At 46.1% G+C, this 57,671-nt stretch carries 49 protein-coding genes; 28 read left to right on the forward strand and 21 right to left on the reverse strand.

The genetic code is table 11. The annotated features are described in order from the left end of the window. Positions 1–332: 332 nt before the first annotated feature. Together JGK22_RS28135 and JGK22_RS28140 are read right to left on the reverse strand one after the other, a co-directional pair. A complete protein-coding gene (locus tag JGK22_RS28135) occupies positions 333–2,003 on the reverse strand; it encodes a CHAT domain-containing protein (RefSeq protein ID WP_293198371.1) in 1,671 nt (556 codons plus the stop codon). A 4-nt stretch (positions 2,004–2,007) separates the two neighbouring features. Next, positions 2,008–2,262 (reverse strand): hypothetical protein, encoded by a 255-nt coding sequence (locus JGK22_RS28140; RefSeq protein WP_293198368.1) that lies wholly within the window; start codon positions 2,260–2,262, stop codon positions 2,008–2,010. 1,802 nt (positions 2,263–4,064) lie between these two features. On the opposite strand from JGK22_RS28140, the gene JGK22_RS28145 reads away from it, so the two are divergent. From JGK22_RS28145 to JGK22_RS28160, 4 genes are all read left to right on the forward strand, one after another. Continuing rightward, positions 4,065–8,624 carry a cadherin-like domain-containing protein gene (locus JGK22_RS28145; RefSeq protein WP_293314237.1) on the forward strand — a complete coding sequence of 1,520 codons (4,560 nt, stop codon included), beginning with the start codon at positions 4,065–4,067 and terminating at the stop codon, positions 8,622–8,624. Beyond that, positions 8,527–9,606, forward strand: coding sequence for a calcium-binding protein (locus JGK22_RS28150; protein ID WP_293314251.1), 1,080 nt, complete (start codon positions 8,527–8,529; stop codon positions 9,604–9,606). The genes JGK22_RS28145 and JGK22_RS28150 overlap by 98 nt, the downstream gene beginning before the upstream one ends. Before the next feature lie 126 nt (positions 9,607–9,732). After that, the gene (locus tag JGK22_RS28155; protein WP_293277431.1) at positions 9,733–9,882 is read left to right on the forward strand and encodes a hypothetical protein; all 150 of its coding nucleotides are present in this window, start codon (positions 9,733–9,735) and stop codon (positions 9,880–9,882) included. 164 nt (positions 9,883–10,046) lie between these two features. Beyond that, a complete protein-coding gene (locus JGK22_RS28160; RefSeq protein ID WP_293185190.1) occupies positions 10,047–10,172 on the forward strand; it encodes a hypothetical protein in 126 nt (41 codons plus the stop codon). 54 nt (positions 10,173–10,226) lie between these two features. Here the strand turns inward: JGK22_RS28160 and phnE are convergent, their stop codons facing one another. The 3 genes from phnE to JGK22_RS28175 all read right to left on the reverse strand — a co-directional run bounded on the left by phnE (position 10,227) and on the right by JGK22_RS28175 (position 13,307). Continuing rightward, on the reverse strand, positions 10,227–10,979 hold the full coding sequence (phnE, locus tag JGK22_RS28165) for a phosphonate ABC transporter, permease protein PhnE (RefSeq protein WP_293185189.1): 753 nt from the start codon (positions 10,977–10,979) through the stop codon (positions 10,227–10,229). Positions 10,980–11,134: 155 nt separating this feature from the next. Further along, positions 11,135–11,875, reverse strand: a complete 741-nt coding sequence (locus JGK22_RS28170; protein ID WP_293185188.1) for a phosphonate ABC transporter ATP-binding protein — start codon at positions 11,873–11,875, stop codon at positions 11,135–11,137. Positions 11,876–12,332: 457 nt separating this feature from the next. After that, positions 12,333–13,307 carry a phosphate/phosphite/phosphonate ABC transporter substrate-binding protein gene (locus JGK22_RS28175; protein ID WP_293185187.1) on the reverse strand — a complete coding sequence of 325 codons (975 nt, stop codon included), beginning with the start codon at positions 13,305–13,307 and terminating at the stop codon, positions 12,333–12,335. A 196-nt stretch (positions 13,308–13,503) separates the two neighbouring features. On the opposite strand from JGK22_RS28175, the gene JGK22_RS28180 reads away from it, so the two are divergent. The 4 genes from JGK22_RS28180 (at position 13,504) to JGK22_RS28195 (ending at position 15,638) form a co-directional block, all read left to right on the forward strand. Beyond that, positions 13,504–14,487, forward strand: a complete 984-nt coding sequence (locus JGK22_RS28180; RefSeq protein WP_293213008.1) for a threo-3-hydroxy-L-aspartate ammonia-lyase — start codon at positions 13,504–13,506, stop codon at positions 14,485–14,487. A 56-nt stretch (positions 14,488–14,543) separates the two neighbouring features. Then, complete coding sequence (locus JGK22_RS28185; RefSeq protein WP_293185185.1) at positions 14,544–14,849, forward strand: DUF4090 family protein; 306 nt, start codon at positions 14,544–14,546, stop codon at positions 14,847–14,849. A 254-nt stretch (positions 14,850–15,103) separates the two neighbouring features. Next, on the forward strand, positions 15,104–15,373 hold the full coding sequence (locus JGK22_RS28190) for a prevent-host-death protein (RefSeq protein ID WP_293277433.1): 270 nt from the start codon (positions 15,104–15,106) through the stop codon (positions 15,371–15,373). After that, entirely contained in the window at positions 15,360–15,638 is a 279-nt protein-coding gene (locus tag JGK22_RS28195) for a type II toxin-antitoxin system RelE/ParE family toxin (RefSeq protein WP_293314239.1), read from the forward strand. Before JGK22_RS28190 ends, JGK22_RS28195 begins: the two co-directional genes overlap by 14 nt. A 52-nt stretch (positions 15,639–15,690) precedes the next feature. Here the strand turns inward: JGK22_RS28195 and JGK22_RS28200 are convergent, their stop codons facing one another. The 6 genes from JGK22_RS28200 to deoC all read right to left on the reverse strand — a co-directional run bounded on the left by JGK22_RS28200 (position 15,691) and on the right by deoC (position 22,109). After that, positions 15,691–16,602: an NAD(P)H-dependent glycerol-3-phosphate dehydrogenase gene (locus JGK22_RS28200; protein WP_293314241.1), complete on the reverse strand. Its 912-nt coding sequence runs from the start codon at positions 16,600–16,602 to the stop codon at positions 15,691–15,693. Positions 16,603–16,716: 114 nt separating this feature from the next. Then, entirely contained in the window at positions 16,717–17,157 is a 441-nt protein-coding gene (locus JGK22_RS28205) for an NUDIX hydrolase (RefSeq protein ID WP_293185179.1), read from the reverse strand. Between the two features lie 137 nt (positions 17,158–17,294). Continuing rightward, positions 17,295–18,521 (reverse strand): glycosyltransferase family 4 protein, encoded by a 1,227-nt coding sequence (locus tag JGK22_RS28210; RefSeq protein ID WP_293185178.1) that lies wholly within the window; start codon positions 18,519–18,521, stop codon positions 17,295–17,297. A gap of 26 nt (positions 18,522–18,547) precedes the next feature. Next, positions 18,548–20,119 (reverse strand): MFS transporter, encoded by a 1,572-nt coding sequence (locus JGK22_RS28215; RefSeq protein WP_293185176.1) that lies wholly within the window; start codon positions 20,117–20,119, stop codon positions 18,548–18,550. A 201-nt stretch (positions 20,120–20,320) separates the two neighbouring features. Continuing rightward, positions 20,321–21,196 (reverse strand): DNA repair protein RecO, encoded by an 876-nt coding sequence (recO, locus tag JGK22_RS28220; RefSeq protein ID WP_293185175.1) that lies wholly within the window; start codon positions 21,194–21,196, stop codon positions 20,321–20,323. Between the two features lie 232 nt (positions 21,197–21,428). After that, positions 21,429–22,109, reverse strand: coding sequence for a deoxyribose-phosphate aldolase (gene deoC, locus JGK22_RS28225; protein WP_293185173.1), 681 nt, complete (start codon positions 22,107–22,109; stop codon positions 21,429–21,431). 301 nt (positions 22,110–22,410) lie between these two features. Between deoC and JGK22_RS28230 the strand changes: the two genes are divergently transcribed. Together JGK22_RS28230 and JGK22_RS28235 are read left to right on the forward strand one after the other, a co-directional pair. Continuing rightward, entirely contained in the window at positions 22,411–22,773 is a 363-nt protein-coding gene (locus JGK22_RS28230; RefSeq protein WP_293185172.1) for a hypothetical protein, read from the forward strand. A gap of 431 nt (positions 22,774–23,204) precedes the next feature. After that, a complete protein-coding gene (locus tag JGK22_RS28235; protein ID WP_293219269.1) occupies positions 23,205–24,227 on the forward strand; it encodes a tetratricopeptide repeat protein in 1,023 nt (340 codons plus the stop codon). 603 nt (positions 24,228–24,830) lie between these two features. Here JGK22_RS28235 and JGK22_RS28240 read toward each other — a convergent pair. Beyond that, on the reverse strand, positions 24,831–25,625 hold the full coding sequence (locus tag JGK22_RS28240; protein WP_293185169.1) for a hypothetical protein: 795 nt from the start codon (positions 25,623–25,625) through the stop codon (positions 24,831–24,833). Between the two features lie 286 nt (positions 25,626–25,911). Between JGK22_RS28240 and JGK22_RS28245 the strand changes: the two genes are divergently transcribed. Continuing rightward, positions 25,912–26,055 carry a hypothetical protein gene (locus JGK22_RS28245; protein ID WP_293185168.1) on the forward strand — a complete coding sequence of 48 codons (144 nt, stop codon included), beginning with the start codon at positions 25,912–25,914 and terminating at the stop codon, positions 26,053–26,055. A 79-nt stretch (positions 26,056–26,134) separates the two neighbouring features. On the opposite strand, the gene JGK22_RS28250 is transcribed toward JGK22_RS28245, so the two are convergent. The 6 genes from JGK22_RS28250 to JGK22_RS28275 form a co-directional block, all read right to left on the reverse strand. Further along, positions 26,135–26,857: a pyridoxine 5'-phosphate synthase gene (locus JGK22_RS28250; RefSeq protein WP_293185167.1), complete on the reverse strand. Its 723-nt coding sequence runs from the start codon at positions 26,855–26,857 to the stop codon at positions 26,135–26,137. A 483-nt stretch (positions 26,858–27,340) separates the two neighbouring features. Then, positions 27,341–27,550 carry a hypothetical protein gene (locus tag JGK22_RS28255; protein ID WP_293198351.1) on the reverse strand — a complete coding sequence of 70 codons (210 nt, stop codon included), beginning with the start codon at positions 27,548–27,550 and terminating at the stop codon, positions 27,341–27,343. Between the two features lie 92 nt (positions 27,551–27,642). Then, positions 27,643–27,924 carry a hypothetical protein gene (locus tag JGK22_RS28260; RefSeq protein ID WP_293314243.1) on the reverse strand — a complete coding sequence of 94 codons (282 nt, stop codon included), beginning with the start codon at positions 27,922–27,924 and terminating at the stop codon, positions 27,643–27,645. Positions 27,925–28,081: 157 nt separating this feature from the next. Beyond that, entirely contained in the window at positions 28,082–28,447 is a 366-nt protein-coding gene (locus JGK22_RS28265) for a nucleotidyltransferase domain-containing protein (RefSeq protein WP_293314245.1), read from the reverse strand. Further along, complete coding sequence (locus tag JGK22_RS28270; protein WP_293198342.1) at positions 28,444–28,647, reverse strand: hypothetical protein; 204 nt, start codon at positions 28,645–28,647, stop codon at positions 28,444–28,446. Before JGK22_RS28270 ends, JGK22_RS28265 begins: the two co-directional genes overlap by 4 nt. A 46-nt stretch (positions 28,648–28,693) precedes the next feature. Beyond that, positions 28,694–29,854, reverse strand: coding sequence for a transposase (locus JGK22_RS28275; RefSeq protein ID WP_293185163.1), 1,161 nt, complete (start codon positions 29,852–29,854; stop codon positions 28,694–28,696). Between the two features lie 52 nt (positions 29,855–29,906). Between JGK22_RS28275 and tnpA the strand changes: the two genes are divergently transcribed. The 3 genes from tnpA to JGK22_RS28290 all read left to right on the forward strand — a co-directional run bounded on the left by tnpA (position 29,907) and on the right by JGK22_RS28290 (position 32,834). Beyond that, positions 29,907–30,308, forward strand: a complete 402-nt coding sequence (gene tnpA, locus JGK22_RS28280; RefSeq protein WP_293185162.1) for an IS200/IS605 family transposase — start codon at positions 29,907–29,909, stop codon at positions 30,306–30,308. A gap of 134 nt (positions 30,309–30,442) precedes the next feature. Continuing rightward, complete coding sequence (locus tag JGK22_RS28285) at positions 30,443–31,303, forward strand: Tab2/Atab2 family RNA-binding protein (protein ID WP_293185160.1); 861 nt, start codon at positions 30,443–30,445, stop codon at positions 31,301–31,303. A gap of 235 nt (positions 31,304–31,538) precedes the next feature. Further along, positions 31,539–32,834 carry a TldD/PmbA family protein gene (locus JGK22_RS28290; RefSeq protein WP_293185156.1) on the forward strand — a complete coding sequence of 432 codons (1,296 nt, stop codon included), beginning with the start codon at positions 31,539–31,541 and terminating at the stop codon, positions 32,832–32,834. A 378-nt stretch (positions 32,835–33,212) separates the two neighbouring features. On the opposite strand, the gene JGK22_RS28295 is transcribed toward JGK22_RS28290, so the two are convergent. Then, entirely contained in the window at positions 33,213–33,359 is a 147-nt protein-coding gene (locus JGK22_RS28295; RefSeq protein WP_293314247.1) for a hypothetical protein, read from the reverse strand. Positions 33,360–33,362: 3 nt separating this feature from the next. Here JGK22_RS28295 and JGK22_RS28300 point away from each other — a divergent pair, with 3 nt between their 5' ends. The 9 genes from JGK22_RS28300 to JGK22_RS28340 all read left to right on the forward strand — a co-directional run bounded on the left by JGK22_RS28300 (position 33,363) and on the right by JGK22_RS28340 (position 44,372). Then, positions 33,363–34,319 carry a GDSL-type esterase/lipase family protein gene (locus JGK22_RS28300; protein ID WP_293185152.1) on the forward strand — a complete coding sequence of 319 codons (957 nt, stop codon included), beginning with the start codon at positions 33,363–33,365 and terminating at the stop codon, positions 34,317–34,319. 143 nt (positions 34,320–34,462) lie between these two features. Then, a complete protein-coding gene (locus tag JGK22_RS28305; RefSeq protein ID WP_293198334.1) occupies positions 34,463–35,173 on the forward strand; it encodes a haloacid dehalogenase type II in 711 nt (236 codons plus the stop codon). 54 nt (positions 35,174–35,227) lie between these two features. Continuing rightward, positions 35,228–36,004 carry a tetratricopeptide repeat protein gene (locus JGK22_RS28310; protein ID WP_293185149.1) on the forward strand — a complete coding sequence of 259 codons (777 nt, stop codon included), beginning with the start codon at positions 35,228–35,230 and terminating at the stop codon, positions 36,002–36,004. Positions 36,005–36,209: 205 nt separating this feature from the next. Beyond that, positions 36,210–37,181, forward strand: coding sequence for a tetratricopeptide repeat protein (locus JGK22_RS28315; RefSeq protein ID WP_293185147.1), 972 nt, complete (start codon positions 36,210–36,212; stop codon positions 37,179–37,181). A gap of 94 nt (positions 37,182–37,275) precedes the next feature. Further along, the gene (locus tag JGK22_RS28320) at positions 37,276–38,031 is read left to right on the forward strand and encodes a tetratricopeptide repeat protein (RefSeq protein WP_293193390.1); all 756 of its coding nucleotides are present in this window, start codon (positions 37,276–37,278) and stop codon (positions 38,029–38,031) included. A gap of 398 nt (positions 38,032–38,429) precedes the next feature. Further along, complete coding sequence (locus tag JGK22_RS28325) at positions 38,430–39,185, forward strand: tetratricopeptide repeat protein (protein ID WP_293185144.1); 756 nt, start codon at positions 38,430–38,432, stop codon at positions 39,183–39,185. Between the two features lie 353 nt (positions 39,186–39,538). Next, entirely contained in the window at positions 39,539–42,349 is a 2,811-nt protein-coding gene (locus tag JGK22_RS28330; RefSeq protein ID WP_293185143.1) for a chloride channel protein, read from the forward strand. 656 nt (positions 42,350–43,005) lie between these two features. Then, the gene (locus JGK22_RS28335) at positions 43,006–44,127 is read left to right on the forward strand and encodes a glycosyltransferase family 4 protein (protein ID WP_293185141.1); all 1,122 of its coding nucleotides are present in this window, start codon (positions 43,006–43,008) and stop codon (positions 44,125–44,127) included. A gap of 11 nt (positions 44,128–44,138) precedes the next feature. Next, complete coding sequence (locus JGK22_RS28340) at positions 44,139–44,372, forward strand: hypothetical protein (RefSeq protein ID WP_293143588.1); 234 nt, start codon at positions 44,139–44,141, stop codon at positions 44,370–44,372. A 124-nt stretch (positions 44,373–44,496) separates the two neighbouring features. Here JGK22_RS28340 and JGK22_RS28345 read toward each other — a convergent pair whose 3' ends face one another. Continuing rightward, the gene (locus tag JGK22_RS28345) at positions 44,497–45,432 is read right to left on the reverse strand and encodes an exopolyphosphatase (protein ID WP_293185139.1); all 936 of its coding nucleotides are present in this window, start codon (positions 45,430–45,432) and stop codon (positions 44,497–44,499) included. 66 nt (positions 45,433–45,498) lie between these two features. On the opposite strand from JGK22_RS28345, the gene bioF reads away from it, so the two are divergent. Then, positions 45,499–46,671 carry an 8-amino-7-oxononanoate synthase gene (gene bioF, locus JGK22_RS28350; RefSeq protein WP_293193391.1) on the forward strand — a complete coding sequence of 391 codons (1,173 nt, stop codon included), beginning with the start codon at positions 45,499–45,501 and terminating at the stop codon, positions 46,669–46,671. Positions 46,672–47,094: 423 nt separating this feature from the next. After that, positions 47,095–47,244: a hypothetical protein gene (locus JGK22_RS28355; protein WP_293143575.1), complete on the forward strand. Its 150-nt coding sequence runs from the start codon at positions 47,095–47,097 to the stop codon at positions 47,242–47,244. Between the two features lie 332 nt (positions 47,245–47,576). Here the strand turns inward: JGK22_RS28355 and JGK22_RS28360 are convergent, their stop codons facing one another. Further along, positions 47,577–48,944, reverse strand: a complete 1,368-nt coding sequence (locus tag JGK22_RS28360) for a TldD/PmbA family protein (protein WP_293185135.1) — start codon at positions 48,942–48,944, stop codon at positions 47,577–47,579. Positions 48,945–49,439: 495 nt separating this feature from the next. On the opposite strand from JGK22_RS28360, the gene JGK22_RS28365 reads away from it, so the two are divergent. From JGK22_RS28365 to JGK22_RS28375, 3 genes are all read left to right on the forward strand, one after another. Further along, a complete protein-coding gene (locus JGK22_RS28365) occupies positions 49,440–54,095 on the forward strand; it encodes a PAS domain S-box protein (RefSeq protein ID WP_293314249.1) in 4,656 nt (1,551 codons plus the stop codon). A gap of 264 nt (positions 54,096–54,359) precedes the next feature. After that, the gene (locus JGK22_RS28370) at positions 54,360–55,217 is read left to right on the forward strand and encodes a DUF1361 domain-containing protein (protein ID WP_293185131.1); all 858 of its coding nucleotides are present in this window, start codon (positions 54,360–54,362) and stop codon (positions 55,215–55,217) included. A gap of 304 nt (positions 55,218–55,521) precedes the next feature. Beyond that, positions 55,522–57,495: an ABC transporter ATP-binding protein/permease gene (locus JGK22_RS28375; RefSeq protein ID WP_293207751.1), complete on the forward strand. Its 1,974-nt coding sequence runs from the start codon at positions 55,522–55,524 to the stop codon at positions 57,493–57,495. The last annotated feature ends 176 nt before the right edge of the window (positions 57,496–57,671 follow it).

Consider the following 57,671-nt stretch of genomic DNA (forward strand, 5'->3'; position numbering starts at 1 on the left):
TTTATTCCTGTAGTTTTAGGACTGTGGACTAAAATTACTAACGTAGATGTCTAACATTGACTACTTTTGGGTAGCTTTGTCCATGTTTTTACGAGCGGTAAATTCACTTAAGGAATAAGAATTAAATAACTTACAATTTTTATTCTTCTTGTGGGATGGGCGTCCCGCCCGTCCTTTCTGGACGGGCGGGACGCCCATCCCACAAATATGTGTAAATTATTTAATTCGCGATCCTAAATGAAACGTAAAATACAGCTTGCACTCAAGCTGGCTCTGTTGCTCTTCTTCCTTCCTTTTAGATTAAGTGAACTGTTTGATGCCTTCTTGCTTCTTCATTCTGCTTGGTGACGTTCTTGCAAGTAATTTTGCGACAGGGGAGTCCGTACCGCCGGCAGTAACTCTTCTGGTTTCGTGCCTCGTTGCTGTGAGTGCCGCCACCCAAACAAGCCAGCACTCACAGCAACGGGGAACAAGCAAAGCATCACTACCAGACATTTTTGCAATCCCGATTGTTTGAACGATTTCGGAGTCGGTGTAGTTACCCGAGTTGCTTGGATCGCCGCCGACTCAGAATTAGGAATAGAGTTCGGTGAATTAGCAGCAGAAGACCGATCGCTCTGGTGAACCCAATCCCTGCGATCTTTTAATTGGTCGGGAAAATATTCCCAGACTTCGCCGTCATCTGTGTCTGACTCCTGCGGTTGATTGGCTGCGGTTGGCGGGTATGGGGCGATCGTCGAGAGTGCAGGCGGCGCCTTCCATTCTGTACCCCCTCCCGCCGACGGCGTTCCCGGTAGGATTAAATTTGGCACCGGAGAACCGGATGGGCCGCTTTGGGCTGGGGCGCCCGTCAGATAGCCGTCAAAGTCCGGGTGCTGGTAGAGAATCGGCAAAGCCCAGTATAACTGGTGAGAACCGTAGGCAGAAATTAGTCCCGCCCTGGCCCGACTCAGGCTGAGATCGACTGGATAGCCTTGATTCAGGTTGCGGTAAAACAGTCGCGTCAGAGTTAGGGCTACATCGTCGGGAATGCTTTCTGCCATTGCTAGCACTGCCGGAATGCCCCGCTTGATTAAGGCTGCGGTTAAATTGCGTTCCGAACTGTCCTCGCCGATGTCTGAGGGGTCGCCGTAGGCCCCGCGGCAGGAATTGAACACGGCCATCTGAATGCCGTTGTTAACCAGCAATCCGGCTAAGTCGTCGCCGCTCAAGGTTTCGGTTAACCCGGTGCGGCTGCTGACTAGGTAGAGTTCGCCACCTCTGGAACCTAAGTTGCTGTGGCCTGCGTAGTGCAAGACTTGGTAGTGTCCTTGTTCTAGGGCTTGAGTAAGCTGTTCTCGATCGGGCTGTTCGAGAATCGTCAGTTGAATTTCGGAGTGTGGGCCGTTTTTGAGGGGATTAGCGCTCCGGTTTTGCAGTTCTTGTTGCAAGTGGAGCGCTTCTCGTTTGAGCTGCAAGCTGTCTCGATCGCTCGGAGAGGCGATCGCCACTAAAATTTTTAGCGGGCCGCTGCTGGGTACCACCCGGGTTTGTTTGAACAAACTTGTACCTGGTTGGTAGCGGGAAAACACGACATCGGTGCCGGTTGCTAAAGGGCGATCGCCCGCGTGCAGCACTTCCCACGGCAGCCGCGGCAAGTGCCTGCCTTTGAGTCCCAGGCGCAGTTGCAGCACTTCTCGGCGGTGCTGGGCGATGCCTTGAGCGCAAGTCCAGCTATCGCGCAAGTTTCCTTGAAACAGTCCGCTGTATAATTGTTGCCCCAGGGCTACTAAATTCGGCGCTGAGTTTTTTGTCGATCGCCCTGTGCGACCGGCAGCACCAGTTCCTTGGAACACGCCCACCATCGGGTCATTCATCAGTTGAGCAGACAGTGCCAGCCATTGGTCGATCGGCCAGCGGACTTGTTGCTCTGCTAAGGGTACACCGGGTGCAACCTTTTCTGTCCGCACTAGATATTCGTCGTCCCCAACTGGGGTGACTGAGAGTTTAAATTCTTGGCTCACCAATTTAGCGCCCCCCCGCCTCAAGTCTGAATGTGCCTGCGTTTTTGCAGCTAGCAATCGCGATCGGCCAACTAATTTTTACTCTTTCAATCAAAGTTTCTGAATGCGCTTCCCCCGATCGGGCGATCGCTGGGATCAAATATATTTGTTCAAACACTTTGAGGCTATAAAACTTGTACTTTAATAACAGTTTATTAGTTTTGATTGCCCTATGGCTTGGTGAAAGCCGAATTTTCTCCAATCTTGCTATTTTGAACATTTTGCACCTCTACCGCAGACCCCTTTACATTCGTCGGAAACTTGAGTTTGTCATTGCTCAGTAAAGTTAAATAGGAGGCACTTTACCAGGCGGATCTCTAGTTCTTATTAAGATTACTTCAGCTATCGCCCACCTGTTTCAGGGCAATATCGCAGGCAATTTTGAGTAAATTTTTGGCGGTAGCGATCGATCGCTGTGTCCTCACCACTTATCCTCTACCATCAACCCCCCATTTCAAATCTTGATTTTGTGTCAATTAATGAATTGGTCAGCCGGCGAGTCCTCATCCGTAAGCCCTGAGTCCTCATCCATAAGCCCTGAGCGGCGATCGCTAATCGATAGAGCGACCCTCTAAAATTCCTCATCGATTATTGCTAATTTACCGCTTCTATGTTAATGTTATTTTTTTGTTTAACTGTCTTAATCTAGCTAAAGTGAAGCAGGAAAAATAAAGTCAAGTGTCCGAGAAGTTTTCAGAATACAACTGCTATCGAATATTCCAGCCCTTTCCAGCAACCAGGATTTTTCTCATCTAGAGGACTGAGCCTCATCCAGCCTCTTTTTCGGTGAAATATTGGGAAAAGGCAACCATAAACTTACAAATAAACCGGGTTTATCGTGTCCACCACGGGTCATTTGCGCTCAAAATGCCGATCGAGCTTGTAATTTTAACCAAAAACAATGCCACTTTTCAGTTGACAGTTGACTGTTGACAGTTGACTGTTGACCGCTTGAGGGCTACCTCTCCATAAAAGGAAGAGGATTGAAACAGTGAAGAATTTTGTTTTATTTCCCCCTAAAAGGAGGAGGCTTTAAACCCATTCTTCTTGGCAAAAATTAATGCAATTGTAGGCAAGGTTCAAGACAATACAAAATCTGTCATTACTAATCTCAAATTTAAAATCTCAAACCTAAAATCGTATAAATTATGTGTTTATTGCTATGTGTTATAGAATTTTACAAGAAAGAATTAGTCGAAAGCCGGAACCCGGAGCGGGAGAAATTAAAATCAGGCTATTCATTACTCCAATACTCGGACTTTTCGGTAGAGGCCGCTCTCAAACTGTCAACTGTCAACTGTCAACTGTCAACTGTTGAAAATCTGTATTGAGCCAGATATTATTGGGCAGAATTGCTATTTTGTTCTAAAATACAAAATCTTATCAGTTCGCGAGGCTGGCTCGAATTCAGATAAACTTATACGACAGAAAATTAAAACAAATATTTGCCGGGGCGAATCATCTAATTTATTTATTAATCATCGGGAACTAAAATTAGGAGCGTACAGTCACTGGCAAAAGAGATGCAAATCCTAAGTCAGGGAAGGATTTGTCAGAGCTGGGAGTGTTACAAAAAGTTAAGGCAACTAGGCTCGATCGCAGGAAAAGCAAGGTAAAATTTGGGTAATAAAGGTTTTGGGTAGTTATGTGGGAGTTGTTGAGTTGCGAGTTTACATTCTGCTAACTTACTGTAGAAATTACGTAGAAAATCTACAATTCGGCGCATTTAGGTGCAGCTTACTGTAGAAATTACGGAGAAAGTCACAAGCGTTTTGCGCTGTGGCACAACTCTTGCGGTGTATGTGGCGGATCAATTATTTTTGGTGCACCATTGCAGAAGATAAAACTCGCAACTGATGGAAATAACCCCTTGCAGTTTAAATAGCATCTATAAACAGAAAGGTCGGAGATCGGCGGCTCTAGCAGGCGAAAGTATGAAATTGTAAAATTATGCTTCTGCTATATCCTCCTTGCTGATAAACTGACTCTAAGAAACTTAGCCCTTTTTTGGAAATATCAAAGATGAAAGAAGAAATGTTGGAAAATGTATCGGGAACACTTTTTCCAGATCGAGATGAAACAGAAATTTCTGACCTAAAAAAAACCACTTTGTTTTCACAGATCGCCCTGGATGATGAGCAGCCAAAACTCGTGTTTTCCCCCAGCGAGCTCGATCGACTCGCCGATTTTCGGGATGCTAGTGCTATCAATTCCGATAGCGGGTTAGGCAAGTTAGTTGACAATGCGATCGCACAAAACAGCGGCATCACTAGCGGCAAAGTTCCGAATCCGCCTAAGGACGAATCCCCCAAAGTTACTGATGATAGCAGCAAAATTCCTGAATTGAGCGGTGTACCCGAAGAAGGTGCGGGCGACAAAAAAGACAAAGACAAAAAAGATGACAGCGGTAGCGATCCGCAGACGATCGAAGGTACCGATGGCGATGACATAATTGTCGCCACGGGCGCTAACCAGTCGCTCTACGGCAAAAGAGGCAAAGACAAACTCAAAGGAAAGAGTGGCAAAAATAAACTCTATGGAGGCAAAGACGGCGACGATTGCGAGGGCGGCGATGGCGATGACGAAATAAGAGGCGATCGCGGCGACGACAAGTGCGACGGCGGCGAAGGCAACGATACCCTCTACGGCGGCAAAGACAACGACACTCTTTCTGGTGGCACCGGCAACGATACCTGCAAAGGCGATGACGGCGATGACTGGGTACACGGCAACGACGGCAAGGATGACGTTGACGGCGGCAGCGGCAATGATACCGTCTACGGCGGCAAAGGCGACGACACCTGCAATGGTGGCGAAGGCAACGATACTGTCAGGGGCGATCGGGGTAACGACAACGTTAACGGCGGCGAAGGCAATGACACCGTTAACGGTGGCAAAGATAACGATACCGTCATCGGCGGTGCTGGCAATGACGATTGCAGCGGCGACGACGGCGACGACACCGTAATGGGAGGCAGCGGCGACGACACCACAACAGGTGGTGCCGGCAACGACAACGTTAGCGGCGACGAAGGCGACGACAGCGTTGTCGGCGGCGACGGCAAAGATACCTTGATCGGTGGCGAAGGCAACGACGCTTGCAGCGGCGACGAAGGCGACGACAGCGTTGTCGGTGGCGCCGGTGACGACACCGTGATGGGCGGTACTGGCAACGATACCCTCGTTACTGGCGACGGCAATGACATGGCAGACGGCGGCGATGGCGACGACAGCGTTGTCGGCGGCGGATCTGGCAACGATACGCTGATGGGTAATGCTGGCAACGATACGATCGTTGGCGGTACTGGCAACCATACCTGTAGCGGCGGTGCTGGAAATGACGTTTTTGTCATGGATATGGGTAACAATACCACTCCCGGAAGTTCCGTCATCACTGACTACGCAGACGGCTTCGACAAGTTTCTACTGTCTGGCAGCTTGAACTTTAGCAGCTTGTTGTTTGTACAAGTCGGCCTCAATACCGAAATTCGACTCAGCAGCAATCAGTTGGTGCTGGCACTATTGTTGAATGTTAGCGCCACGATTCTCAATGCTGGCGACTTTTTGGGAGTTAATGGTAGCTCTCCAAGCCCAAGCCCAACTCCAACTCCAACCCCAAGTCGAATAGTTAGTACCCCTCCGCGATCGCAAGCCAACAAAACACTCACTGTCGGTTCCGACGGCTTGCCACAAACTATTACTGGTGACTTGTTGAAGTTTGTCGATAACGAGCAAAGTGCTAGCGAAACAGTCTTTAAGTTAACGGAGCTCCCTGATGCTAAAACCGGGAAACTATTCTTTAAGGGAGTAGAGGTAACACAAGTCGGTTTGAGCTTCACTCAAGTAGACATTAGCCTCAATTTGTTAACTTTCCAAGCTGTAAAAGGTTTTAGCGGTGCGGCTAGTTTTGGTTTTGAAGTAAGCGACGGCAGAAATATTGTCACCAGCCAACGTTTTAGCTTCAATGTCGAGCAAAATATCTTTAATTTTGCTGGCAATACAACTCCTCAAGTGATTGTCGGTTCGCTCACGCTAGATAACGACATCGAAGGCGGCGACGGCGACGATACCATTACAGGCGGTAACAAGACCAACAAAATTAAAGCAAACAAAGGCAAGGACAAAATTAAAGGTGGCGATGGCGGCGATAACGATATCGACGGCGGCGATGGCGATGACGAGATCGAAGGTGGTAAAGGCAAAAACAAAATTAAAGGAGGTAACGGCAAAAACAAAATTAAAGGTGGCGATGGCGGCGATAACGATATCGAAGGTGGCGATGACGATGACGAGATCGAAGGTGGTAAAGGCAAAAACAAAATCAAAGGAGGTAAAGGCAAAAACAAAATCAAAGGCGGTGATGGTGAGAATGATATCGAAGGTGGCGATGACGATGACGATATCATCGGTGGTAAAGGCAAAAACAAAATCAAAGGAGGTAAAGGCAAAAACAAAATCAAAGGCGGTGATGGCGATAATGATATCGAAGGTGGCGATGACGATGACGATATCGAAGGTGGTAAAGGCAAAAACAAACTCATCGGCGGTATTGGCAATGACAAAATTAAAGGCGGCGATGGCGAGAATGAGATCGACGGTGGCGAAGGAACCAATACTCTAATTGGAGGCGCTGGTAAGAATCGCTTTATTTACAAAGTTTCCCGCGAAAAGATTAAAACAGTTCTAGATGCTGACTTAATTACTGACTTTAAGGCTGATGAAGATCTCTTAGAGTTGTCTGCCGCAGCTTTTGGCAATCTCAGCCTTACCAGCTTGACTCGACTGGCGATTACGGCTACTTCTACTGTTGGATCGATCGGCAGTTCTAACTTACTCGACTTCAGCGCCGATATCACCGTTACCAGCATCGCTACTTTGCAAGCGCGGTTTGCAGCTTTGGGCGGCAACAGTGACGCACCTACTTTCTGTCAGTTTACAGATGCCGAAACTAACCGTTCCGTGCTGGTATTTGCTGTTGGGGCGCGCTTTGAAATTGTCACCAGTTTCTCGCTGAAATTTAGCCTGCAAATCAGGAACTTTGTCTTCAGCGGCCCGCAACTAAATGTTCCTGTCGGTACTTCCGGCCCTGACAATTTAAACTTCGGCACTTATCCGGCCGCAGTTAATTTCAAGGCTTTGGCTGGCGATGACAACATTGTCGGCAGCAACTTTAACGATACCATCGACGGCGGTGACGGCAACGATACCATCACCGGCGGCCTCGGTGCTGATGTTCTCAGCGGTGGCAGTGGCACAGATCTGTTTGTTTACAACACAACTAAAGAAGGTGGCGATAAAATTGCTGATTTCAAATCTGGAACAGATAAATTCCAGTTTGTATCGAGCGAATTCGGCAATGTGACTACTACTAACTTTGACGGTGTTAGCGGTTCAACTCCTGACATTACCGGCAAAGAGTTAGTCATTTTCACTGGCGGAACCTATGCCAGTCTCGAAGCGGCACAAGCTAAGGCTACAGGAAGTTCTACAACTCCTGGTTTCTTCGCATATAACAATGCTGCGAACGAAACGGTGTTGGTGTTTGACTCTAACGGTACAGCACCAGGCGGTTTCACAACTGTTGCGAATCTGGGTACTGCGGCGGGAACTTTGGGCACAGCAGACTTTGTGTTTACTGGTGCGATCGCAACTTCTCCGACTGGTACTTCTACAAATTCCGGCAGCATTGTAGATTTAACTGCTGCTGGGAATACCTATCCGAGTGCGAGCAATAATTTCGGTTCAGGTGTTGGCGGTTACAACTTCAGCACACCCGTCTTATTTACCGGAGATGCGAAGGCTAACAATGTCACTGGTACTCAATTTGCTGACATCTTCAGCGGTGGTAGCGGTGCAGATATTCTGACTGGCGGCAGTGGTGCAGATATCTTTGTTTACAATTCTCCCGGTGAAGGCGGTGATACGATTACTGACTTTGCCTTTGGGGTTGACAAATTCAAGTTTGTCAGTGGTGCTTTCGGGAATTTGACTACTACTAACTTTGACGGTGTGACGGGTTCAACTCCTGACATTACTGGCAAAGAGTTAGTGATTTTCACCGGCGGGAATTATTCGACTGTGGAAGCGGCGCAAGCTAAGGCTTTGGGCGGTTCTACAACTCCTGGTTTCTTCGTATATACGAATACGAACAGCGAGACGGTGTTGGTGTTTGACTCGAACGGTACAGCGGCAGGCGGTTTCACAACTGTTGCGAATCTGGGTACGGCTGCGGGAACTTTGGGCACAGCAGACTTCTTGTTTACTGGTGCGACTGGTTCTGCTCCGACTGGTACTTCTACCAACTCAGGTAGCGTTGTTGATTTAATTGCTAATCCGGGTACTTTCCCGACAACTGGAGTTTACAACTTCGGTTCTGGTGCGGGCGGTTACAACTTTACCACTCCTGTCTTGTTTACTGGCAATTCATATCCTCAACGGTGGTGGCGGTGCAGATACGATCGCTGGTGGCGGCGGTGCAGATACTATCACCGGTGGTGCCGGTGTAGATATTTTGACTGGCGGTTCTGGTGCAGATATCTTTGCTTTCAAGGCTCCCGGCGACGGCCCGGATACGATTACTGACTTTACCTTCGGAACGGACAAATTGCAGTTTGCTGCGAACGCTTTCGGGAATTTCACTACTACTAATTTTGCTGGTGTTAGCGGTTCAACTCCTGACATTACTGGCAAACAATTGGTGATTTTCACCGGCGGAACTTATGCCACTGTGGAAGCGGCTCAAGCTAAGGCTGTGGGTGGTTCTACAACTCCTGGTTTCTTCGTATTTACGAATACGAACAGCGAGACGGTGTTGGTGTTTGACTCGAATGGTACAGCGACAGGCGGTTTCACAACTGTTGCTAATTTGGGTACGGCTGCGGGGACTTTGGGCACAGCAGACTTTGTGTTCACAGGGACGATCGCATCTTCTCCGGCTGGTACTTCTACAAATTCCAGCAGCATTGTTGATTTAACTGCTAATCCGGGTACTTTCCCGACAACTGGAGTTTACAACTTCGGTTCTGGTGCGGGCGGTTACAACTTTACCACTCCTGTCTTGTTTACTGGCAATTCCGGTTCCGGTGCTGATATATTCGACGGTGGCGCTGGTAATGACAGCATCTCCGGTGCTGCTGGTAACGACAGTCTTAACGGTGGCGTTGGGAATGACACTTTAGTCGGCGGTTTGGGAACAAATGCTCTCAGTGGCGGCGCTGGTGCTGATGTGTTTGTGTTCACCGGAACGACTGCTGGTGGCGGGGATATCATTACGGATTACAGCATTGTTGATGATGTAATTAACATTGACAAGATTGCTTTTGCCGGATTGGGTTCGGGGCCTTTGGGTGCGAATTTCTACCGGTACAGCAGCACTGTTGCTACTGTAAGCGCGATCGAGTCATCGTTGACTTCGCCGTCGATTATTGCTCTTTTCGATAGTGCAGCTAATACTACTAAGCTGTATTACGATAGCAACGGTTCGACGGTTGGTGGCAACAGTTTGTTTGCTACTGTCAATGTGAATTTGGGAGTTTCTGGTAATTCTGAATTGTTCTTGTTCTAAACGGCAAGAATTCTAATCTGAATATCAAGGGTATGCACGGGGATACAGCAATGCTGTATCCCAACAAGATAAGGACACGGCAATGCTGTGTCCTTATTTTGTTGTTGTTGATTTTCAAACAATTTAGTGGCTTTGTTTTGGGCGGGGAAACGGCACTACCCCGTCTTTTTTTGCGGTGTTGTTGATGGTGGATACGATCGCGCGATCGCCTTTTTGGGGATTTGTGCGATGGCTTACGCCCCGCTACGCTACGCCGGGATACCGATAAATTGGTAGGGGTGAAGCATTCGGGCGAGAATAGTTGATTCCCAACCTACCATCCAATACCCGAATGCTTCACCCAGCCCCCACAGACAAGTCATAATTACCAAATATTGGTCAACCCTTGATGCGCGAGAGTCAATGAATATTTCGCTTTTGGACAGAAAATCTTTGGTTTTTTGTTAAGGTTTGTCGCCAAAATGCGATCGCCCCTACGAGTAATTCGATCGACTTTTGGGGGAAATGTGCGATCGACTATTAGAAAATTAACTCTTCAACCCACGGAGGTGGGTTTGTCTGTGTAGACGCGGTTTCAACCGCCGTCTCTATTACTGTTGAATGATTTTGAATAATTGGTATTACCTCGTTTCCAACCGCTGCCGCCATTTGCTGCTAATAACATCGATCGCAGTCACGACAACTAACAATACCAACATCATCGTAGTAGCCTTATTGTATTCAAAAGCTCGAATATAATTGACTAATTCAAAACCAATACCGCCGGCGCCCACCACACCCAACACCGAAGCCGCCCGAATGTTGTATTCAAACATCCACAGCGTGTAACCCAACGCTAGCGGCAACACCTGCGGGAAAATGCCGTATTGGGCAACTTGCAGCCAAGATGCACCCGCCACTTGCAACGATTCGATCGATCGCGCTTCCACAGACTCGATCGCCTCCTGATAAAATTTAGCAAGATAACCTATAGTATAAATTCCCAAAGCCAAAGTACCAGCAGGCGCGCCCAAACCAGTCGCGGATACAAACAGCAATCCCAGGACAATTGAAGGAACCGATCTCACCGCATTTTGCAATAAATTAGCTAGCCATTGCAACCACTTTGGTGCTATATTGTGGGCGCTGCAAATCGCAATCGGTACGGAAAGAATTGCGCCGATAGTCGTTCCCCACAAGGACATTTGAACTGTTTCGATTAAGGCATTAATTGCAACATCTATAATTTCGAGATTTGGGGGCCACAAGCGGGACATAAAATCTGTCATGTATGGCCAACTGCTAGCCAATGTTGTGGCATCTATTTCTAATCCCTGCAAGGCCCAGCCATAAATTACAATTAAGATTGTTGTAATACCTGGGGTTTTAATCAAGCTATATTTTTTTGAGAAGTTAGTTGATTTTTTTTCGATCATTTCAGTTGGTTTTAAGATTTATGTACGGCTATTTTTTGGTTTGATGAAGGGGCTTTTTTTGTGAACCGCAGAGGGCGCAGAGGGCACAGAGGAAGAGTTGAGAAGAGGGGAGTTCACACTGCTAGTTTGGGCGGTGTTAGTTTGCTGAATTTGTCGGACAGGTTGTGACATTTGCCATCATAGACTATCTGACCGGCATCTAGGACGATCGCTCTTTCTGGATATCTGCTTGCCATTCCTAAGTCGTGCAATACTACAACTACTGTCATCCCTTGTTCGCGGTGCAGTTTAGCGAGGATTTCCATTACTTGTTGGGCGGCGATTACGTCTAATCCGGTGGTGGGTTCGTCTGCGAGTAAAATCTGGGGAGATTGGATGAGGGCGCGGGCGATCGCCACTTTTTGCTGTTGTCCGCCGCTGAGTTGTCCAGTTTTTTGGTATGCTAGGTCTTGCAGTCCGAAGTTTGCCAGTAATTCAAAAGCTCGATCGCGCTTTTGCTTAGGAAAACCCCACAGAGTCTCCCAAGTATTCAATCCTCCCAAGCAACCACACAGCACATTGTCGATCGCAGGTAGCTGTTTAATCAATCCGCCGCCTTGAAAAATCAAGCCAATATCGCGCCGAATTCGCCTCAATGTGCGCGGAGTTATTACTGTATCGTTAATTCTAATTTCTCCGGTTTTGACGGGAACTAATCCGACAAATGAACGCAAAAGTGTGGATTTTCCTGCACCGTTTAAACCCAGCAGCGCTACAAATTCGCCCTGTTTTATTTTGCAATCAATTCCGTTCAAAATCGGGCGTTTTAGCGAGGTTGAATAAGCTGTTTCTATTTTACTGCATTCGATAGTCATAATAAGAAGGAAGAGGGAAGAAGGAAGAGGGAAGAAGGAAGAGGGAAGATTTTTTAATTGTCTTCGCGCGAGAATGAGTAAGAGATACACATAAAAATTTTAGTTTAGCTGACTTTTAATTGGCTGTATTAACTTGGTAAATATTTGTTGATAAACTTTGCCCTTAATATAATTTACGATCTAACTGTTACAATAAAATAGGTTTGTAGTGAGGACTTTAGTCCTTCTTTTTCTGAGGACTAAAGTCCTCACTACGAACCTTTGTTTTACTGTGTAATGATTTTTGTCCGGCTTTTTTTGCGGACTAAAGTCCTCACTACGAACCTTTGTTTTACTGTGAGGATTTTTGTCCGGCTTTTTTTGCGGACTGAAGTCCTCACTACGAACCTTTGTTTTACTGTGAGGATTTTTGTCCGGCTTTTTTTGCGGACTAAAGTCCTCACTACGAACCTTTGTTTTATGGTTCGAGTTTAGCGCGCTGCAAAGCTTGGCGCAAGGTTGCCAAATGGCGCGCATGATCGACTTTTACTAATTTTTGGGAATTGTACAAACTGCGGAACAATTGATTGTTTGCAGGTTCGTTCATTTTCATGAAAGCATTGATCAGTTTTTCGCGCATCGGTGCCGGAATGCGATCGTCAATTACAATTCCGTGGGCTGGAACTCCTGGAATCTGCTGCAAAACTCGCAATTTCTTGCCTTCTTCTGCTGTAATCCAAGGCGGTAGTAAAGCGTATTCGGAAACTGCTGCGACTTCTGCTTGACCTCTTAAAACTGATTGCAAAGCGCTGCCGTAACCATCGCCGTAGGTAACATTTCCAAAGAAACTTTCGAGTCTATCCGGGCCTGAGACTAATCCTTGACCTACTAATTCTGAGACTGGGAAAATAAATCCCGAACCGGAAGTTCGAGAAGTGAAAGCCATTTTTTTACCCTTCAATTGTTCGAGGGTTTGCTTTGCTGAACCTTTGGGGCGCAGCGGACTATCTTGCCGCACTACAAATACAGAATCGTAGGTATTTCCGCCGGAATAATCGCTGCGAACTTCTGCTAAATACATCCGCGCTTTGGCTAATTGTTCTGCTTTTAATGCCGCGCGCCCTGCTACAAATGCGACATCTGCCCTGTCGGCCCTCAAAGCTTCTACAGCAGCGGTTTCGTCGCCGATGACTGCATCAATAGGAATTCCCATTTCTTTGGATAGTATTTGCGCTACTTGATTGGCTTTGTTTTGCAAGTCTGTAGCATCTCTGCGGTTGGCAAATACGATCCTAATGCGACTTATAGCTGCTTGTGCTGTTAAATCTCGCTCGCCCTTTGGTGCTGTTTGCGCGATCGCCTTCTGCCCAACTCCGACTGCATTCGCTGTCAAACCCGCTAGCAGCAACAATCCTGCGCTAGCGCTTGCTAGCACTTTAAACTTTGCATTCATCAATCGATCTCCTAACCTAACCTAAACTATTTGATAATTAATTGCAATAATCTTCAACTTATCCTACAACGCTTTTGGTAATTAGTTGCAATAGTCTATTGATAATTATTTCCGATATGTCATATCATCAAAATTGATTAAGCTTTGATTCTATGTATGATATAATGCCGCCCAAGCACCCCAGGCAGAAAAAAATATGACAGCCAACCTTACCGATAAAAATGCTTTGCAAGTCTGTTTTGCTGATGTGGAGGCGGCGGCAAAGCGCTTGCAGGGCAAAGCTTTCAAGACACCTGTGCTGACTTCGCACACAGTCAACAAACAAACCCATTCTCAAGTATTTTTTAAGTGCGAAAACTTTCAGCGGACGGGTTCGTTTAAGTTTCGCGGTGCTTGTAATGCTTTGATGCAGCTATCTGAAACGGAAAAACTCAACGGAGTAGTGACTTTTTCTTCGGGAAATCACGCGCAGGCGATCGCCCTTGCCGCACAATTACTCTCAATTCCTGCTACTGTCGTAATGCCAGCAGACGCGCCCAAAGTCAAGCAGGAAGCGACTCGCGGCTACGGTGCCGAAATTGTTTTGTACGATCGCACTCGCAATTCCCGCGAAGATCTCACCGCCCAAATTGCGAGAGAACAACACTTGACAATTATTCCTCCTTATGATGACGCGCGAGTGATCGCGGGACAAGGTACGGCGGCGATGGAATTGATCGCAGAAGTTGGGGAGTTGGATTTGCTGCTGGTTTGCTGCGGCGGTGGAGGTTTATTGTCGGGATGTGCGATCGCAGCTAAAACTTTGTCTCCCAAGTGTACAGTCATAGGTGTAGAACCGGAGCAAGCAGATGATGCCGCGCGATCGTTCCGCACCAAAACGCTGCAAACTGTTAGCAACCCAGATACGATCGCAGACGGCGCGCGCACACCTTCTTTGGGGAAATTAACTTTTCCTTTGGTGCTGCATTATGTGGACGATATGGCAACTGTTTCGGAAGCGCAAATTCGCAATACAATGTTTTTTATGTGGGAGCGGATGAAGATTGTTGTCGAGCCTACGGGAGTGTTAGCTGCGGCGGCTTTGCTGTCAGGAGTTGTGAAAGCAGAAAATAGCAGAGTTGGTGTAATTGTCAGCGGTGGAAATGTGGATATTAGAGAGGTCGATCGCTTTTTTTCGTAGATGGGGATACTTCTCTGATAAAATGCTCCCACAACAAACTTTGATATCACAGCACAATGTCTTCAGAAACAAACTCAGCAGCTCAATCGACAACTGGTGCAGATGCGATCGATGTGGCGATCGCCTCAGGAATCGATTTTGACGGCACTGCGATTCCGAAAGCAAAATTAGACTTGTACGAGAAAGTAATGGGATTAGAAGCCGGAAGACAGCGCAGCGGCGTGTCGAACACCATGCGATCGCGCATTGTCCGAATTGGAGTCAAACACCTGCCTCAAGCAGAACTCGATCCAATGCTAATTGCTGCCGACTTTGCACCGCTAAAAGACAAAGAAGTTGCGTTTTATTACGGCGGTAAATAGAGCGTATTTATATCATTTTCGGTTGCATTCCTTGGTATGGTGCGTCGTTGCGAGATTTTCAAGCTGGTTCCTAGATTTTCAACAGTGACGCACCTTACGAGACTGCGAAACTTCTCCCAGATGTGCGCGATTTTTCTCAAAAACCTAATTTTTTGCATTCAGGACTACTTTTGCAATCCCAAATTATCGATCGACCTCCCAACCCCTGCCGATTTTGCTTAAAATAGACATAACCCAAACTCATAACATCTGTCATGCAAAGCTATACCCTCGCAGAAGTATGCAATCCACAGGGGACAGTCTTTAACCTAGCTGCTGTGGAGCCAGTTTTACTCACAGATAAATCGCAGCCCAGCCACGTAATTATGTCGGCTGATGCCTATCAGGGCTTGATAGAGCGACTGATGGAACTAGAAGATATGCTTTTAGGAAAAGCCGCAAAATCTGCCCTGAGTCAGTCTCAAATGGTTGGTACCAAAACCTTTGTAGAAACACTAAAACAACTGGCAAATGGCGAAACTTGATGGTTTACAAACAGTGCTCGACTTTCTCAAGGGTTTGCAACCTAAAATAGCGGCTCAAATTGCTAAAAAAGTGTTAGCGCTGAATGTCGATCCTTTACCTAATGATAGCAAGCAATTAATCGGATATCTGGGTTATTATCGGGTAGATAGTGGCGAGTATCGGATTATTTACAACTTTAATCCCGAAGAAGATTTGGTAGAAATTATTCTAGTTGGTAAGCGTAACGATGATGAAGTATACAAACAATTAGAGCGCCTTTTTTAAGAAACTCATTCTCAGTGATGCTGCTCTAAATATCTGGTAATTATTTTGGATATTACTCCGGCTTCAAAGCGCGTTCCATCAGCGATAAAACAGCTTGTTCTGGAGTAATTTCCCCATTCAGCAAACGGTAAACTTGACGAGAAACAGGAACTTCAATCTCGCGCCGATTGGCTAAATCAATCAACACATTAGTCGTATTAACTCCTTCAGCAGTGCTCTGCAATTCGTGCAAAACTTCCTCCAAAGACTTACCTTTCGCCAATCCGAAACCAACCCGATAATTGCGCGACAAAGCACTATTGCAAGTAGCGAGTAAATCTCCCAAACCAGACAAACCATAAAAAGTTTCGGCGCGTGCTCCCAAACGAACCCCTACCCGAATCATTTCCGGCAAGGCGCGAGTTAACAAAGCAGATTTAGCATTAGTTCCTAATTGTAAACCATCGCAAACACCAGCGGCGATCGCAAAAACATTCTTCAAAGTGCCCCCCAACTCAGTCCCCAGGGGATCTTGATTGACATAAACCCGAAAAATATCCGAACTGTAAATAGTTTGTACTTGCTTCGCCGCCGCTAAATCCAAACTCGCCGCTACCGTGGCAGCGGGTAATCCTCGCTGAATTTCTTCGGAAAGATTGGGGCCGGAAAGTACGACAATTGGATTATTAGGAAAGGCATTTTGCCAAATTTGAGATGGAGTGCGCGTCGTGGCGGGATCTAAACCTTTGGTGACAGTAACTATAATTGTACGGGGATTTGGATTTAAGGCAAGCAGGCGATCGACTGTTTCGCCAACTCCTTTCATCGAAACCGCCGAAACCACAACATCCGCGCCAGTTATAACCGATTCTAGACTAAAAGAACTGCGGCGCGACCACAAATTTACCCGATCGCCCTTTTTACCTCCCAGATTTGCCAGGGCCGAACCCCATGCACCTCCACCTAATATTGTCAATATTTTCATTGGTAATGGGTAATGGGTAATTGGTAATTGGTAATTGGTAATTGGGAATTGGGAATTGGGAATTGGTTATTTGGTTATTGTCACCAAAACATAACAACTGTCAACTGTCAACTGTCAACTGTCAACTGTCAAACGCGGCCGCAATCCGTAATGACGGTAACGCCAATAATCGCGTAAAATGCGATCGTGATCGAAACACAATTGCTCGGGAATCTGCCAAGACTCAAAAACTTGTAAATTTTTAGCATCATCCGCAGCTTGAGGTTCGCCAGTTGCCGCAGCCAAGAATACAATACTGATTGTATGTTGCCGCGCGTCGCGATTTGGATCGGAATAAACGTAAAATTGCTCGATTAATTCTACATTCAAACTTGTTTCTTCTAAAGCTTCGCGTTTTGCCGCCGTTTCTACCGATTCCCCATAATCGACAAAGCCGCCGGGAATCGCCCAACCGTAGGGAATATGCAAGCGTTCTATAAGTACGATCGGTCGCTGCGGGCGATCGACCAATTCGATGATAATATCAACTGTAGGAGCAGGATTTTTGTAAGTCATTCTGTTGGGAATTGGGCGAAGCGAAGCGGAGGGATTGAGAATTGGGCATTGAACTGGTTCCTAGGCAGAGCCTGGGAACCGATACCCAGAGGCTCTGCCTGGGGACGAGCATTCTTCCTTTTCTTGTTCCTGCTAAATCATGCTAAACCGCGAACTGGCACGCGCTGCCTCTGCAAAACTTCTGCATAAAGCTTTTCCAACTCAGTAATATTTTGACTGAGAGTGTAGCGCTCGATCGCCCGTTGGCGCGCTTTTTGGCCCAGCAGCATTCCAAACTCAGGATGATCGCAAAACAACGGCAGCAAAGTTAGTAACTGACTCCGCACCCGCTGAGTGTTCAAAACTATCCCCGCGCCTTCCTCCAACGCCTCGCCGTCAGCACCGGCATCCGTTGCCAAGCAAGCTAAACCGCAGGCCATCGCTTCCAGCAGCGACAGGGACAATCCCTCCACCAAAGAAGGCAGAATAAATACATCTGCACCGCGCAGAATTTCGATCCGGCGTTCCTCCTCGGCGACAAATCCGAGCCATACAATGCCGTCCTCTTCGCCGTAGGACAGTTGCAGCGAGGCGGCGAGGGGCCCGTCGCCTACGATCGCCAATACGTTGCCAGGGCCAAAATTACATTGTTTCCAGGCCTTCAGCAAAGCCTCAACATTTTTCTCGGGGGCAATGCGGCCTTGATATACAAATATGCGATCGGCTTTTAATTCCGACTTCAACCCCGAAGGCCCGGGCGAATACTTCTGGGCGTCTACGCCGTTGGGAATCACAGCTACCCGTTCTTCCGGCACTCCCAACTTCACCAAAATATCTCGCTGAATGTAAGAAAAGACGATCGTCGAGTCGTAGTTAGCCAAAAACGGAGCGTACAGTTGATACATCAGGTGTTGGGTTCCCGATGTCAAATTCCGCAATTTGCGATCGAACGGCGGGTGAAAAGTCGCCACCAAAGGCAAATTCAATTCCTGACAAATTTCCGGCAGCAAAAAGTCTAGGGGCGAAAGCGTCAGGGAAGCGTGAACAACATCCGGTTTCAGCCGCCGCAAAGACTTCATCAACACTGTGCGGGATTTGAGAGTTGGAATCGTATAAATTTGCGATTTGTAGTGACAGGGTAAAGAAACTTCGTTGCAACTCGCGGGCGAAAGCGAATTGGTATATGAAGTTGGAGTAATTCCACTTCCCCATTTTCCATTTGCTACGCTCCACGCGGCATTATTCCTGTCAATTTGGCCCGCTTCTTGGGCAAAGTGCAGGAAACTGACCTGGTATTCCCGGTCTAATAAGGCGTTAGTGACTTCCCTGGAGTAAGTTACATTACCGCAAAAAGGTGATTTTTTTCCTAGCCAAGCGATGTGCATTCGAGTAAATCAGAGTTTGTTATGTTTTAAATTCGATCGACTTTGCTATTAGTGCTACGGGAAATATACCAGGTTAAGACGCCACCTGCGATCGCCAATCCCGCTAAAGCCAAAAATACCGTCGGCAAACCCAGAAATGTTTCTGCTACTCCCGCTAAAGCTAATGGTAAACTCAAAGCGATATTAGTCGCATTGTTTTGCAGCCCGAAAACTTTTCCCCGCATTTCTTCTGGGGTTTCTGCTTGAATTGTCGTCTGCATCGGCACTCCCACCAACGAAGCAAACAAACCCAACAGGGTAATGAACAGCACCGAGATCCACAAATGGTGTGTAAATGCAGAAATACCCATCAGAGCAACTGCCATACCAACAGATCCGATTAAACTAAGTTGGGAATGAGAAAATTTGTGGCCGAGATAGCCGACAGTCGTCGCCCCAGCAGCCATCCCGACGCCCACCGCAGCCAGCAAAAATCCAAATTGCGACGCTTTCATACCGGGCAGGATTTCTGCCAGCCGCACCGCTAGAACTGCTAAGGCTGCAAAAATGGAAAATAGAATAATTAGTTGAATTAAAGCATTGCGGACTTTCGGTTGATCGTTGATGTAACGCAGCCCGTCTTTTAAATCTGCTAGGGGATGCGGCGGTTCGTGTTCGACTTCGTTTTTTTCGCCTGTTTTCATCGACAGCAACAGCACTCCGGCGAAGGCGTAACTTCCGCCGACTACTAATTCTTTGCCGATGCCGAGTCCGCCGCCGAGATTGGTAAATAGAGTGTCGGCTAAGGCTAGTAAGGGTTCTCCGACTGCAAAGCCGATAATCACCGAACCCATCATGGTTGTGGTGTAGAGCGAGTTTGCCGATAGCAGGTGGCGGCGTTCAACAATTAAGGGAATTACTGACTGTTCTGCTGGGGCGAAAAATTGAGTTAGGGTGGAAACTAGGAATGTTACTAGCAGCAGCAGGCAGAATCCGAGCGGTAGTTGACCGAGTTCCCAGCCGTCGGAGAGCCACAACAGCAAAGGCAATGTCAAGACGAAGCCTCCCCGCAGCAGGTTTGTGGCTACGAGCACTGCTTTTTTTGACCAACGATCGACATATACGCCCGCAGCAGCCCCAAATAACACCGCAGGTATGGTAAAGGCGATCATGATTGCCGATACCCACCTGCTGATGGTTTGATCTGGCGCTTGAAATCTGCTGGCTACCAGGGCGATCGTCAGTACGAGATAAACTTTATCTGCTAGTTGCGAGAAAACTTGCCCGCTCCACAGCGCTAGAAAATTTCGGTTTTTGAGCACCGGCAGAAATCCGGTTTGTTGCTCGGGAGTTTCGCCTGCTGCTTCCGCGAGCTCTGCTGCGGTTGCTGCTGTTGACAGCGCGGGGATGGCTTCTGGTTGCTGGCTGTTGCCGTTGTTCCAGTCTGTTTCTGGATTTGTGGGATATTTGTCCATTTCTGGGTCTTGGGCGTTACTCCATTGTCGATCGGCAAAGACGGGCGATGAGTTAAAATCTGGAAAATTTTCTCGTTCTTCCATCTTGTGGTGGGTCACAGCTAAAATAGATCTTCTCAAATCAGTATCGGACAGTCGCATCATAGGATTTGGGGTGGATCGCCTGGGATGGTTGAGCTTGGGGGGATGGGAATTTCAAATTGAGGCGTTAACCTCTAAATTTAATAACTCGTAACTTTTCTTATTATCTAGTTTTGCAAGAATTTTGAGCATTTACCTGAAATTGCTTACAGGTTCGGATATCCCGCAAGCTGGGTGAGATTTTTACTCCACGAGATTCAAAATTTAAAACTCAAAACTCTCCAAGTACGTGTCGATCGAGCTTCCCGATCGAATCGTGCAACCTAAATGATACTGGGCATATTGCCGCAAAATATTTTCTACTGATATCCAAGTCCCCCGATCGGCAATCCCCTCTCCTAGTTCTGCACTCCCCAACTGTTGCAGTGCAGCTAATTCTTTAGCATTAATATGGAAATTTGTCAAGTGTTTGCTGTCGCTCGTTTGCCGGGAACGGGAGCTGGATCTGTACAGGCTGCCAGTTTGTGAGGAAAGTTCTGCCTCTAGGTTAGCTAGCTCTGGCAAGCTGAAGGTTCCCCCAGAGGGTATACTAAACCCGGTTTGCCAGTTCGGATCTGTGAAATTTGGGATGAGTGGCACTCTGGTGGCACAGCAGACTTGGACTTGGGGCGCGAGGCCTGCTAGGGCTAGCAAGTGAAAAATACCCTGGGCTAGATGGGCGACTAGCAGGGCGGCGGATTCAATTTCTGTGCGATCGGACAAACGCTCCAAACGGCTCAAGTGTTCCCCCAGCAAAAAGAAAAGTGATTCTTGCGGTTCGTCGGAAAGGGCGCTGGCGATCGCCAATTCGGCCAAATATTGCGCGGCTGATAGTTTTCCCAGGTTGCGGCTCAAACCCGGATAGGATTCGACGGTGGACGCTTGGGTAATCTTGTCGAGCGATCGACCTTTGGCAATCAGCAATTCGTTGACTACAAATAATTCGCTTCTACCGCCAATGCTCGATCGTTGTTTGCGAACACCCGGTGCTACGGCTTTAATTAAGCCGAATTCCCGCGTCAAAACTGTCAGCAGGCGATCGGATTCGCCGATCGGCGCACTCTTAAGATTGATTCCAATTGCTTTGTAAGTTCGAGTCACTAGATTATAGATTTTAGATTTACAACGGCACTCTTATACGAATTAATTTTGAGGTATGTTGTTGCGCTTTAGCGCTCTTTTCTTAGATATATGAAAGAGCGCTCAAGCGCAACTACGTACCTTTCCATCACTAATGACTAGGAATTAATTTTGAGGTATGTTGTTGCGCTTTAGCGCTCTTTTCTTAGATATATGAAAGAGCGCTCAAGCGCAACTACGTACCTTTCCATCACTAATGAGTCTGATTTAAATTATCTCGCTGGCGGATTAATTCCGGGCCGCGAGAAGTCCCCAAACGAGTCGCACCAGCCACGATCAAATCTATAGCTTGTTCGTGAGTGCGAATTCCTCCGGCCGCTTTAATACCAACTCTTCCCTTAGTAAATTCCTTCAACAACCGTACATCTTCAACTGTCGCCCCACCAAAAAAGCCCGTGTTAGTTTTGATATAAACGGCGCCCGCCTCCATGCAAAGCTCAGCCGCTAATTGTTTTTCCTCATCAGAAAGCATCGAGCATTCGATAATCGCCTTGATAGTTAGTCCGGTTTCTTCGCAAATTTCGGCCAATTCCCGGTGAAATTCGTCGCTTTTTCCGGCTTTCAACAATCCTAAATTGACCGAGACATCTAACTCAACGGCTCCGCTGTCTGCCGCTTCTAGAGCTTCGTAGAGTTTGACTGCTGATGTGGTTGCTCCCGTGGGAAAACCTATGACTGTCGAAACTTTTGACTTTGTGCCGTGCAGAAGACTTACCGCTTGTCGCACGTAGGCGGGATACACGCAAACTGTGGCAAACCCAAATCTTTCTGCTTGTTGGCAGCAGTGTTCTACTTGCTCGGGAGTGGCGCCCGGATCGATGAGGGCGTGGTCGATATAGGGGGCAATATCGATATCTGGCCCTTGTGCAGCCATTGCTATTTTTTCTCCGAAGCAACTACATCTTTATTATGTATCGAATTTACCAATTCTTAACTTGCCTCAGGCTCTGAGTTGCTGCTCAGACCAACTGTTGTGGGAAGTTTTTCATCCATTTATGATAAAAAAAATAAATTTTAGTATCTGCCTTTAGATACATTTTTAATCTTTCTTTAGGTATACTTTGTTAAAAGGAGTTGCGGTAGAGCCTGCGTCAGCTACCCTAGAGCAGAGCCTGGTAGCAGTCACTGTTTTTACTCCGATTAGTGCTTTAAAAACATAACAGCCAGTGCCAAGCATGAATCATTTAGAACTCGAACAAGAAATTGGAAAGATGGCTAGAGCGATGATGACTCGCAATAGCTTAATTGGTAAAGATTTGATTGCAGATCTCAGAGGGCGGCTGTCAACAGACAGCGTAGCTGCTTTGATGATTGTCAGTATTGAGCGCTTGATTTGGTCTGACTGTGAGTCGGTGATCTGGAGTTTGAGTTATTTGATTCCTGCTGATGTGATGGAAGAAATTCGCCGCATTACGGCGCTGGTTGTTTGCAAGCGCTTGATGGGCAAGGGTTTTGTGCTGGGGAAGGATTTTAGTATTGATGCTTCAGGCAGGTTGCTGTTGAGCGAGACTGCTCAAACAGCGGTTGTGGTTGCTTGAATTGGGTAAGCAGAAGTTGGATCTATTGGCACTACGAGATTTGCACTTTTAGTGTAATTGCAAACCTAATTTTGGATGGGGTAATAGTTGACAGTTGACAGTTGACAGTTGACAGTTGACAGTTGACAGTTTGAGAGCGACCTCTACCCTTAAGTCCGAGGATTGGAGTAATGAATAGTCTGATTTTAAAGTTGCGTGACTCGCGCCAGCCTGAGATTTGCAGCAGCTCCAACCAGTGATGAGTGTGGTTAGCTAAAAGAGCATTTGATGAGAGGAAAATAGTCGGTTTCAACTGTCAATTGTTGAGGTTGTTAATGGCTGTTTGTACGGGCGATCGCCCTGTATCAAAATTTTCTGATTTGTAGTCAAATTACAGTTTAACTCCGGGCATTTTTCGTGTAGAATCATCCCTAAGATAGATGCGAAGTATTATGAACTTAATTCAAAACTTGGAAGCGGCTTGGTATTATCATCTGGGTTCGCGCCACCTCGAAGCTAACGATCATGATAGTGCTCTGGCGAATTTTGACAGAGCTGTGAACTTGCAATCGGATCATTATAAGGCTTGGTTCGGGCGAGGTATGGCTTTGGGCAACTTAGAACGACACTTAGAGGCGCTTTCAAGTTTTGATGAGGCCTTGGCGGTGCAGCCGGATGCGAGCTTTGGCTGGCACAACCGGGCTATTGCTTTAGGAAAGTTGGGCCGCTTTTTGGAGGCTCTTAACAGTTTTGACAGGGCTCTGGAGTTCAACCCATATGCGGCGAGTATTTGGCACAACCGGGGACTGACGCTGATCGATATGGGGCTTTACCAGAAGGCGGTTCTGAGTTTCGATCGCTCTTTGAGTTTGCACCCAGAGGCGCCTTGGGCGTGGTACAACCGAGGGAATGCTCTGTTGGAACTCAAGCTTTACTATCAGGCGCTCAACAGTTTCGATCGCGCGATCGAGTTTAACCCAGATGATGCGAAGGCTTGGTACAATCGCGGTCTAGCTGCCAACTCCATGGGACTTTACAAGCAAGCAGTGGCTAGTTTTAGTCGATCGATCGCTCTGAAACCGGACAGAGCCGAAGCTGTAGGCGAGCGACGAATTGCTTTGCAAAAATTAGTCGGCTTAAATCAGAAAAATGCCAAGTTCACTCCCACATCAGAGTGTATCTTTGAGGATTATTTGATTTGGTACAATCGGGGTGTGGAATTGGCGCGGCAAGGTAGCTATTCAGAGGCGATCGCTTGCTATGAAACTACCTTAGAAATCAATCCTAATTTTGCTAACGCTTTTTACAATCAAGCTTGCTGTTATGCGCTGCTGGGCTTTGCTGATTTGGCCCTTGACAATTTGCAGCGGGCTGTGGAATTTATGCCTAATTTATACCGAGAGCTAGCTGTAGCTGACTCCGATTTAAGCTGTATTTGGAAACAAGAACGTTTTGCAGCACTGATCGAAGGTTGAGAGGTCAGTTGACAGTTGACAGTTGTCAGTTGACAGTTGACAGTTACGTTAAATCGAAATTATAGCGCAGTGCGAGCGTCTCGCTCGCGAGCTGTACACTACTCGCGAGCGGGGACGCTCGCACTGTAAAAAAAAATGCTTTTTCCAAAACTGAGATGCTCCCCTAATATTGTTTCCGGTTGCATCGGTATTGTTTAATCCGCCAACAATCAACAATCAACAGTTAACAGTTAACAGTTAACTGTCAACATCATTTCGGTGTAACCAGAATTGATATAACTAACCAGAAAGAATTGGTTGAAAGCCCGCCCGCCGGAGCGGGAGAAATTAAAATCAGACTATTCATTACTCCAATACTCGGACTTAAGGGTAGAGGTTATTCTCAAACTGTCACAGGTCAACTAAGAGGGCAGGCACGCACCATCCACTGCCCCTACCAAAGATCAACTGTCAACTGTCAACTGTCAACTGTCAACTGTCAACTGTTGAAGTTCTTGGCGGTTGATTTTACGCAAAAAAAAGCTCGCGTTTCGGGCGAGCTTTTGTGGTTGGGCGAGGGAAATTTAGATCGCCATCAAGAATGTTTTTGCTATCTATCTCGATCTATCGCACCGCAACTCTGATCGAGGATTTAACTGGCCTGTTGGCAACTATCAGCACCTTGTAGGTGCCAGACTCGGGGAGTTGAGCAAAAGTTTGACCTTCGCCTTGATCTAGGAGTTGTCCCGATGGAGATTCGATCGCCACATCGAGATTTTTGTTGCTAGCATTCACGGTGATTGTCTGTCCCTGTTTTCCGGGAACTGTCAGGGGCTGGATTTGGTAGCCGGACATTTTGAGCCTAACTGTGGCTTCTGTTTCCCCGTATGCTATGGGAAGTGCGCGATCGGGCCTATAAGTCCACTTGGCGTTAAAGTCGCGTTCGAGTACGAAGGCGCTAGTCTCACCTTTCGGAGTAACTCGCACGCGATAAATGCCGGACTCTGGCAACTGACCTATCCACTGATTGTCACTTTTGTCAACAACTCCCAGATTTTGACCGTTGGGGCTGTACAGTTGGGCTGTCAGTTTTCCCGCCCACAGCGAGAGTGTGAGTTCTCGCCCTTTGACGCCTTCAAAAATATAGGTGGTTGGTTGGCTGATGGTGGCTCGAATTTCCGAGGTTGACATTCGCTCGATCGGCTCTAGCTTCGCAACCGGGGCTGGGGTAACTGATGTTGGCTCGATCGGTTCTTGCTTAGCAACTAGGACAGAAGTAACGGGTGTATTAACAGTTTGTGTAATTTCCGCAGCGGCCATCCGCTCGCTCGGTTCAAATTTGGGGGCTACAGGGCTGGCAAATACGGATTTTGCCGTCATCATGAGTAGCATTCCAGTCAGTAAAATTAGTTTTTTCATGTCGCACTTGGCAGGGGTAAGGAGTTGTATATGGTTACTTGTGTTTGCCTGTTTGCACCGGATTAAGTAGGCGCGATCGCGATCGGCTACAGCAGTATAGAGGATACCTGAATTTCCCGTACTTGCACCAAACCTACTGGTAGCAAATTTACAATGCGGGAGCTAAGTGGTAGCCTCAGTTTGCCGTGACATTTTAATCATACTCCTGACAGCATAGTATCGGTGAAAATATTAGTAATTTGGTCAAGGAAAATTAAAGCTTTTATCGGGGAGTTGGCCCCAAAAAATGCCAACGCCCAAAAAACCCGGTATCTTCGCTCCGGGATTTAGCTTGCTACTAGAAAACCGCTATCACCCGCAGGGGGTGACGGTTTCTACTGTTAGCTGTTGCGGGCGATCGCACAAACTCTATTTTGTAGAGAGCGCTTAGAGGCGAGTAGCGTTTCTCCAGGCGGGTTTAGTTGCGATTTTTGTGCAAAACCGGGCTTTTACAGCGAGGTTTATTTGTACTAGGAACCCGACAGAATCTTTAGGTAAGCTTCTACTGTGTTCGACAAGCCCATTTCTAACGCTTCCGCAATTAAAGCGTGACCGATCGAGACTTCTAGTATATCAGGAATAGAGCAAAACTTAGCTAAATTTTGCAAATTTAAATCGTGTCCGGCATTCACTCCCAAACCTACAGATTGAGCCGCTTTAGCTGCTAAAACATACTGTTGAAAAACAGATTCTACATTCCCTTCACGAAAAGCAGTTGCATAGGGTTCCGTGTACAGCTCTACTCGGTCTGCTCCAACTTCTTTGGCTAGGGGCATGAGAGCAGCATCTGCGTCCATAAACAAGCTGACTCTGATGCCGTTGTCTTTTAATTTTTCAATAATTGGTAAGAGGCGATCGCGATTTTCGGGAATATCCCAACCGCTATCCGAGGTGAGCACGTCTGGAGCGTCTGGCACTAAGGTACACTGAGCCGGTTTGACATCGCAAACTATATCCATAAATGGCGGCTGAAACGGATTTCCTTCGATGTTGAACTCGACGGTTAGCATTTTGGCTAATTCGTAAACATCGGCAGCTTTGATGTGCCTTTCGTCGGGGCGGGGATGGACTGTGACGCCGTGCGCTCCAGCGGCGATTACTGTTTTTGCAGCTTCGGTAACGCTGGGAATGCCGATATTTCTAGAGTTTCTGAGGAGGGCGATTCTGTTGATGTTGACGCTGAGTTTTGTCATGGGATGTTAATCTTTAAGGTTGCTGCTACTATATTAATCGCTTTGGGAACGAAATCTTTAGCACTTTAGGTTATAGCGGTTCTCAAAAAGATGAGGTACGTTGTTGGGCTTCAGCCCTCTAGGTTTAATAGGATATTCTTGCACAAGATTGACAGTATATTGCTACAATCCTAAATTTTATGCCAATTGTTAAAACTTTCATATTACCTTGATAAACTGGTTTTACCGTTTTCGCGATCTGCGTGGCAAATTGCAGTGCCTTGTCGGTCATCTCTGGGTCGAAACGGCAGTCCTGTTTCCCTAATTTTGAGAATTGGTATTAGAGTATAATAGACCTCTTACAAAAATCGGAAAACACCCGGAAATTATCTGTGTTGCATCTGTCTGACATCTGCGGTTGAAGGATCGAAGATATTGTAGGGTGCGTCAGCGAGGAGCCTAATTTTTAGGTGGGGAGCCAGAAGTGGCTGACGCACCCTACTACTAATTTTGAGAATTGGTATTAGAGTATAATTTAGCTTCTGCCTGCGGTAATGTATCTGCAAAAAAAGCCTCGGCTGTTTGCTGTTTTGCTGCTAAATCTTCCAGATTGGCAATGCAGAAAAGCGGTGTGACGCGATCGACTATTGCGGCCGGAAAATCTCGGGTGAAATATTTGAGTTTAAAGTCGTATCTGTGGGGACGGTATATCATGCCCAAGAGTTCCACCGGGTGCATCTCACTTTTGAAGAGGGCGAAGCATGACCGCATATAAGTTATTAGTTATAATCCCATATTTTCTGCGGTCATGCTTCGCCCCTACGGATATATTCGCCTTGCCTGAGATGCTCCCGTTCCACCAAGGGTAAAAGCGTCCAGTTGTGATAGTTGCCGATCGCATCTACTAAGGAATGAAAATTTAATAACTTACACGCTCGATGATTGTTGTGGGATGGGCGGGAGAGCCCGTCCTTTCTGCACGGGCTCTCCCGCCCATCCCACCCTAAATGACCGCGATATATCTCTTTTTTGACCAGAGGTTGCAGCAAATCAAAACGAATTTTGATTTCGTTGAATCTGGCTTGCATTTGGGAAAGATGCTTGTTTGTATCCAAATGAGGCGGTACAATTAAATTGGCTTTGTCAAAAGCGATCGGGACTTGTCCCTGGGGTGCATCTCACTTTTGAAGAGGGCGAAGCATGACCGCATATAAATTATTAGTTATCATCCCATATTTTCTGCGGTCATGCTTCGCCCCTACGGATTCTCTCGATTTCCAGAAAATCGTTGCGGCTGCTGCGCCGGAAAACGGCAAAATCAATTAGCAAGAACGGTGGGGTTTCTTTGAGTCGCCAAAAGCACTGGGATTGACCGTGCCAAGCAGGTTCTGGAACTCGATATTTGAGTTCGATTTCGGAAATTTCGGCGAGGGTTTTTTCCACAATCTCAAAGGTTTGTTCGACGCAGTTATCTGCAACCACAACTGCAATATCGAGGTCTGACCATTCGTCTGTGTAGCCGTGGGCTGCTGAACCTCCCTGCCACAAAGCGAGAACAAAATCTAAAGGTTGTAGGGTTGAAACAATCTTGTCGAGAATGATTTGTCTCATGGGATCAAGCTATAGTTTGAGTTTTCCTTGGCTTCGACAAGTTTAACAAATATCGCGGGTTGAGATTGCTGGGGAACTGTTACGATCGCAATTGCTAATGTGTCCGGTTGGGTGGTGCTGCGGAAATTTAGACGGGAAGCGGCGAGGGAGAGCGGTATTTTTGGGGAAAGTGCGATCGCCCGCCAAGTAGGCAGAGGCATAATTAGTTAGTTGAAATACTCCCCGACCGTCGCGGACGGGGATTCTTCACGCTTCACCGACAGATACTACCGAAATAGTTTTACTCCGTCTCGACGTGCATTTAGAGTCGTGGCGATTCCCCATCCCGACTTTATTTATATTCTTGGCGGCATTCTCGTCGCGGTCGTGTGTAGCCCCGCAATTTACGCACTGCACTGACCGCACTTTTAAGTCTAGCTTGCCCCATTTGTATCCACATTCGGAACAAACTTGGCTGGTCGGTTCCCAACGACTAATTACTACAAACTCTCTGCCGTATTTGACCGACTTAGCCTCGCAAAATACTCTGAATTGTCGCCAACCCTGAAGGCTGATTGCCCTAGAAAGTTTGCGGTTTTTCATCATTGCCGACACATTCAAGTCTTCTAAGATGATGGCTTGGTTTTCGCTGACCACTTTAGTCGATAGCTTGTGCAGGAAGTCTTGGCGCGTGTCCGCAATTTTGTTGTGCGTTTTGGCTATTTTAATCCGAGTCTTTTCCCAGCCTCTGGAGCCTTTTTCTTGTCGGCTCAACTTGCGCTGCAACTTCCTCACTTTGCGGTCAATCTTTGTGTAGATTGGGCTTTCAGCTTTTGTGCCATCACTCATGAACGCGAAGGTTTTTATCCCCAGGTCAATCCCAATGCTTTGGTTTTTAGGATTGATATTGACTGGTTCGATCTCGACCACGAAACTGAGAAAATAACGGTTGGCACAGTCTTTAATTACTGTTACAGAACTAGGTTCAGACGGCAGTTCTCTTGACCAAATTGGATTTACACTCCCAATTTTTGCCAAGTAAACCGTTTCATTGTTAATTGAAAAACCGCCGCGAGTTAGTCTTGCCGATTGCTGATTGGTCTTTTTCTTAAACCTGGGACTGCCTAACTTTTTGCCTTTGGGCTTGCCATTGAGAGAGCTAAAAAAGTTTTTATAAGCAACACCTAAATCGGCGATGGACTGCTGCAATGGTATTGCTGAAACTTCTGACAGCCAGCACCTTTCTTCAGTCTTTTTCGCTTCAGTGATAAGCAATTTCTGCAAATCTCCGTTGCTTGACAATTTGGAGGAAGCCTTGCACAAAGCCAACGCATCGTTCCAAACTACCCGGACGCAGCCGAACAACCGACTTAAGCTTTGTCGTTGCTGGTTTGTTGGGTAGAATCGGTAGCGATATCTGGCTTTCACGTTGAGGTGCTATAGTTGGTCTGTTGCTCAATTATACATCGGTGCGCTCAAGATGAAAACTCTTCTTCGCAAAGAAAGGCACAGCATTACGGATCTGAAAATTCACTTGGTCTGTGTGACCAAATATCGTAGGTCGGTATTTACTGCCAACAGCCTTGCGGTGATTGAAGCGTCGTTTAGGGATGTGGCTAAGAAGATGAATTTTCAGATTCGAGAGTTTAATGGAGAAAGCGACCACATCCACGCTTTGATCGAGTATCCTCCCAAGCTATCGATTTCTGCTATGGTGAATGCACTCAAGGGCGTTTCTAGCAGGAAATATGGACAAGAGGGGTTTCCAAAGCCTTGCGGGAAAGAAGCTTTATGGAGTCCTAGCTATTTTGCTGCTTCTGTCGGAGGAGCGCCACTGGAAGTCCTCAAACGCTATATCCAGAATCAAGAAAAGCCGTCTTGAAAGACGGGGCTTTAAACCCATTTCTTTGGTAAGCGCGATCGCCCGCAATTGAAAATCAGTCTTAAATTCTCACTCATCAGAAACCTGCCCGATGTCAGGTAACATGAGAAAGGATTAATTTTTAACAGCGCGGCATGGCTACTATTTGGGAACTCGACTTTTACAGCCGTCCAATCCTAGACGAGCGAGAGAAAAAAAAATGGGAAGTGTTGATTTGCGAAAGCCCGCTGAATGTAGGCGACAAGGCAGAATCTCTGTTTCGCTATTCGCAATTCTGCCCCAGTACAACCGTGAATTCCCTGTGGCTGGCTGGTGCAATTAAAGATGCGATCGCCTCTGCACCGAAACCACCCGAAAAAATCCGCTTTTTTCGCCGCCAAATGGCGAACATGATTACCAAAGCCTGCGAGGAATTGGATATTCCCTCAGCCTCCAGCCGCCGCACCCTCGCCCTCAGCCTGTGGCTGGAAGAACGGATGCAAGACGTTTATCCCGCCGAACCGGGTTATCAGCCGGTTGTGAACCCCACCGTTCAATTTGTACCCGAAACGCCCATAGCGCTGCCGGATGCCTTAATCGGCGAAAAATGGTCGTTTGTGAGTTTGCCGATCGCAGCTTTTGACGAAATGTCCGAGTGGGATATTGGATTTGGCGAAGCTTTCGGACTCCCGATGACACGCCTCGCCCCGGAAACACAAATTCCAGGATTAATCATCTACTCATCGAGAGCAACGGCTTTAGCAGGTTGGATGTCGGGTTTGGAATTAGCTTTTCTCAGATATGATAGCGCCCCTATCCCTAGGCTGGTATTAGATACGGGAGCTAACGATCGCTGGATTATAGCTAATCTCAGAGACTCAGCAACTGAGAAAGAAGCGAAAGGATTTGAAGCGGCGAAAAAGCAAGCAAAACAAGTACATTTTTTAGCAATTCAGTCGAATCCACAATCGGAATCTTTTGCAGGATTTTGGCTGCTGCACGAACTAACTAATTAGTCGATCCCTTGGCAATAACCGATCTGGCATCGGTCGCAAAAATTTGGTAATTGGTAATCGGTAATTGGTAATTGGTAATTGGCAATCGGTAATTGGTAATTGGCAATCGGTAATTGCTTCCAATGACAAATGACAACCGACAAATGACAACAGTCAACTACCAACTGCCAACTGCCAACTGTCAACTGTCAACTGCCAACTGTCAACTGTCAACTGTCAACTGTCAACTACAACAATGACCAATCACCAATCAGCAGAACAACTGCTAGAATTAGCCACCAAAGCAGGTGCCGAAGCTGCTGAGGTATTGGAATCGCAATCGCTCTCGCGGCCGGTCTTTTTTGAAGCAAACCGCCTCAAACAGCTAGAAACTGCCCAAGCAGAAGGCATTGCGCTGCGGCTGTGGCGGGACGGGCGGCCGGGTTTGGCGGTGGCCTACGGGCCCGTGGAACCGCAGATTTTGGTCGATCGCGCGATCGCACTTTCGCAACTCAACGAGCCGGAAACCATCGAACTCGGCACCGGTGACAAAGTTGTGTATCCCGATCGCGGAGTGTCAATCCCAGCCGAACAGTTAGTAAACTGGGGAAAAGAGGCGATCGCGATCGTCCGCGAAGCCTATCCCGAAAGCCTCTGCACCGCCGAACTCGACTGCGAAATCGAAAGCACCCGCTTGCTGAACACCAGAGGCTTGGATTCTAGCCACACCGACACCACCCTCAGCGGTTATTTGTCAGCAGAATTAGTCCGCGGCGAAGATTTCCTCAACATTTGGGATGGCGAAACCGAACGCGGCACCCTCGACTTAACCACCAGCGCCAAGCGCGTTTTGCAGCGTTTGGAATGGGCGAAAGAAAATGTAGCCCCCGCCACGGGCCGCGTGCCGGTACTGTTTACAGCCAAAGCAGCCGATTTGCTGTGGGGGACTGTCTGTGCGGCGTTGAATGGTAAACAGGTACTCGAAGGCGCTTCTCCTTGGAACGATCGATTGGGCCAACAAGTAACATCGCCCCTTGTCACTCTCTCGCAGCAGCCGGATATCGGGCCCTATAGCTGTCCTTTTGATGACGAAGGTACTCCCACTCGGGCGATCGTCTTTATCAACAGCGGAGTATTGCAGCTATTTTATACCGATCGCACCACCGGTCGAGCCTTGGGAAGCGGCACCACCGGCAACGGATTTCGCCCCGGTTTGGGCAGCTATCCAACGCCGAGTTTGTTTAATGTTTTGATTAAACCAGGAGAGCGATCGTTAATTGACTTAATCACTCAATTAGACGACGGCATTGTCATCGATCAAATGCTCGGCGGCAGTGCCGGAATTTCCGGCGATTTTTCAATTAACGTCGATCTCGGCTACAGAGTCAAAAAAGGTCAAATAATCGGCAGAATCAAAGACACCATGGTAGCCGGCAACGTCTACAGCGTCCTCAAACAATTGGTAGAATTAGGAGGAGACTCCGAGTGGAACGGTTCTTGCCACACACCATCTGTAATTGTAGAGGGATTGTCCGTCACCGGCAAAAACTAAATTCATGGGAATTGGGCAAACAGGGCATACGGCATTGGCAATCGATAATTGGTAATCGGTCATAGTTAATAGTTAGTGGTTAGTGGTTAAGCCCAAGTGCATTTAAATTGTGCAGTCAAGTTTGATAAAATGCTTGTGGGTGGGGTGCATCTGGTTTTAACAAATATGTTTGTAGGGGCGAAGCATGACCGCAGTCAATATGGGATTATAACTAATAATTTATATGCGGTCATGCTTCGCCCTCCCCAAAAGTGAGATGCACCCGTGTGGTGGCTCCCAGAAACCGCCCAAAAAATACAATTAAGATGCCCAACAGCTTAGTAGTTAATAGTTAGTGGTTAGTGGTTAGTGGTTAGTGGTTACTTGTGAGGAGTTTTTCTAATAAAAAATAACCAATTCCCAATTCTCAATTCCCTGTTTGGCCAATCCCTTCGCTCCGCCCAATTCCCAATTATCAATTCCCAATTCCCAATTCCCAATTCCCAATTCCCCATTCCCCATTCCCCATTCCCCATTCCCAGACATAATATGCGTATTTGTTTTATCGGCGACTCTTTTGTCAATGGTACAGGCGACCCCAAATATCTTGGTTGGACAGGACGTGTTTGTGCGGCAGCCAGCGGGCAAAGACAGGATATCACCTACTATAATTTAGGAGTGCGGGGAGAAACCAGTACGGATATAGAAACTCGGTGGTTCAGCGAAATTTCTTGTCGCTTACCTCACTACTGCGACGGCAGAATAGTATTTTCCTTTGGCGTCAACGACACTTATTTTGAAAACGGAAAAACTCGCGTCGTACTTGAAAAGTCAATTGAAAATCTCCGCTATATTCTCAACTCTGCGAAAGAAAGAGTGCCAGTCTTAATGATAGGGCCGCCGCCAGTTATTGATGTCGAGCGCACAATCAGAATAGCCAGTTTATCCGAGCAGTTTTCCCAAGTTTGTAGCGAGTTAAATGTGCCTTATTTAGATATTTGTACCCCGCTGGAAAAATCAGAGATTTGGATCGAAGAACTTACCAACAATGACGGTTCCCATCCTCGGGCTGCTGGTTACAAGGAAGTGGCTAAAATAATTCACAATTGGGAGGCTTGGAAAGATTGGTTTAAAAATATAAACATATCAGATAAAGAGACGGTAACTCTGTTTAGAGCAGTCGGAAAAAAAGAAATGGAATTAATTAAAGAAAGCGATTTTATGGTATTTCCGCCGCGACTGTCTTTCCAGCCTATTTTTTATCCCGTACTTCACAAAGCATATGCCATACAAATTGCACGAGATTGGAATACCAAAGATGCAGCATCGGGATATTTTGGTTATGTAACCAGGTTTAGAGTTTTGGCTGAATTCTTGAATAAATATCCCGTCCAAACAGTCGGCAGTTCGATTCACCAAGAGTATTGGATTCCAGCAGAAGAGTTGGCAGACTTCAATCGCAATATTGTCGGCAAAATTGAAATTTTTGCTGAATATCAACCGTAAAATAGAATCAACAGGACTTACGGATTGCTGCTCAGAAACCGGGTTTTTTCCTAAGAAACTGGTCGATCGCCTTTAATCTCTGTAAAAAATCGGTTTCTATAGGTTGGACTGGCTCAGTCTCGATAAAATAGGAGGAATGACAGATGTTAGATTTTAATCAATTTGAAGTTGTGAGTTTTGACTGCTACGGCACCCTCATAGATTGGGAAAGTGGGATATTACCAGTCTTGAAACAGTTGCTGTCCAACCGCGAAATCGATTTTAGCGATGAGGGAACTTTAGAAATGTTTGCTGAGTTTGAATCGGAACTGGAAAAAGACAAGGGTGAGTATATCAAATATCGGGAAATCCTGCAAGAAATAGTCAGAAAAATTGGTAAAAAATTTAGTTTTGAACCGACAGAAACAGAGTCGGCAACAGAAATTAATTGTTTGGTTGAATCGATAAAAAATTGGCAGCCTTTCCCGGATACAGTTGCAGCTTTGAGAGCGCTCAAGCAAAAATATAAATTGGCGGTAATTTCCAACATTGATGACGATTTGTTTGTTGGTACTGCCAAACATTTAAAAGTTGAATTCGATTGGGTAATTACGGCGGAACAAGTACGATCGTACAAACCGTCAACTCGCAACTTTGAAATGGCGATCGAGAAAATGGGCATACCACCGTCAAAACTCCTGCACGTCGCTCAAAGCCTGTATCACGACATTGTACCAGCCTCATATATGGGAATATCGACAGTTTGGGTAAATCGGAGATACGATCGAACAGGATTTGGTGCGACACTGCCGGCCAGCGCCCAGCCGGATTTAGAAGTGCCGGATTTGACAACGCTGGTGGAGGCGATCGCCTAAATAACCGCAGATGTCAAAATAGTTGCTTGAAATTACCAAAAGGTGGAGATTAGGATGAAGTTTAAAATCTTGACTGGACTGTTGACAGGATTAGTTGTTTCAACAACCACAGGTTTAGTAAATTGTCAACCGAGTTATGCCGAAAATAAAAGCTTTTCATTGAGAATTCCAATCGACCAAAATTTCAGATTGTTGGCTTCAACGAAGGTGGATTTAGGCGCGCAGGTAGCGAGTGAGGTTTTGACACAAAACCAAACAGCGGAAGAATTTTACAATCAGGCTGTAGAGAAGTACAAACAAGGAGATTATCCGGGTGCTATAGAGTCTTACACTCAAGCGATTAAACTCAACCCCAATTATGCCGAGGCCTATAACGATCGCGGTGTTGTCCGATCGAACTCAGGAGACAAGCAGGGTGCGAAGGCAGATTTTGACCAGGCAATAAAAATTAAGCCCAATGATGCTAATGCCTATATCAATCGAGGCAATCTCCGCGATGAGTCAGGAGACAGACAGGGTGCGATCGCAGATTACGACCAAGCCATCAAAAATAACCCCAACAATGCCACCGCCTATGTCAATCGGGGCAATGTCCGGGATGACTCAGGAGACAGTCAAGGTGCGATCGCCGATTACGAACAAGCCCTGAAAATTAACCCCAACTATGCTTTAGCCTACTACAATCGGGGGATTACTCGATCGAGGTTAAAAGACAAGCAGGGTGCGATCGCAGATCTTCAGAAATCCACAGAATTATTTCAGAAACAAGGCAATAAAGTTCTTTACGAAAAGGCAATAAATATAATTAATAGACTTCAAGAATCACCATAAACCAATACGGTGGACTTAACGCTTTTTGACGAATGTCATCTCAAGATTTTCTAGGCAATACAGGCATTTCTTGAAAGTCAGATTGTTCTTAAGTCAACCGTATTGTACCATAAACAACTAAACTATTGACCGCATCGATCCATGCCAAGATAAAACTTTTGAGGATCAAACTGTCTCGCCCACTACTCAATTTTCAACTTAAACTATGAATTTACTCTGCCGACTACCAGCGACATTAATTGGTGTGACTGCAACTATTTTGATCTCCCAATCCCCGGCAGTTTACGCCAGAGAAGCTAAATCAATCACTGTTAAATCAATTACTGGGCAGATTGATACTTACGATCGAGTGGATTTGTCTGTCCAAGTTGCGAGTGAGCTATCGGCGGCAGGGGAAACAGCGGAGGATTTTTACAATCAGGGTGGACAGAAGTACGACAAAGGAGATTATCAGGGTGCGATAGAAGCTTACAGTCGAGCAATTTCACTCAATCCTAATTATGCTTTTGCCTATAACGATCGCGGTAATGCCCGCTCTGCCTCAGGAGACAACAAGGGTGCGATCGCAGATTACAACGCAGCCCTGAAAATTGACCCCAACTATGCTAATGCCTACTACAACCGAGGGATTGCCCGCTCAGGCTCAGGAGACAACCAAGGTGCGATCGCCGATTTCGACGCAGCCCTGAAAATTAATCCTAAGTATGCCGAAGCCTACGGCAATCGAGGCAATGCCCGCAATAGATTAGGAGACAAGCAAGGTGCGATACAAGATTACAACGAAGTTCTGAAAATTAATCCCAACGATGCCAAAGCCTACTACAACCGCGGGAAAACTCGCTATCAATTGGGAGACAAGCAGGGTGCCCTCGCCGATTACAACCAAGTTCTGAACATTAACCCCAACGATGCTGCGGTATATACCAGTCGGGGTAATGTTCGCGATGAATTAGGAGACCAACAGGGAGCAATCGCCGATTACGAAAAATCCCTGAAAATTAACCCCAACTATGCCTTTGCCTATCTCAACCGTGCTATTACGCGATCGAGCTTAGGAGACAAACAGGGAGAGGTGGCAGACCTTCAGAAAGCCGCCGACTTATTTCAGCAACAAGGAAACAAAGAGATGTACCAAGAGGTACTAAAGATAATTAAAAGAATTCAAGGGACAACATAAAATTTTCCTTAATCTAATATCTGAAAGTCGCTAGAATTGCAGAAACTTTCAGCTTTGACAGTTATAAAACCACACTCAACCATCAACTAAAATCATGAATTTTAATCGACGACTACCAGCAGCATTAATTGGTTTAACTGCAACTATTATCATCGCCCAGCCGCCCGCAGTTGCAACAAACTCTGCCAAATCAATCAGTGATAGTTATGCTCGAATGGATTTGTCTGTGCGTGTGGCCAGCAAGCCTCTGGGGAACGAGCAAACAGCAGAGGAATTTTATAATCTGGGTGTCAAGAAGTACCGCGAAAAAGATTATCCGGGTGCTATAGAGGCTTACGATCGAGCAATTGCGCTTAATCCTAATTTTGCCAATGCCTATATCGGTCGGGGTAATGCCCGGGATGATTTAGGAAACAGCCAGAGTGCGATCGCCGATTACGACCAAGCCATAAAAATTGACCCCAAAAATGCCTCAGCCTACTTGAACCGGGGTGTTACCCACTTAAGGTTAAAAAACAATCAGGCTGCGATCGCCGATTACAACCAAGCCATAAAAATTGACCCCCAATATGCTGAAGCCTACATCAAGCGGGGTTTTATCCTGTATATCTTAGCAGACAATCAAGCTGCCCTCGCCGATTACAACCAAGCCATAAAAATTGACCCCAATAATGCACCAGCCTACATAGGCCGGGGTGGTGTACGCGCACAATTAGGAGACAAGCAAGAAGCGATCGCAGATCTTCAGAAAGCCGCCGACTTATTTCAGAAACAAGGAGACAATGAGAGTTCTCAAAAGGTGCTAGAGTTAATTAAAAAAATTCAAGGCACACCGTCAAGTCCTCAATAATCTAGAGAGCATCGAACACGCTAACTTGGGTAGTGCGCCCTCTTGAACTCGCACTACCAAAAACAACTTTTTGCAAAAAAGAGTATAAGTAGGAGGGTAGGCAAAGAAAGGTACTACCCCTACAGATTTATCTAAATCATTTATGATTCAATACGCTTGGGTTAGCAATTGTCCGAAGAGAGGAACGAAGCATAAGCCCTAGCCCTTTCAGGGCGGCTTCGCCAACGGGCAGGCACGCACCAACGCAGAGTCTATTTTTCATATCGTTTTATTGACCGGACGGTCTTAACCCAAGCGTATTGATTTATGATTGCCATATCAAAAATATTTACTGTTTGGTATAACACAGGATTTCTCAGATTTGACAGTTCGGAAAAAATAAATTTTTAACTAAAATTATGAACTTACATCACCGAATACCAGCAACATTAATTGGTTTAACTGCAACTATTTTCATCGCCCACCACCCCGCAGTTGACGCCAGAGAAGCTAAATCGATCGCGGCGGCACAGATTGAGCATTACGATCGAGTGGATTTGTCCGTGCAGCTTGTGAGTGAGGCTGGGGCGCCTGGGATGACGGCGGAGGAATTTTATAATTTGGCTGGACAGAAGTACCACCAAGGAGATTATCAGGGCGCTGTAGAGGCTTGCGATCGAGCAATTAAGCTTAATCCTAATTATGCCAATGCCTATATGGGCAGGGGTATCGCCCGAGCAAAATTAGGAGACAAGCAGGGTGCGAAGGCAGATTTTGACCAAGCCCTGAAAATTGACCCTAATTATGCGTTAGCCTACTACAACCGAGGTTTAGTCCGCGATCAATTGGGAGACAAGCAGGGTGCGATCGCCGATTACGACCAAGCCCTAAAAATTGACCCCAACAATGCTCATGCCTACTATAACCGAGGTGTCACCCGATCGAGCTTAGCAGACAAGCAGGGTGCGATCGCCGATTACGACCAGGCTATAAAAATCAACCCAGACTATGCTGAAGCCTACGCCAACCTTGGTATTGCGCGAGCGATATTAGGAGATAAGCAGGGTGCGATACAAGATTTACAAAAAGCCGCCGACTTATTTCAGAAACAAGCAAGAAAAGATGATTATGAAAAGGCACTAAACCTAATTAAAAGAATTCAAGAAAAATCATAAATTTTTCAACACTTTGTAATCTCAATTAATGTCGCAGCTAATTCATCTTCTTTAATGTGTTGCCACTCTAATTAAATTTGCTTCATTTTGGAACAATGCTTAGGCAAGAACAAAGATATATAAACCCTGCTCTTCCTACTTTGACCATAACTGTTCAACCTCCTGACATCGATGTATTAGACCGTCGTCTTGTAAAATGATTATTTACGAGAACTGCTATAGTATAGAAATCAAAATTATGGCATCGAAAAAATAGTAAATTAGCCATTAATATTTGCTGTATTTCCCCAAACATACCGAATGTTTGCTAAAGTCTAATCGAGCATACAATTCTTAGGTCATCTACCCTATTTATGCCGTACATTACTATCCCTAAACAACTTAGGGAACCTTCCAGCGTCATCGAATCTCAGCTTTTTTTACGCCCCAAACGCCTCGCTATTTTTGAAGCTTGCCTGATCGGTTTAATTTCAGGATTGGCTGGCGTCTTGCTCAAATTAGGAGTCGGATGGCTCGGCAGTTGGCGAGTTGCTACCTCAACGCTAATTCCAGCTTTAATTTTGCTTCCGGCTGTCGGTTTATTAGGCGGGTTTCTAACAGGTTTTTTAGTTGAACGTTTCGCTCCAGAAACTGCTGGTAGTGGCATTCCTCACGTCAAAGCTGCCCTCGCTGGTGTCAATCTTTCTTTGAATTTACGAGTAGCTGTCGTTAAACTTCTGACCACTATTTTAGCAGTTGGTTCCGGTTTAACCCTGGGAAGACAAGGCCCAACCGTCCAAATTGGAGCGTCTTTGGCCGGCTGGATAGGTAACTTGATGCCGACTTCCCCAGACTACCGCCGCCAATTGATTGCTTGCGGTGCAGCGGCGGGACTGGCTGCTGGTTTTAATGCTCCGATTGCAGGGGTTTTGTTTGTAGTTGAAGAACTGCTGCACGATGTTTCTGGCTTGACTTTAGGTACGGCAATTATTGCTTCTTTCATCGGTGCGGTTGTTTCGCAGCTTTTGGGCGGAGATAGTTTAAATCTCAATTTGCGAGAGTATAAAATTAGTTTTTTTCCTCAGGAAATTCCGTTCTATATACTGTTAGGAGTTTTAGCGGGATTGCTGGGAGCTTTGTTCAGCAAAGGGATTATTGCTGGTTTGCACTTCAATCGAAAAACGCTGAAATTAGCCTTACCTTGGCGAATTGCTTGTGCGGGGTTTATCTGTGGTATAGTCATCGCTGCTTTGCCAGAAAATTTTCGCAATAATACTGGTTTGCGCGAGTTTTTGCTAACCGGAGAAGCTAGCGGAACCACCAGTTTAATTGCTTTTATCGCTCACTTTTGTTTGACAATTCTTTCCGCAGCTTCGGGAGCTCCGGGAGGATTGTTTGCACCTTCTTTAGTTCTCGGTTCGGCACTCGGCCATATCGTGGGAATTATCCAAGCACATTGGCTGGGTGTTGGTTTGCCGGTAACTTACGCTTTGGCGGGAATGGGAGCGTTTTTTTGTGCGGTTTCTAGGGCGCCGATTACGGCGGTAGTTATTGTGTTTGAAATTACGGCAGATTTCAAATTAGTGCTACCTTTGATGATCTGTTCTGTAGTTGCTTATTTAGTCGCCGAAAAGGTGGACAGCGGCTCTTTGTACGATCGCCTTTTGGAGTTTAGCGGCATTCATCTCACCAAAGATAAACCTGCGGTTGATGGTTTGAGCGACTTGTACGCAGCTAACGTGATGCAGCGCCGAGTTGAAACTCTTTCGAGTCAACTGACTTTCGATGAAGTGATGCAGGCTTTTTCGCGATCGCACCACCGCGGCTTTCCGGTAGTTGAAAATGGTAAACTGGTCGGCATTATCAGTCAAACCGATTTAGCAAAAGCCAGCGAGCAGAATTTGTCCGGCAAGACACTGCTCAAAGAATTTATGACTGCACAGCCGATCGCAGTCAAAGCCAAGGATACCCTAAGCGAGGTACTGTACAGACTCAATCACTACAATATCAGCCGCTTGCCCGTCATAGAAGGACGGCATCTAGTTGGAATTATTACCCGCAGCGACATAATCCGAGTAGAATCCGATCGCCTCAGCGGAGAAACAACCCAAGGCCCGCATCCAGAACCATCCTATGTAGTGTATCAAACCAGAGCGCCACAAGTCGGAAACGGCCGCTTATTAGTGCCGCTTTCCAACCCGCAAACAGCACCCGCCTTGCTGCGACTCGCGGCCGCCATTGCGCGCGATCGCAATTATGAATTAGAATGCCTGCAAATCATCATCGTACCGCGCAACAGTTCCCCCTCAGAAAGCGCAGTGCGAACCACAAAAAGCCGCCGCCTGCTGCAACAAGCCGAGCGCATTATCCGCAATTGGAACTTGCCAGTACACACTCAAATTCGGGTAGCTCACGACGTGCCTCACGCGATTTTAGAGACAATTAGGGAGCGTCACATTGACCTAATTTTGATGGGCTGGCAAGGCGAATTATCCACAACTGGACGCATTTTTGGCGATGTGGTCGATACCGTAATTCGGCAAGCAGGCTGCGAAGTAGTTTTAGTTAAATGGAGCGAAAAACTATTAGTAACACGCCAGAAAAATGAGTTTTCAGCCGCTAGCAGCGGGCGGGAATATGCGTCTACAGAATGGCAGTTAAATGCCGCAGGAGTTGATGACGCAGAAAATTCTCAATTTGTGACATCAAATTCATCAGCGACACCAGAGACTGAATTTTCCTCGCCCAATTCCGACATTCGGGCGCCAGAATTGGGATTGCACACACTGATGGGTTTGCAGCGCTGGTTAGTACCAATTCGCGGCAGTTACAAGCAAGCTGCGGCATTGCGGCTGCTACCTGCTTTCGTGGCTGCGAGTGCCTTATCGGAGATTAAATTGTGTCAGGTGCACCAGCCTTCTGTTGCGGAGCCCTCGCGCGCCGAATTAAAGCAAGCTGCGAAGTTTATTCAGGGGCGGGTTAGTTGTGAAGTAATAGTGACTGCGGTTTGCGCTAAGTCGGTGTCGGATGCTTTAATTGATTTGGCTCAAAACGATCAATGTGATGCGATCGTCCTGGGAGCCAGTCGCGAAGGGCTGCTGAAACAGGTGATTCAGGGGAACATCCCGGAAGCTGTGGCGCGCGGATGCGACTGTACAGTCATATTAGTGCGATCGGCATCCTAGCAAAATCATACCATTGGCGATCTTAGATTTTAGTCGTAGCGTGCGTCGCCATCAACAATCCCTAAATCATAACGGTGTTCAAAAAGATGAGGTACGTTGTTGGGCTTCAGCCCCTCTTAGTGTTTATTATATAAGCCGTCAGCCATACCTCATCTTTTTGAGAAAGGCTATATATGCAAAATCATCAAGCGACGCACCTTACACTTTAGCAAAATCCTAAGCTGTACCGCATTTAAATCGTATATTTTGAGATGTGAGTCGTAGGGTGCGTCGCACTCGAACATCCCTAAATTATATCAACAATCTCATGAATCCGCATCTTTCACGTGGAGGCTTGTACAAATGTTTTTATGAATAATTTATACCAATTTTCAACGAAATAACAGTATTCTTGTTCCCCCCCTGATTCATGGGGGGGCTAGGGGGGGTCGAAGAGTGTTGCACAATTTTAGAGAAATGGTATTAATTAATCAACCCTCAATAAACCCCAAGGTGCGCCAGGGCAAAAATCCTGAATTTGTATTGAAAACCTTCTCACCTCAATAAACCCAAGGTGCGTCAGGGCAAAAATCCTGAGTTTGTATTGAAAACCTACTCGCCTGACGCACCCTACAATCAATAACAAATAACCAATAACCAATAACCAATAACTAATTATGGTTCACTTTAACGTCGGCTTTCAAAATTTTAATTCCTTCGCCGACATTACCCTATCGCTGGCGAAAACCCTAGACAAAATGGGGATTTCTATTTCAGTCGAACCCTCAGAAATCGCATCTCACCTCACACGCTATTCCACAGCCGAAGAAAACCACCTCCTAGCCAAGTGGATGAACACCGCACCATCAGATTTATTTCAGCTAAAATGGTCTCATTATTGGAAACCTTTCTTTTTAAAAGAACTCAGCGGACACCTCAACTTAGAATTTTTTGCCATCAATTACGAATTCGCCAGAAATGATGATGAATATGATTACTGGATTTACGATGCTGTCAACAATTCATCCCACATCATAGCCGTCAGTGAATATTCTAAAAACGTTTTAGTCCAAGCTGGATGTCCGACAAAAAAAGTCTCCGTCATACCTCTAGGTTTCAATCCTTTAATTTCGCAACTCTATTCTTCCAGACCTAAAAAAAACCAGAACGATGTAAAATCTATTCTGCACATGACCAATTCTTTTGACTTGTATAGATTTGGCACGGATCTCGCCATCCAAGCATTTTATCAAGAGTTTCAAGATGATGCCAACGTAGAGTTGATCGTCAAAGATGGTGGCAAAAATCCTGATGCCATAACCGAACATATCATAAATATGGAAAGACAATTCGGCAAATTAAAGCCGAAAATAGAGATAAAGCCTAAATTTTTTACTAAAACAGAACTAGCGGATTTATACTTATCAGCAGATGCTTTTTTGGCTCCGTTTCGTGGCGAGGGTTTTGCGATTAAAATTTTGGATGCCTTTGCTGCGGGTTTACCAGTCGCTATGACTGTGTACGGTGGCCCGACGGAGTACGCAAATAGTGCTAACTGTTATCCCATTGCTCACGATCTAATTCCCGTCGGAGAATGTTACGATACTCAGTATCTTAAAATTAGAAATGCTCCTCATTGGGCCGAACCAAATGTTGAGTCTGTTCGCGAACAGTTGCGAAAAATTGTGGAGGATCCCATGCGTTTTCAGGTAGCCCAAAAAGCTCGGGAGACGGCGGATTTATTTAATTGGGAAGCGACAGGCAAAAAATTGTTAAGATTAATGCGAGAGTTGTTTTAGGAGCAGAAATTATGGGACTCGAACGCAAAATGTTTAGGGGAATGTTTTCGCCTAGCGAAGTGGTAAGATTGAAGCAGCCTTGTTTTACTCCTGGGCGATTGTTTGAAGCAGGAAATTATAACGCTGCCGATTTGCCGGATGTGGCTTTTGATATGGGTTTAGTAGATTATTTGCCGCCAGTCAAAGGCAAGAGTGCAGAAAATTTCAACGCCCCGAACCCCCAACCTCAAAACCTTGAGGACTAAACTCCCGCTAGCAGCAAGGACTTGAGTTCTAAACATTCCCTTTTGTAGTAAGGACTTGAATCCTGAAAATTTAAATCATCAAAGACTCAAGTCCTGACTGCCAAAAATATCAAGTTAATTTAATTTAACCCTTTTGCTCAATCTGGGCAATTAACTCTTTCAAAACTTTACTAGCTTTATCATTTTCAATCTGACAAGTTCCCGCATTCCGGTGGCCGCCCCCACCATATTTTAACATTAACTCCCCTATATTAGTTTGAGAAGTTTTGTTGAAGATTGACTTACCAACGGCGAAAACAGTATTTTGTTGCTTCAGTCCCCATAGTGTGTGAATCGAGATATTGCACTCGGGGAACAAAGCGTAAATTACAAAACGATTTCCCGCATAAATCACATCTTCGTTACGCAAATCTAAAACGACTAAATGATCGTAAACTTTGGCGCAGCGCTGTATTTGGTCTTCAAATTTTTGGGATTGCTCGAAGTAAAGGTCTACTCTTTCTTTCACATCAGAAAGCTGCAAGATTTCATCGATGGTATGATTTTTGCAGTAATCAATTAACTCCATCATTAACTGATAATTGGAAACCGTAAATTCTTTAAACCTGCCCAAGCCAGTGCGGGCGTCCATCAAGAAGTTTAACAGCACCCATTCTTCCGGTTGCAAAACCTCTTCTTTGGCAAATTGAGCGGAGTCTGCTTTGTCAACTGCTAGCATCATCGCCTCGGAAATATCAGGAAATTTTGCTCTGCCTCCATAATATTTGTACAGCACTCTGGCTGCGGAAGCTGCATAGGGGTCAATGATGTGGTTGATTTTGATTTTTTCATGTCTGAGAGTTTCGCTAAAATGGTGATCGAAAGCTAGATGAACTCCCTCAACATATGGTAAATTGGTGGTAATATCGTTATTTGTTATTTCGATTTTTCCATCCTGCATATCTTTAGGATGCACGAATTTAATCTCGTCTATCATATCGAGTTCTTTGAGTAAAACGGCACAGACAAGACCGTCAAAATCACTGCGGGTGACTAATCTGTATTTTTTAGTGAGTGGCATATGCTTCTCTGATAGGCAGGGACTGATTATAAGACAATATAACTTATTACTCGATCGCTGGACAATATGAATGCAGACCCTTACGCTTGGCTAGAGAAGTCCCTGGACACTGTTCGCCGGGCCGATTGGTATCGATCGCCACAATTGATCGAAAGCTGTCCGGGGCCTGTGGTAAAATTAGCAAGCCGTTGGCTGATTAACTTTGCCAGCAACGATTATCTGGGACTTGCCGGCGATGACAGGTTGATTCAAGCGGCGATGGCTGCAACTAAGGAATTTGGTACGGGTGCGACGGGTTCGAGGTTAGTCAGCGGACACCGCGATTTGCACCGACAGCTAGAACTGGCTATTGCTAATTTAAAACAAACTGAAGACGCTTTAGTATTCAGTTCCGGGTATTTAGCGAATTTAGGGGCGATCGCATCAGTTGTCGGCCAGCGCGATTTGATATTATCTGACAAGTACAATCATTCGAGTCTCAAAAATGGAGCCATACTCAGCCGTGCAACAGCGCTAGAGTACAATCACTGCAATCTTGAGGATTTAAAAGCCAAGCTAGAACAAAATCGTGCTAAATTCCGCAAGTGTTTAATTATTACCGATAGCGTGTTTAGCATGGATGGGGACTTGTGTCCGCTGCCGGAGTTGTTAGCTTTGGGCGAGCAATTTAACTGTATGGTATTAGTAGATGAAGCTCACGCTACAGGAGTTTTCGGTGCTAGCGGTGCCGGTTGTGCAGAACATTTCGGCTGTAAGGGATTGCCGCTAATTCAAGTTGGCACGCTTAGCAAAGCTTTGGGAAGTTTGGGCGGCTACGTTGCGGGCTCCGCTACTTTAATTGATTTTCTCCGCAATCGAGCCGCGAGTTGGATTTATACTACAGCATTGACGCCGGCTGACACGGCGGCTGCTTTGGAAGCTGTGAGAATTGTACAGCAAGAACCAGAGCGCCGAGTTCGGTTGCAACAAAATATTGAAACTTTCAAATATGGGGCGATTACCAATCGCCAATTACCAATTAGCAATTCCCTCTCCCCAATTTTCAGTCTGCTGTTAAAAGATGCAGCCACAGCTTTAGCAGTTAGCAGCCAACTCAAGGAAATGGGTATTTTGGCTGTGGCGATTCGGCCTCCGACTGTCAGTGTCAGCCGCATTCGGATTTCGCTGATGGCAACTCACGAGCTCGCACACCTTCACCATTTGCTAGAGGTGCTGGGGGAAGTTTTCAGTTTTGACTAAGGCACGTACCTTTGCTTTGGCGCTTTTGTCTATATCAAAGAGCGCTGAAGCGCAACTACGTACCTAAGAGCGCCCAAGCGCAACTACGTACCTAAGAGCGCCCAAGCGCAACTACGTACCTAAGAGCGCCCAAGCGCAACTACGTACCCAAGCGCAACTACGTACCTAAGAGCGCCCAAGCGCAACTACGTACCTTTGATTTGGGAAATTATTTTGTTGGCGATCGGGAATCTGACCGACGCCTACTATTTAAATTATTGGAAATGTCAAGATATCGCTATTGACTTATGCGATATAGTATACACTATTGTGGTCGATCGGTCAATAACTGTAAACTTTTTGTAAATTTAGATACTTTTTGAAATTTTGCGCTATATTAAAGAAGTAGGAGTTACACCAAATTTAATATAAGGAAAGTTCACCATGAACACAAATCGCCAAAACGTAAAAAAAATCGCTGAAACCCACCGCGCTAACATTCAAAAGCAACTGATGCACCGCATCGAAGTAGCTAGAGCCAGCGGCAATCAAGATTTGGTTCGGGTGCTTGAAGATGAGATGAGACAGCTTTAAGTCGCTGCCACTAAAATTAGCCCGTAGTTTGGTTGAGAGGGTTGCGCGAGAAATGCAGAATTCCCGCAACCTCTACCCGATAATTTTTCAATCCTCTCTTAGTTGGTAGAAAAAAACCCGGTTTCTTCAAGAAACCGGGTTTTTTATTGAACTCTTGGGTTCGCCGATGGGGATAAAAACTGTTGAGTTCAAAACTCAAAATTCAAAACTCAACAGTTTTTATATAGCGGTTCTAAAAAAAGTGAGGTATGCCCTATGCCCTATGCCCTATGCCCTATCCCCTATGCCCTATCCCCATGAGTACCTCATATGAAAGCTCGAAAGGCTATATATTATCTGCCTCCGACTACAACATTTTTGATCCGCAAATGGGGGCCGCCGACGCTGACAGCTAAACCGCTTTGGCCACCTTTTCCACATCCGCCGTAGGCATAAACTGAGTCGTTGCCGATCGACTCTATATCCTTTAAAGTCTGAAATACGTTGCCGCTTAAGGTGACATCACTCACCGGTTCGGCCAATTTGCCGTTGCGAATCATGAAGCCTTCGGCTGCTGCAAAGGTAAACATTTCGCCGTTGGTTTGTCCTCCCAACATCCGTACTGCATAGACTCCTTCCTCAATGTCGCCCACCATTTCATCGAAAGAATGTGCGCCAGATTCGATCGCAGTATTAGTCATCCGTACCAACGGCATAAAAGTAGCGCTCAAGGCCCGAGCATTTCCCGTCGGAGCTTCCCCCATTTTGCCCGCAGTCTCGCGATTGTGCATTCTCGCTGCTAAAACTCCATTTTTAATTAAATGCTTGCACTGAGCTGGCACTCCTTCGTCGTCGTATTTCAAAGTTCCCGGCAATCCCGGCAAAGTTGCATCGTCAATTACGTTCAATTGTTCGATCGCCACAGGCTTGCCCAAAGTCAACAATTCCTGCATTTTCGGGTTTTCGTAAATGCCGTCAGCTTCCGACAAATGGCCGAAAGCTTCGTGAATAAATACCCCCGACAAATAAGGGTCTAAAATCACTGGATACTGGCCGCCTTTGACCGGTTTTGCTTCTAATTGGCCCACAGCTCGCACCGCCGCGCTCTTAACACGATCTTCAATATTTGTCAAGACATTGTAATCCGATCGCGAATGAATCGATTCAAACCCTTGACGGACGACACCGCCTTCTCCGCGGGCGATCGCCCCGAAGCGCCCCGTCACGTCCAAACGCTCTTGAGCAATGCAAGTGCCTTGAGAATTCACAAAATAAGTAATCCCGAATCGATCGCTGTAACCGGCCATTGTCGTCTGAATTCGCGGGTCGAAATCTAACAGCAATTGGTTGTAAGATTCGAGCAACTTGCGTTTTTCTGCTAGAGTAATAGACCGCGGATCGCGACCGAATTCCACCGCTACATAATCTTGAATCGGAGTGACATCTGCTAGTACAGTTTTTTCGCTACCTACCAAACGAGACTGCACGACAGCTTCTTCAATCCGGGCTTTTAATTCAGCCAAACCGTTAAATGTTACAAAACTCCAGCCGCCTTTGTGACAGGCGCGGATGCCGCCGGCTAGACTGAAACTGCGGTTGACTGCATCTAACTGAGGGCCGCGAAAACTAATGGCTGTTGACTCGCTTTGTTCGAGGCGAACTTCTAGATAATCTACTCGATCGCGGTAAGGTGCGATCGCTTCCATCAACTGTTCCTGCATCAAATTGCCCCTATGAATTATTTGCGCCCAGCGCTGACAAAAATTATTGCTAACCTTATTTTAGCCAACAAATCCCGTGTTTCGGGTGCGCGAGTCTGGAGAGTGGGAGAGGGGGAGAGGGAATTGGTGTCAACAAACACGTCAAATGTAATTCCAGTCTTCTGTCTGATGATTAATGCCAGATCCCCCCTAACCCCCCTTAGGTCGGGGGGGACAAGAAGCACTCAAAGTCCCCCTTCTTAAGGGGGATTTAGGGGGATCTGGCTTCGGCTGCGAACGAAAAATACAAAAGTTTTTGACCTTAAGTTGACACCAATGGGGAGAATGTGCGAGGAAATTGAAATAAACAATTGAGATGTACAACAGCTTAGAACACACAAAACTCGTGCAGACTTGTGAAAAGCTCCGTCTGCCGGAAATCTTGCATCGGCATAGGAAAATGAAACTAAAATAAATCTATCTAAAGACTTAAAAATATAGTTGAACTGCCGACAGATGGAATACTTTAAGCTGAAAAAATTCCAAATTTCACCGTATTTAGCAGCATTTTCGGCATTAGTAGCAATTTTGGTCGGAGTTGGCATTTTAGACCGATCGGAACAAGAGCGATTTTTGCAACACAACCGCGCTAGCACGATCGATCGGCTCAGCACAGTCCGCTCAAAGTTGGAAGGTTCTTTGAATTCCCGGCTATTTTTGATCCGGGGATTGGTAGCTGACATTTCCCACAACCCAGACATCACCGCAGCCGAGTTTGCAGCTACGGCGAGAATTCTGCTGGCACAGCAAACCGGCATTCGCAACATCACTTTAGTTAAAGGGACGACGATCGCTGATATTTATCCGAAGGATGGAAATGAAAAGGCGATCGGCGTTGACTTGATGACGCTACCCAAACAGCGGCAAATGGTCAAAGATGCGATCCACACCAGAAAAACTCTGCTTGCCGGGCCCGTGCAATTATTGGAGGGAGGCGTGGCCTTCGTCAGCCGATCGCCAATTTTTCTGACCCCCGCCGACGCCGAGCCCGAAACAGGAGTTTACTGGGGGTTGATCGGTGTGATCCTCGAAAAAAATGTCCTGCTTGAGGAAGCGGGACTCAACGATCCCTCAGCCAAGGTGCAATACGCTGTCCGGGGGAAAGACGCGAAGGGAGTGTCAGGTGAGGTGTTTTTCGGCGACAACTCGATTTTTCAGAACAATCCGGTGGTGTTGGAAGTGATTTTGCCCAACGGTTCCTGGCAGTTGGCAGCAATTCCCGCAGGAGGATGGCCCGAGAATTCGCCACGGCGGGGGTGGTTGCTCTCAGGAGGTGGCTTGCTGGCAGTTTTGAGCGGGGTGGCGGTTTTTACGGGGATGTACGGCCTATCGATGCTGCGATCGAGCGAAGCTAAGTACCGACAACTGGTTGAGAACGCTAACAGCATGATTGTGCAGTTAGACAATGAAGGCAAGATTACTTTTTTTAATGAGTTTGCGGAAAATTTTTTCGGGTATTCACAAGCAGAAATTCTTGGCAAAAGTGCGATCGGCACAATTGTAGATCCGGCCACATTGTCGGAAAATCAGTTAGTCATAATGATTCGAGACTGTGTGGCACAGCCGGACAAATACTTCAAACACGAAAATGAAAACATCCGCCGCAATGGGGAAAAAGTCTGGATAACCTGGAGAAACAAACCTGTGGTCGATTCCAAAGGGCGATCGATCGGGCTGCTGTTCGTCGGTACAGACATTAGCGATCGCATCCTAGCAGAAGCCGCGCTGCAAGCGAGCGAATCTCGCTATCGGGCAATTATTGAAGACCAAACCGAACTTATTTGCCGTTTCTTGCCCAGCGGAGTTGTGACTTTTGTCAACGATGCCTACTGCCGCTATTTCAATAAATCGCGATCGGAGCTGATCGGCAATTCTTTTATGCCTTTGATTTGGGAAGAAGATAGAAACTTTTGCAGCGATATTTTCAATTCTTTAAGCCTACAAAATCCCGCTATTACCTGGGAACACCGCGTAATTCTCGACACGGGCGAAATTCGCTGGATACAGTGGACTGACAGAGCAACTTTTGACGATCGAGGTGCGGCGATCGAATACCAAGGAGTGGGGCGCGACATTAGCGATCGCAAACAAGCTGAACTCGCCCTGCAAGCTTCAGAAGCAGAATTGCGGGCATTGTTCGCTGCCATGAACGACGTAATTTTTGTGTTCGATATTGAGGGACGCTATCTAAAAGTTGCCCAGACAAATCCCGAACTTTTGTACAAGCCACCGACGGAAGTTATAGGTCAAAAAATTCACGATCTATTCGATCCAGAAACAGCAGAATTTTTTTTGGAGCAAATTACTATCGCTGTCTCTACTAATCAAACTTTGAATTGTGAATATCACCTGGAAATTGGCAGCGAACAAAAGTGGTTTGCTGCTACCATTTCGCCAATGAAAGACAACACGGCTTTGTGGATTGCCCGGGACATTACCGAGCGCAAGCAAGCTGAAAATTGGTTGACAGGTCAAAAACAAATTTTAGAAATGATTGCTCAGGACGCAACTCTTGGCGATACTTTAAATACTTTAATTAAAATTATCGAACAGCAATCTAAAAATGTCATGGGTTCGATTTTGATTCTAGCTCCAGACGGCAAACATTTGCTGCACGGAGCCGCGCCCAGTTTGCCAGAAAGTTATAATGCTGCTATTAATGGAGTAGCCATCGGCCCGAATGTCGGTTCTTGCGGCACTGCTGCCTATCGCTGCGAACAGGTGATCGTTACAGATATTGCCAGCGATCCTTTGTGGCAAGACTTTCGAGATTTAGCCTTGAGTTTTGGACTGAGAGCTTGCTGGTCTACTCCTATTGTCTCATCTGGGGGTCAAGTTTTGGGAACTTTTGGTATGTATTACGCCCAACCGCGCACTCCCCAAAATTTTGAGCTGCAATTGATAGAATCTGTCAGGCATTTAGCGGGAATTGCGATCGAGCGGAAACAGGCAGAAGAAAGTCTCAAACAGCTCAATGAAGAACTAGAAAATAGAGTCGAACAAAGAACTGCTCAATTGATGCAAACAGAAGAACGCTGGCAGTTAGCACTCAAAGGTAACAATGACGGCATTTGGGATTGGAACTTGCAAACAGGAGAAATATTTCTGTCCGATCGATTTAAAGAAATCACGGGATACGAACACATCCCCATGCTCGATTACTTTGACGAATGGAACAGAAACACGCATCCCGATGATTTAGATTTAGTAATGCAAGCTTTCCAAGACCATTTAGACAAAAAAACGCCGCATTACATCACCGAATACCGCTTGTGGTGCTACAACAGCACCTACAAATGGATACTCAGTCGCGGACAAGCTTTGTGGGATGCATCTGGAAAAGCTGTCCGCATTGTTGGTTCAATTACTGACATCACGGAGCGCAAAGAAGCAGAGGAAGCACTGCAAAAAAGTGAAGCAAAATTCCAAAAGCTGTCGGCTAATTTGCCGGGAGTAATTTATCAATGTTTGCTTGGTGGAGATGGTTATTTAAGTTTCCCTTACGTCAGTCCTGCTTCCCTAGAAATGTTTGAGCTAGAACCAGAAAGTCTTCGTAAAAATGCGGCTTTGCTAATAGATTTGGTTCATCCCGACGACCGCCAAGATTATAACGAATCTGTTGCTATTTCAGCGCAAACTTTGCAACCTTGGTACTGGGAAGGACGGTTCGTGCTGCCTTCAGGAAAAATTCACTGGTTTCAGTCAATTTCGCGTCCTGAAGCTAAAGCAAACGGCGATATTCTTTGGGACGGTATCACTATTGATATTACGAATCGCAAACAAGCTGAGTTAGCTTTGCAAGAGAGCCAGCAGTTTATTCAAAAAATTGCGGATGCTACTCCCGGCATTTTGTATCTTTATGACTTGGAAGAACAGCGAAATGTCTATGCTAATTCTTCTATGGGCACGCTTCTTGGCTATACATTTGATGAAATTAAAGCGATGGGTTCATCACTAATGACTCAGTTAATTAACCCCGAAGATTTGCCAAAAATTTTGGAATATCACGCGAGCTTTGCAGAAATTAAAGATGGCGAAATCAGGGAAATTGAGTACCGGATGCTGGCAGCAAACGGTGAATGGTTTTGGCTGCAAAGTCGGGATACTATTTTTAGCAGAAATTCTCAGGGTCAGTCAAAGGTAATAATTGGATTTGCCCAGGATATTACGATTCGGAAACAATCAGAGGAAGCTCTGCGACAAAGCGAGGCGCGAGAAAGAGAAAGAGCTACAGAGCTAGAGTCAGCGCTGCGGTCATTGCGCTCTGCTCAATCTCAACTCATTCAAACTGAAAAAATGTCTTCTTTGGGTCAATTAGTTGCAGGCATCGCCCACGAAGTTAATAATCCGGTTAACTTTATTCACGCTAACATTGCTTATCTACACCAGTATACTACACAGTTGCTGGATCTGGTGAATCTTTACGAACATGAGTATCCCGAACCTAATGCAAAAATTGTCGATCGCATTGCAGAGATTGATTTGGATTTCATGACTGAGGATCTAAGAAAACTTGTAGGTTCGATGCAGGTGGGAACCGATCGCATCCGGCAAATTGTGCTGTCGCTGAGAAATTTCTCGCGGCTGGACGAATCGGCAATGAAGCCTGTCGATATTCACGCGGGAATTAATAGCACTTTGTTGATTTTGCAGCATCGCTTAAAGAGTCACGATAGGCGCCCGGAAATAGAAGTAATTAAGGAGTTCGGGAAACTGCCACCGGTGGAGTGCTATGCCAGCCAACTGAATCAAGTGTTTATGAATATTATTGCTAATGGAATTGATGCTATTGAAGAACAATATCACAAGTTGTCAGTTCCAGAAGCAGCGACTAAGAGCGGCCGGATTGTGATTTGCACTGGTGTCACGGCCCAGGGCACTGTGAGGGTGGAAATTTCGGACAACGGTACGGGGATTCCGCAGGCGGTGATCGATCGCATTTTTAACCCGTTTTTTACGACAAAAGCTGTGGGGAAAGGTACTGGCTTGGGAATGTCGATCGCGCACTCGATTGTGGTAGAAAAGCACAAGGGCAAGATTGACTGTTTCTCCCAAGTCGGAGGCGGAACGACTTTTGCGATCGAAATCCCGATCGGCAAAACCTATCTGTAGGTTCCTTAGGTACGTTGTTGCGCTTCAGCGCTCTTTCATAGATCGTCGAAGAGCGCTGAAGCGCAACAACGTACCTTTATGTAATGTGACAGCGGAGAGCGAGAAGTGGCTAGCTGACGCACCCTACAAATCAGACTGTCAACTGTCAACTGTCAACTGTCAACTGTCAACTGTCAACTCTTCCGAATGCTATAGCGACTAAGATAGATTCACGCTGCTGAGAAAGCGGTGCTGCATGAAACCTTTAATTGTATAAAAACTGACATGATGGGATTAATCCTGGAAGCGATCGCAGCAATGGGACAGAATGTCCGCTGGATGTCTTGGAATTTGTTTTTAGGTTTAGTACCGCTGGCGTTGAGTTTTTGGCTCTTCCGCAAACCTCGATCGCGCTGGCTGCTGTGGGGTACGTGGGTTCTCCTGGGCGCTACTTTTTTGCCTAGCACGCGCCATGTTGTGTCCTATCTCAAGCACATTGTGCAAGATGTGGGTACAACTTACGTTTTGGGGGCGATCGCAATTACGCTAGCACTAATGGCTTTAGATATCTGGGTGCTGCGACAGCGCGGAGTTCGCTCTCTCCGCTGGTGGGGCGGTTTTTTCTGGTTTATCGCGTTTTTGCCCAATGCACCCTACGTTTTAACTGATATCATTCACCTGATCGAGCAGATTAAAGAGGGGAACTCGGTGTGGGTGGTGACATTGGCGCTGATTCCGCAGTATCTGGTGTTTATGTTGGCGGGATTTGAGGCCTATGTACTGTCGGTGATGGGTTTGGGTTACTATCTGAAGCAACAGGGTTGGGGTAGATTTATTCTGGCAACGGAGATAACTATACACGCACTTTCGGCGATCGGCATTTATTTAGGACGATTTATCCGGTTCAACACTTGGGACATTCTGGCGAATCCCGATGCCTTAGTTAACACCGTCATGAATGATTTGATTGGTAAGCGTCCGGTTGTAGTAATGGCTGCAACATTTGTCGTTATTGCTGTTTTGTATTGGGTGCTCAAGCAAGTTAGTTTGGGGATTAGCCACCGATTTTACTACAATCTATCGTCGTCGGAGTCGATCGGCGAAACCACCACTTCTCCCGATCCCATAGATTTGAGATTTTAGATTTACCCCACAACTAACCTACAAACTGTTTGCGTCTCCACGACTTAAATCGGAAAACAAATATTCCTCTGTGGGTGACATCATCTCCGGTAAAATAACCGCGATCTGGTTGGTAGTGAGGACTTTAGTCCTCTGATTTTCATGAGGACTAAAGTCCTCACTACAAACCAATTTAATTGTAGTCGTGACCGCGCACCTCATAGGAGACCAATCTCTTCCCTAAACTCCCAAATAAATTACTGCGACAATGGAGAATCAAACTTGATATGTTAGAACAGTTGAAGTAGTTTTGCAAACAGTAAAGATGAATCGATTTGACCGTCAGTTGTGGGAAAGATTTATTGCGATCGCTCAGCCTTACTTTTATCCTTTAGAGCCTGGAGGAGGCAGGGTTTTTCTGGGATTAGTAGCGCTGTTATTAATATTTCTGTTCGCTGCTATGTTTGTACTCGTTAGTATTGTATGTTTGGGGGGTGCCGCTCTTTTTCCGGATTTTGTCAATAATATTGCTGCTGGGTTAGTTAGTTTGTTGCAGCAGATTATTGATTCCCCGACAATTATCATTGTTGCCTTGATGCTAATTATTCCTTTGAGCGCTTTTTGGTTTTTTAAAGGCAGATTGATAGCGCATTGGCAGTCGTGGTTTTTTTTAGCTTTATTGCTGTTATTGTCCCTGTCCGTAAGCGGTTTGAATGTAATCATTAGTTACGTCAGTAACTTTTTCAATACAGCACTGGCAAAAAAAGACCAGCTCAATTATTGGAAGTATCTTTTTGTCTATGCAGGGGTTTTTGCAGTCGGCACTCCCATTGTGGTAATTTACGGCTACATCCAAGATAAATTGAGTCTCTACTGGCGACAGTGGATGACAAATAAGTTCCTGGACAAGTATTTTAATAATCGGGCTTATTACGAAATAAATTCACACAAGGAAATCGACAATCCCGACCAAAGAATTTCTGAAGATGTCAAATCGTTTACTCGTACAAGTTTGACATTTATGCTGGCGCTCCTGAGTTCAATAGTTAATATTATATCTTTCACGGGTATCCTGTGGTCAATCTCGAAACAACTTTCAATTTTCCTGATTGTCTATGCTATGTTGGGGACGACCGCCAGTCTGATTTTTGGTCAAAAATTAGTGCCTCTGAATTTCGAGCAACTTAAACAAGAAGCTAATTTCCGCTACGGACTGGTTCACATTCGCGACAATGCTGAATCCATTGCTTTTTATGGAGGGGAAGAGCGAGAATCGATCCAAATAAAGCAGCGGTTCGTGGAAGTATTCCGCAATTTTAATTTGCTAATTGGCTGGCAGCGAAATTTGGATTATTTTACAACTGGATATGGGTATGCTGTGGTGATTATTCCGGCTTTGTTTCTCGCTCCTGCTTATTTTGCCGACACAACCGATACGATTCAGTTTGGAGACATCACTCAGGCGGGTTTTGCTTTCCGTCAGGTTTTAGCCGCTTTTTCACTGATTGTCAGTCGCATTGAACCCCTTAGTTCTTTTGCAGCTAGTATCAATCGTTTAACTGTATTTACAGATACTTTGGAAGCAAAAAAGGCGGTATCTCGTGCCGGAGGAACTACTATAGATGTCGTAGTAGATTCTCAGTTGATGCTGAAACAGGTTACTTTAGATACTCCGAAGCATCAAAAGACTTTGATTAAGGATTTGTCGGTAGCGGTGTCGCCGGGAGAAGGACTGTTAATTGTCGGTGAAAGCGGTTCTGGGAAGAGTTCTTTGCTGCGGGCTATTGCGGGTTTGTGGGACTCGGGAACGGGTCGTCTGGCGCGGCCGGAATTGGGAGAAATGCTGTTTTTGCCGCAGCGTCCTTATCTGATTTTGGGCAATTTGCGATCGCAACTTCTCTATCCCAATACCAGCAGCAAGGTTGATGAGGAACAATTGCGCTGTGTTTTGGCATTAGTCAACTTAGCAGATTTGCCGGACAGATTGGGCGGTTTTGATGAGGCTTTAGATTGGGTCGAGATTTTGTCCCTGGGAGAACAGCAGCGTTTAGCTTTTGCCAGATTGTTGTTGACGAAACCGCGATATGCTATTTTGGATGAGGCTACAAGTGCTTTGGATTTGAAGAACGAGCAACTTTTATACGAACAGTTGCAAGCAACTAAAACTACATTTGTGAGTGTGGGCCACCGATTGAGTTTGTTGAAATATCACCAGCAGGTTTTGGAACTTTTGGGTGATGGGAGTTGGCGACTGCTTTCGACCGAAAAATACCGCGATAGTACGAAGGTTTTTGGCTGATACAGCGCTGGTTTCAAAAATTGTGAATTTACTCGTTTTTTAGTTTTTGGTTCGTGCTGGGTGGCGGTACGGTTGGAGATTTATCGCGCAGGTGCTACAGATTAATCGCTCATCGCCTTGCCTCCACCCTACAAAATTTCGACGCTTGGTTGCATTCTTTTTTTGAAGTGGTATCA

This window comes from Microcoleus sp. PH2017_08_TRC_O_A, assembly GCF_020738665.1.
In the GTDB taxonomy this organism is placed as follows: domain Bacteria; phylum Cyanobacteriota; class Cyanobacteriia; order Cyanobacteriales; family Microcoleaceae; genus Microcoleus.

Bases quoted from the DNA above. Each gene is read 5' to 3' on its own strand.
- JGK22_RS28140 (WP_293198368.1), bottom strand. From the start codon at position 2,262: ATGTTCAAAATAGCAAGATTGGAGAAAATTCGGCTTTCACCAAGCCAT.
- JGK22_RS28145 (WP_293314237.1), top strand. From the start codon at position 4,065: ATGAAAGAAGAAATGTTGGAAAATGTATCGGGAACACTTTTTCCAGAT.
- JGK22_RS28170 (WP_293185188.1), bottom strand. From the start codon at position 11,875: ATGACTATCGAATGCAGTAAAATAGAAACAGCTTATTCAACCTCGCTA.
- JGK22_RS28175 (WP_293185187.1), bottom strand. From the start codon at position 13,307: ATGAATGCAAAGTTTAAAGTGCTAGCAAGCGCTAGCGCAGGATTGTTG.
- JGK22_RS28180 (WP_293213008.1), top strand. From the start codon at position 13,504: ATGACAGCCAACCTTACCGATAAAAATGCTTTGCAAGTCTGTTTTGCT.
- JGK22_RS28185 (WP_293185185.1), top strand. From the start codon at position 14,544: ATGTCTTCAGAAACAAACTCAGCAGCTCAATCGACAACTGGTGCAGAT.
- JGK22_RS28190 (WP_293277433.1), top strand. From the start codon at position 15,104: ATGCAAAGCTATACCCTCGCAGAAGTATGCAATCCACAGGGGACAGTC.
- JGK22_RS28195 (WP_293314239.1), top strand. From the start codon at position 15,360: ATGGCGAAACTTGATGGTTTACAAACAGTGCTCGACTTTCTCAAGGGT.
- JGK22_RS28200 (WP_293314241.1), bottom strand. From the start codon at position 16,602: ATGAAAATATTGACAATATTAGGTGGAGGTGCATGGGGTTCGGCCCTG.
- JGK22_RS28205 (WP_293185179.1), bottom strand. From the start codon at position 17,157: ATGACTTACAAAAATCCTGCTCCTACAGTTGATATTATCATCGAATTG.
- JGK22_RS28210 (WP_293185178.1), bottom strand. From the start codon at position 18,521: ATGCACATCGCTTGGCTAGGAAAAAAATCACCTTTTTGCGGTAATGTA.
- JGK22_RS28215 (WP_293185176.1), bottom strand. From the start codon at position 20,119: ATGATGCGACTGTCCGATACTGATTTGAGAAGATCTATTTTAGCTGTG.
- deoC (WP_293185173.1), bottom strand. From the start codon at position 22,109: ATGGCTGCACAAGGGCCAGATATCGATATTGCCCCCTATATCGACCAC.
- JGK22_RS28230 (WP_293185172.1), top strand. From the start codon at position 22,411: ATGAATCATTTAGAACTCGAACAAGAAATTGGAAAGATGGCTAGAGCG.
- JGK22_RS28235 (WP_293219269.1), top strand. From the start codon at position 23,205: ATGAACTTAATTCAAAACTTGGAAGCGGCTTGGTATTATCATCTGGGT.
- JGK22_RS28240 (WP_293185169.1), bottom strand. From the start codon at position 25,625: ATGAAAAAACTAATTTTACTGACTGGAATGCTACTCATGATGACGGCA.
- JGK22_RS28245 (WP_293185168.1), top strand. From the start codon at position 25,912: ATGCCAACGCCCAAAAAACCCGGTATCTTCGCTCCGGGATTTAGCTTG.
- JGK22_RS28250 (WP_293185167.1), bottom strand. From the start codon at position 26,857: ATGACAAAACTCAGCGTCAACATCAACAGAATCGCCCTCCTCAGAAAC.
- JGK22_RS28255 (WP_293198351.1), bottom strand. From the start codon at position 27,550: ATGATATACCGTCCCCACAGATACGACTTTAAACTCAAATATTTCACC.
- JGK22_RS28260 (WP_293314243.1), bottom strand. From the start codon at position 27,924: ATGCAAGCCAGATTCAACGAAATCAAAATTCGTTTTGATTTGCTGCAA.
- JGK22_RS28265 (WP_293314245.1), bottom strand. From the start codon at position 28,447: ATGAGACAAATCATTCTCGACAAGATTGTTTCAACCCTACAACCTTTA.
- JGK22_RS28270 (WP_293198342.1), bottom strand. From the start codon at position 28,647: ATGCCTCTGCCTACTTGGCGGGCGATCGCACTTTCCCCAAAAATACCG.
- tnpA (WP_293185162.1), top strand. From the start codon at position 29,907: ATGAAAACTCTTCTTCGCAAAGAAAGGCACAGCATTACGGATCTGAAA.
- JGK22_RS28285 (WP_293185160.1), top strand. From the start codon at position 30,443: ATGGCTACTATTTGGGAACTCGACTTTTACAGCCGTCCAATCCTAGAC.
- JGK22_RS28290 (WP_293185156.1), top strand. From the start codon at position 31,539: ATGACCAATCACCAATCAGCAGAACAACTGCTAGAATTAGCCACCAAA.
- JGK22_RS28295 (WP_293314247.1), bottom strand. From the start codon at position 33,359: ATGTCTGGGAATGGGGAATGGGGAATGGGGAATGGGGAATTGGGAATT.
- JGK22_RS28300 (WP_293185152.1), top strand. From the start codon at position 33,363: ATGCGTATTTGTTTTATCGGCGACTCTTTTGTCAATGGTACAGGCGAC.
- JGK22_RS28305 (WP_293198334.1), top strand. From the start codon at position 34,463: ATGTTAGATTTTAATCAATTTGAAGTTGTGAGTTTTGACTGCTACGGC.
- JGK22_RS28310 (WP_293185149.1), top strand. From the start codon at position 35,228: ATGAAGTTTAAAATCTTGACTGGACTGTTGACAGGATTAGTTGTTTCA.
- JGK22_RS28315 (WP_293185147.1), top strand. From the start codon at position 36,210: ATGAATTTACTCTGCCGACTACCAGCGACATTAATTGGTGTGACTGCA.
- JGK22_RS28320 (WP_293193390.1), top strand. From the start codon at position 37,276: ATGAATTTTAATCGACGACTACCAGCAGCATTAATTGGTTTAACTGCA.
- JGK22_RS28325 (WP_293185144.1), top strand. From the start codon at position 38,430: ATGAACTTACATCACCGAATACCAGCAACATTAATTGGTTTAACTGCA.
- JGK22_RS28330 (WP_293185143.1), top strand. From the start codon at position 39,539: ATGCCGTACATTACTATCCCTAAACAACTTAGGGAACCTTCCAGCGTC.
- JGK22_RS28335 (WP_293185141.1), top strand. From the start codon at position 43,006: ATGGTTCACTTTAACGTCGGCTTTCAAAATTTTAATTCCTTCGCCGAC.
- JGK22_RS28340 (WP_293143588.1), top strand. From the start codon at position 44,139: ATGGGACTCGAACGCAAAATGTTTAGGGGAATGTTTTCGCCTAGCGAA.
- JGK22_RS28345 (WP_293185139.1), bottom strand. From the start codon at position 45,432: ATGCCACTCACTAAAAAATACAGATTAGTCACCCGCAGTGATTTTGAC.
- bioF (WP_293193391.1), top strand. From the start codon at position 45,499: ATGAATGCAGACCCTTACGCTTGGCTAGAGAAGTCCCTGGACACTGTT.
- JGK22_RS28355 (WP_293143575.1), top strand. From the start codon at position 47,095: ATGAACACAAATCGCCAAAACGTAAAAAAAATCGCTGAAACCCACCGC.
- JGK22_RS28360 (WP_293185135.1), bottom strand. From the start codon at position 48,944: ATGCAGGAACAGTTGATGGAAGCGATCGCACCTTACCGCGATCGAGTA.
- JGK22_RS28365 (WP_293314249.1), top strand. From the start codon at position 49,440: ATGGAATACTTTAAGCTGAAAAAATTCCAAATTTCACCGTATTTAGCA.
- JGK22_RS28370 (WP_293185131.1), top strand. From the start codon at position 54,360: ATGATGGGATTAATCCTGGAAGCGATCGCAGCAATGGGACAGAATGTC.
- JGK22_RS28375 (WP_293207751.1), top strand. From the start codon at position 55,522: ATGAATCGATTTGACCGTCAGTTGTGGGAAAGATTTATTGCGATCGCT.